Source organism: Kribbella albertanoniae, assembly GCF_004348455.1.
Lineage (GTDB): Bacteria > Actinomycetota > Actinomycetes > Propionibacteriales > Kribbellaceae > Kribbella > Kribbella albertanoniae.
Genome location: NZ_SMKA01000022.1, coordinates 1 through 57,671 on the forward strand (window position 1 = coordinate 1; position 57,671 = coordinate 57,671).

General features: G+C 67.3%; 44 protein-coding genes (1 of these 44 running past the window's edge). 19 read left to right on the forward strand and 25 right to left on the reverse strand.

The annotated features are described in order from the left end of the window. The first annotated feature begins 149 nt into the window (after nucleotides 1-149). Entirely contained in the window at nucleotides 150-3,065 is a 2,916-nt protein-coding gene (locus tag E1261_RS08245) for a glycoside hydrolase family 3 protein (protein WP_202874474.1), read from the forward strand. On the opposite strand, the gene E1261_RS08250 is transcribed toward E1261_RS08245, so the two are convergent. Further along, nucleotides 3,058-5,328: a rhamnogalacturonan lyase gene (locus E1261_RS08250; protein WP_132404417.1), complete on the reverse strand. Its 2,271-nt coding sequence runs from the start codon at nucleotides 5,326-5,328 to the stop codon at nucleotides 3,058-3,060. The genes E1261_RS08245 and E1261_RS08250 overlap by 8 nt on opposite strands. 107 nt (nucleotides 5,329-5,435) lie before the next feature. Continuing rightward, nucleotides 5,436-5,612 carry a hypothetical protein gene (locus E1261_RS45165; protein ID WP_165952419.1) on the reverse strand — a complete coding sequence of 59 codons (177 nt, stop codon included), beginning with the start codon at nucleotides 5,610-5,612 and terminating at the stop codon, nucleotides 5,436-5,438. A gap of 216 nt (nucleotides 5,613-5,828) precedes the next feature. Between E1261_RS45165 and E1261_RS45170 the strand changes: the two genes are divergently transcribed. Next, complete coding sequence (locus E1261_RS45170; protein WP_165952420.1) at nucleotides 5,829-5,972, forward strand: GPGG-motif small membrane protein; 144 nt, start codon at nucleotides 5,829-5,831, stop codon at nucleotides 5,970-5,972. On the opposite strand, the gene E1261_RS08255 is transcribed toward E1261_RS45170, so the two are convergent. Further along, nucleotides 5,965-6,945, reverse strand: a complete 981-nt coding sequence (locus E1261_RS08255) for a TIGR03557 family F420-dependent LLM class oxidoreductase (protein WP_132404420.1) — start codon at nucleotides 6,943-6,945, stop codon at nucleotides 5,965-5,967. The genes E1261_RS45170 and E1261_RS08255 overlap by 8 nt on opposite strands. An 88-nt stretch (nucleotides 6,946-7,033) precedes the next feature. On the opposite strand from E1261_RS08255, the gene E1261_RS08260 reads away from it, so the two are divergent. The 9 genes from E1261_RS08260 (at nucleotide 7,034) to E1261_RS08300 (ending at nucleotide 16,310) form a co-directional block, all read left to right on the forward strand. Beyond that, nucleotides 7,034-8,323: a cytochrome P450 gene (locus tag E1261_RS08260; RefSeq protein WP_165952421.1), complete on the forward strand. Its 1,290-nt coding sequence runs from the start codon at nucleotides 7,034-7,036 to the stop codon at nucleotides 8,321-8,323. Then, nucleotides 8,320-8,706: a VOC family protein gene (locus E1261_RS08265; protein WP_132404426.1), complete on the forward strand. Its 387-nt coding sequence runs from the start codon at nucleotides 8,320-8,322 to the stop codon at nucleotides 8,704-8,706. Before E1261_RS08260 ends, E1261_RS08265 begins: the two co-directional genes overlap by 4 nt. After that, nucleotides 8,706-9,368, forward strand: coding sequence for a DUF6766 family protein (locus E1261_RS08270; protein ID WP_132404429.1), 663 nt, complete (start codon nucleotides 8,706-8,708; stop codon nucleotides 9,366-9,368). The genes E1261_RS08265 and E1261_RS08270 overlap by 1 nt, the downstream gene beginning before the upstream one ends. A 27-nt stretch (nucleotides 9,369-9,395) precedes the next feature. Then, the gene (locus E1261_RS08275; protein ID WP_132404432.1) at nucleotides 9,396-10,382 is read left to right on the forward strand and encodes a DNA topoisomerase IB; all 987 of its coding nucleotides are present in this window, start codon (nucleotides 9,396-9,398) and stop codon (nucleotides 10,380-10,382) included. Nucleotides 10,383-10,475: 93 nt separating this feature from the next. After that, on the forward strand, nucleotides 10,476-10,805 hold the full coding sequence (locus E1261_RS08280) for a hypothetical protein (protein WP_132404434.1): 330 nt from the start codon (nucleotides 10,476-10,478) through the stop codon (nucleotides 10,803-10,805). A 16-nt stretch (nucleotides 10,806-10,821) separates the two neighbouring features. Then, nucleotides 10,822-12,618, forward strand: coding sequence for a thiamine pyrophosphate-requiring protein (locus tag E1261_RS08285; RefSeq protein WP_132404436.1), 1,797 nt, complete (start codon nucleotides 10,822-10,824; stop codon nucleotides 12,616-12,618). Nucleotides 12,619-12,620: 2 nt separating this feature from the next. Beyond that, nucleotides 12,621-14,981 carry a phosphoketolase family protein gene (locus E1261_RS08290; protein ID WP_132404503.1) on the forward strand — a complete coding sequence of 787 codons (2,361 nt, stop codon included), beginning with the start codon at nucleotides 12,621-12,623 and terminating at the stop codon, nucleotides 14,979-14,981. Beyond that, nucleotides 14,969-16,000 (forward strand): acetate/propionate family kinase, encoded by a 1,032-nt coding sequence (locus tag E1261_RS08295; protein ID WP_132404438.1) that lies wholly within the window; start codon nucleotides 14,969-14,971, stop codon nucleotides 15,998-16,000. The genes E1261_RS08290 and E1261_RS08295 overlap by 13 nt, the downstream gene beginning before the upstream one ends. 37 nt (nucleotides 16,001-16,037) lie before the next feature. Continuing rightward, nucleotides 16,038-16,310, forward strand: coding sequence for a hypothetical protein (locus E1261_RS08300; protein WP_132404440.1), 273 nt, complete (start codon nucleotides 16,038-16,040; stop codon nucleotides 16,308-16,310). A 13-nt stretch (nucleotides 16,311-16,323) separates the two neighbouring features. Here E1261_RS08300 and E1261_RS08305 read toward each other — a convergent pair whose 3' ends face one another. The 4 genes from E1261_RS08305 to E1261_RS08320 form a co-directional block, all read right to left on the reverse strand. Further along, on the reverse strand, nucleotides 16,324-18,135 hold the full coding sequence (locus E1261_RS08305; protein WP_132404442.1) for an ABC transporter ATP-binding protein: 1,812 nt from the start codon (nucleotides 18,133-18,135) through the stop codon (nucleotides 16,324-16,326). Then, entirely contained in the window at nucleotides 18,132-18,656 is a 525-nt protein-coding gene (locus E1261_RS08310) for a TlpA family protein disulfide reductase (RefSeq protein WP_132404444.1), read from the reverse strand. Before E1261_RS08310 ends, E1261_RS08305 begins: the two co-directional genes overlap by 4 nt. Nucleotides 18,657-18,668: 12 nt before the next feature. Continuing rightward, nucleotides 18,669-19,214, reverse strand: coding sequence for a MauE/DoxX family redox-associated membrane protein (locus E1261_RS08315; RefSeq protein ID WP_132404446.1), 546 nt, complete (start codon nucleotides 19,212-19,214; stop codon nucleotides 18,669-18,671). 61 nt (nucleotides 19,215-19,275) lie between these two features. Further along, on the reverse strand, nucleotides 19,276-19,467 hold the full coding sequence (locus E1261_RS08320; RefSeq protein ID WP_132404448.1) for a hypothetical protein: 192 nt from the start codon (nucleotides 19,465-19,467) through the stop codon (nucleotides 19,276-19,278). 148 nt (nucleotides 19,468-19,615) lie between these two features. Between E1261_RS08320 and E1261_RS08325 the strand changes: the two genes are divergently transcribed. Then, entirely contained in the window at nucleotides 19,616-20,101 is a 486-nt protein-coding gene (locus E1261_RS08325) for a S26 family signal peptidase (RefSeq protein WP_132404450.1), read from the forward strand. A gap of 147 nt (nucleotides 20,102-20,248) precedes the next feature. Here the strand turns inward: E1261_RS08325 and E1261_RS08330 are convergent, their stop codons facing one another. Continuing rightward, a complete protein-coding gene (locus tag E1261_RS08330) occupies nucleotides 20,249-22,255 on the reverse strand; it encodes a glycoside hydrolase family 6 protein (RefSeq protein ID WP_132404452.1) in 2,007 nt (668 codons plus the stop codon). A 163-nt stretch (nucleotides 22,256-22,418) separates the two neighbouring features. Beyond that, nucleotides 22,419-23,465: a LacI family DNA-binding transcriptional regulator gene (locus E1261_RS08335; RefSeq protein ID WP_238176079.1), complete on the reverse strand. Its 1,047-nt coding sequence runs from the start codon at nucleotides 23,463-23,465 to the stop codon at nucleotides 22,419-22,421. A gap of 67 nt (nucleotides 23,466-23,532) precedes the next feature. Here E1261_RS08335 and E1261_RS08340 point away from each other — a divergent pair, with 67 nt between their 5' ends. After that, nucleotides 23,533-26,172, forward strand: coding sequence for a substrate-binding domain-containing protein (locus E1261_RS08340; protein ID WP_132404456.1), 2,640 nt, complete (start codon nucleotides 23,533-23,535; stop codon nucleotides 26,170-26,172). A 22-nt stretch (nucleotides 26,173-26,194) separates the two neighbouring features. Here E1261_RS08340 and E1261_RS08345 read toward each other — a convergent pair whose 3' ends face one another. Further along, nucleotides 26,195-27,493 carry a glycoside hydrolase family 6 protein gene (locus E1261_RS08345; protein WP_132404458.1) on the reverse strand — a complete coding sequence of 433 codons (1,299 nt, stop codon included), beginning with the start codon at nucleotides 27,491-27,493 and terminating at the stop codon, nucleotides 26,195-26,197. 210 nt (nucleotides 27,494-27,703) lie between these two features. Here E1261_RS08345 and E1261_RS08350 point away from each other — a divergent pair, with 210 nt between their 5' ends. Continuing rightward, entirely contained in the window at nucleotides 27,704-30,631 is a 2,928-nt protein-coding gene (locus tag E1261_RS08350) for a glycoside hydrolase family 48 protein (protein WP_132404460.1), read from the forward strand. 63 nt (nucleotides 30,632-30,694) lie between these two features. Here the strand turns inward: E1261_RS08350 and E1261_RS08355 are convergent, their stop codons facing one another. The 10 genes from E1261_RS08355 to E1261_RS08400 form a co-directional block, all read right to left on the reverse strand. Beyond that, on the reverse strand, nucleotides 30,695-31,687 hold the full coding sequence (locus tag E1261_RS08355; protein WP_132404462.1) for a LacI family DNA-binding transcriptional regulator: 993 nt from the start codon (nucleotides 31,685-31,687) through the stop codon (nucleotides 30,695-30,697). Next, on the reverse strand, nucleotides 31,684-33,093 hold the full coding sequence (locus E1261_RS08360) for a GH1 family beta-glucosidase (protein WP_132404464.1): 1,410 nt from the start codon (nucleotides 33,091-33,093) through the stop codon (nucleotides 31,684-31,686). The genes E1261_RS08355 and E1261_RS08360 overlap by 4 nt, the downstream gene beginning before the upstream one ends. Then, complete coding sequence (locus E1261_RS08365) at nucleotides 33,090-33,941, reverse strand: carbohydrate ABC transporter permease (RefSeq protein WP_238176080.1); 852 nt, start codon at nucleotides 33,939-33,941, stop codon at nucleotides 33,090-33,092. The genes E1261_RS08360 and E1261_RS08365 overlap by 4 nt, the downstream gene beginning before the upstream one ends. Then, nucleotides 33,938-34,891 (reverse strand): carbohydrate ABC transporter permease, encoded by a 954-nt coding sequence (locus E1261_RS08370; protein ID WP_132404466.1) that lies wholly within the window; start codon nucleotides 34,889-34,891, stop codon nucleotides 33,938-33,940. The genes E1261_RS08365 and E1261_RS08370 overlap by 4 nt, the downstream gene beginning before the upstream one ends. Further along, a complete protein-coding gene (locus E1261_RS08375; RefSeq protein ID WP_132404468.1) occupies nucleotides 34,888-36,186 on the reverse strand; it encodes an ABC transporter substrate-binding protein in 1,299 nt (432 codons plus the stop codon). The genes E1261_RS08370 and E1261_RS08375 overlap by 4 nt, the downstream gene beginning before the upstream one ends. Nucleotides 36,187-36,548: 362 nt before the next feature. Then, a complete protein-coding gene (gene yjfF, locus E1261_RS08380; RefSeq protein WP_132404470.1) occupies nucleotides 36,549-37,520 on the reverse strand; it encodes a galactofuranose ABC transporter, permease protein YjfF in 972 nt (323 codons plus the stop codon). Continuing rightward, the gene (locus tag E1261_RS08385; protein WP_132404472.1) at nucleotides 37,517-38,527 is read right to left on the reverse strand and encodes an ABC transporter permease; all 1,011 of its coding nucleotides are present in this window, start codon (nucleotides 38,525-38,527) and stop codon (nucleotides 37,517-37,519) included. The genes yjfF and E1261_RS08385 overlap by 4 nt, the downstream gene beginning before the upstream one ends. Further along, nucleotides 38,524-40,035 carry a sugar ABC transporter ATP-binding protein gene (locus E1261_RS08390; RefSeq protein ID WP_132404474.1) on the reverse strand — a complete coding sequence of 504 codons (1,512 nt, stop codon included), beginning with the start codon at nucleotides 40,033-40,035 and terminating at the stop codon, nucleotides 38,524-38,526. Before E1261_RS08390 ends, E1261_RS08385 begins: the two co-directional genes overlap by 4 nt. A 22-nt stretch (nucleotides 40,036-40,057) precedes the next feature. Further along, the gene (locus E1261_RS08395; protein ID WP_132404476.1) at nucleotides 40,058-41,035 is read right to left on the reverse strand and encodes an ABC transporter substrate-binding protein; all 978 of its coding nucleotides are present in this window, start codon (nucleotides 41,033-41,035) and stop codon (nucleotides 40,058-40,060) included. A gap of 150 nt (nucleotides 41,036-41,185) precedes the next feature. Beyond that, nucleotides 41,186-42,151, reverse strand: coding sequence for an ArsR/SmtB family transcription factor (locus E1261_RS08400; protein WP_132404478.1), 966 nt, complete (start codon nucleotides 42,149-42,151; stop codon nucleotides 41,186-41,188). Nucleotides 42,152-42,293: 142 nt separating this feature from the next. Here E1261_RS08400 and E1261_RS08405 point away from each other — a divergent pair, with 142 nt between their 5' ends. Both E1261_RS08405 and E1261_RS08410 read left to right on the forward strand, forming a co-directional pair. Then, nucleotides 42,294-42,707, forward strand: coding sequence for a hypothetical protein (locus tag E1261_RS08405; RefSeq protein ID WP_132404480.1), 414 nt, complete (start codon nucleotides 42,294-42,296; stop codon nucleotides 42,705-42,707). Then, the gene (locus tag E1261_RS08410; RefSeq protein ID WP_132404482.1) at nucleotides 42,707-43,642 is read left to right on the forward strand and encodes a hypothetical protein; all 936 of its coding nucleotides are present in this window, start codon (nucleotides 42,707-42,709) and stop codon (nucleotides 43,640-43,642) included. Before E1261_RS08405 ends, E1261_RS08410 begins: the two co-directional genes overlap by 1 nt. A gap of 144 nt (nucleotides 43,643-43,786) precedes the next feature. Here the strand turns inward: E1261_RS08410 and E1261_RS08415 are convergent, their stop codons facing one another. Continuing rightward, nucleotides 43,787-44,350, reverse strand: coding sequence for a hypothetical protein (locus tag E1261_RS08415; protein WP_132404484.1), 564 nt, complete (start codon nucleotides 44,348-44,350; stop codon nucleotides 43,787-43,789). 137 nt (nucleotides 44,351-44,487) lie between these two features. Between E1261_RS08415 and E1261_RS08420 the strand changes: the two genes are divergently transcribed. Then, nucleotides 44,488-45,048: a peptidoglycan-binding domain-containing protein gene (locus E1261_RS08420; protein ID WP_132404486.1), complete on the forward strand. Its 561-nt coding sequence runs from the start codon at nucleotides 44,488-44,490 to the stop codon at nucleotides 45,046-45,048. A 55-nt stretch (nucleotides 45,049-45,103) separates the two neighbouring features. Here the strand turns inward: E1261_RS08420 and E1261_RS08425 are convergent, their stop codons facing one another. Further along, nucleotides 45,104-49,126, reverse strand: a complete 4,023-nt coding sequence (locus tag E1261_RS08425; protein ID WP_165952422.1) for an RICIN domain-containing protein — start codon at nucleotides 49,124-49,126, stop codon at nucleotides 45,104-45,106. Between the two features lie 225 nt (nucleotides 49,127-49,351). Between E1261_RS08425 and E1261_RS08430 the strand changes: the two genes are divergently transcribed. After that, nucleotides 49,352-55,654 carry an RHS repeat domain-containing protein gene (locus tag E1261_RS08430; RefSeq protein WP_132404490.1) on the forward strand — a complete coding sequence of 2,101 codons (6,303 nt, stop codon included), beginning with the start codon at nucleotides 49,352-49,354 and terminating at the stop codon, nucleotides 55,652-55,654. Between the two features lie 8 nt (nucleotides 55,655-55,662). Then, on the forward strand, nucleotides 55,663-55,956 hold the full coding sequence (locus E1261_RS08435; protein WP_132404492.1) for a hypothetical protein: 294 nt from the start codon (nucleotides 55,663-55,665) through the stop codon (nucleotides 55,954-55,956). On the opposite strand, the gene E1261_RS08440 is transcribed toward E1261_RS08435, so the two are convergent. The 3 genes from E1261_RS08440 to E1261_RS08450 form a co-directional block, all read right to left on the reverse strand. Beyond that, nucleotides 55,945-56,829 carry a bile acid:sodium symporter family protein gene (locus E1261_RS08440; RefSeq protein ID WP_132404493.1) on the reverse strand — a complete coding sequence of 295 codons (885 nt, stop codon included), beginning with the start codon at nucleotides 56,827-56,829 and terminating at the stop codon, nucleotides 55,945-55,947. The genes E1261_RS08435 and E1261_RS08440 overlap by 12 nt on opposite strands. A 168-nt stretch (nucleotides 56,830-56,997) precedes the next feature. Continuing rightward, a complete protein-coding gene (locus tag E1261_RS08445) occupies nucleotides 56,998-57,321 on the reverse strand; it encodes a hypothetical protein (RefSeq protein ID WP_132404495.1) in 324 nt (107 codons plus the stop codon). Between the two features lie 150 nt (nucleotides 57,322-57,471). Next, on the reverse strand, nucleotides 57,472-57,671 hold the 3' end of the coding sequence (locus tag E1261_RS08450) for an MBL fold metallo-hydrolase (protein WP_165952423.1). Its footprint extends 505 nt past the window's final position; only the last 200 of its 705 coding nucleotides appear in the window; its start codon lies off the right edge, out of view — the gene reads right to left on this strand; its stop codon occupies nucleotides 57,472-57,474.

Consider the following 57,671-nt stretch of genomic DNA (forward strand, 5'->3'; position numbering starts at 1 on the left):
CTGTCGGGGGAGGGTGGGAACGCGTTCCTGCGGTTCTTGCGAGTGCTTCGGTCTTGACGGTGGGAGTTGGTGCGTTGATAGTCGAAGCGCTTCGACACTTCGTGGAGGGGACCGCCGTGAGCTATCGCCGTCGAGTTGGGAGCGCCCTGGTGGCGCTGTTGCTTGTTCCTGCGTTTCTGGTGGGGCAACCCGCGCGGGCTGAGGGGGTGCTGCCGTTTCGGGATCCGGAGCTTCCGCTCGCAACCCGGTTGGGGGATCTGACTGGGCGGTTGACGCTGGATGAGAAGGTTTCGCTGCTGCATCAGTACCAGCCGGCGATTCCGCGGCTGGGGATCGCGTCGTTCAAGACTGGTACCGAGGCACTGCACGGGGTGGCTTGGTTGGGGAAGGCGACGGTGTTTCCGCAGGCTGTGGGGCTTGGCAGTACGTGGGATCCGGGGTTGATCAAGCGGGTCGGTGCGGCTGTCGGCGATGAGGCGCGCGGGTTCAACAAGCTCGATCCGGCGAAGAACGGGCTGAATCTGTGGGCCCCGGTGGTGAACCAGCTGCGCGATCCCCGGTGGGGGCGCAACGAGGAGGGGTACGCCGAGGATCCGTTGCTGACGAGTGAGATCGCGACGGCGTACGGGCGTGGTCTGCAAGGTGACGACCCGCGGTATCTCAAGACGGCGCCGACCCTGAAGCACTTTGCCGCGTACAACGTCGAGGCGGATCGGAGCCGGGTGTCGGCGAGTGTGCCGCCCCGGGTGCTGCATGAGTATGAGTACAAGGCGTTCCAGCCGGCGCTGACCGCAAGAGCGGCCACTGGCGTGATGGCGTCCTACAACCTGGTCAACGGGCGCCCGACCCACGTGTCACCCGAGCTGAACGAGACGGTGCGGTCGTGGTCGGCCGATGAGCTGATGATCGTCGGCGACGCCTCGGGTGCTGGGAACATCAGTGGCTCGCAGAAGTATTATCCGACGCCGGTCGAGGCCAACGCCGCGGCGATCAAGGCCGGTCTCGACAGCTTCACCGAGAACGACGCCAACGGTGGTCCGACGGTCGCTGCGGTGAAGCAGGCGTTGGCTCAAGGGCTGCTCACCGAGGCTGACATCGACAATGCGGTCCGACACCTGCTCTCGGTGCGTTTCCGGTTGGGCGAATTCGATCCGGCGGGGCGGAACCCGTACGAGAAGATCGGGCCGGACACCATCGACAACCCCGCCCACCGTGCACTGGCCCGCGAGGCTGCGCGCAAGCAGATGGTTCTGCTCGAGAACAAGAATCAGGCCCTGCCGCTCAAGCCCGCCCGCACCAAGAACGTCGCGGTGATCGGCCAGTTGGCCGACTCCATCTACGAAGACTGGTACTCCGGGACGATGCCGTACCGGATCACCCCGCGGGCCGGTATCGCCGAGCGACTCGGCGCGGGCAGTACGGTCACGGCGACCGAAGGTGTGGACCGGATCGCACTGCGGTCCGTTGCCAACGGCAAGTATGTGACCGCTCCGGCCGGTGCTGCTGGTGGCGCCCTGGCCGCCGACGCGGACACCGCTGGATCGGCGCAGGGGCTGGATGTCTTCGACTGGGGTGGCGACACCCTCGCGCTGCGTGCGGCGGCCAACGGCAAGTACGTCTCGCGGAGCGGCAGCGAGTTGGTGAACAACCAGGACAAGCCGAACGGCTGGTTCGTCCAGCAGCAGTTCCGCCTGGTGAAGGTGGCCAATGGCAACTATGTTCTGCATTACCGCGGCAACGAGATCAAGGAACCGTGGAACGGCCCTAACCAGTACATCGTGGTCCAGCCCGACGGGAAGCTCGCCATCGGCGCGGCCACGCCGGACACCGCGGCGCAGTTCACGCGAGAGGTTCTCGTCAGCGGTACGGCGGCCGCCGTGGAAGCCGCGAAGAAAGCGGACACCGCGGTCGTCGTGGTCGGCAGCAACCCGTTCGTCAACGGGCGCGAGGACGACGACCGTCAGGACACCGCGTTGGCGGCCGGCCAGCAGGCGATCGTGAAGGCCGTCACTGCTGCGAACCCCAGAACCGTTGTGGTGCTGGAGAGCAGCTACCCGTTGACCGGAGATTGGTCGGGGGCCAAGGCGGTCTTGTGGACCTCGCATGCGGGCCAGGAGACCGGCCGAGCGCTCGCCGATGTCTTGTACGGCGACTATGCGCCGTCGGGCCGGCTTCCGCAGACGTGGTACCGCACGGACGAGGAACTGCCGGATCCGCTCGACTTCGACGTGATCAAGGCAGGCTGGACCTACCAGTACCACCGGCCGCGCGCGCTCTACCCGTTCGGCCACGGCCTGACCTACGGCAAGTTCCGGTACGACGGTCTCCAAGCCTCACCGGTTGTCGCGGCGAACGGACGACTCAAGGTCAGCGTCGACGTCACCAACACCAGCCGCACGGCGAGCGAGGAAGTCGTCCAGCTCTACACCGCGCAGCGCACCTCACGAGTGGCCCAGCCGATCAAGACACTGCGCGGGTTCCAGCGACTCACGTTCGCGCCCGGCCAACGGCGTACCGTCTCCTTCGACGTCAAGGCGAGCGACCTGGCCTTCTGGGACGTGACCCGCAACAAGTGGACGGTCGAGTCGGCCTTGCAGGGCGTGCAGGTCGGCAGTTCGTCGGCCGACATCAGAGCCCGTACGACGGTTCTGGTCCGCGGCGAGGTCATCCCGCCCAGGGACCTGAGTCGCCGTACCGCGGCGTCGGACTTCGACGACTACTCGGGTGTCGAGTTCATCGACGCAGCCAAGGTTCGCGGCGATGCGGTCGGCAAGATCGCAGCAGGCGACTGGATTGCCTTCCACGACGTCCAGCTGAACCGCGGTGCCACCCGCCTGGAAGCCACCGTGTCCCGATCCGCGGCAGGAACTGCCAAGGCAGAGATTCGCCTCGGCAGTCCCACAGGTCCCCTCGCAGGCACCCTGACCGTGCCCGCGACCGCAGACCACTACAGCTGGACCACGACAACGGCCCAGCTGGACCGCCGGCTGACCCGCGGTGTCCGTGACGTCTACCTCGTCTTCACCGACGCCGGCACGAACATCCGCGACCTCACCATCACTTGACCAGCGGGACTTTCGACCAGTCGGTGTCGGAGCCTAGGTAGAAGCTGGTGTACGACGGCTGGTTGTAGGCGGTGTTCTGGCGTGCGACCTCTACGCGGTACTGGGGGTCGTGCATCAGGGTGTAGAGCTTGCGGTCGGTGACCTCGGTGCTGAGGTAGATGCGGATTGCGCTGCTGTCGGTGGTGCGGACGAGTAGCTCCTCGCGCCAGTCGCCGAGGATGTCCGCCACCAGGGACGGATTGCCCTTGGTGTGGTTGTTGGTTTGGGTGCCGTCGGCGGTCAGGAGGGTGCCGCGGCGCCAGTCCTTGATGGTCGGGGTGACGGCGAGGGCGCCGTCGACGATCTGCGTGGTCATGTCGGCGGCCCAACGGATACTCGCGTTCGTGCCCGGGGACGTCGTACCGAGGGCGTCGCCGTCCGCGGTGCGGAGTCGCATGGCCCAGGTCTCGTGGCCGGGCTGCGACGGGTCGATGTCGCCGATCATGCCGCGCCCGGTGTCCTTCCCGGAGTACTCGCCGTAGATGGTCTTGCCGGTGGCCGCGTCTCGCAGGGCATAGCCGTACGGCGCATAGGTGCCGCCCTCGTGGACCGTGAAGATCTCCTGGCCGGGGCGCTGCGGGTCGATATCCGTTACATGCATGGCGTCGCCGTGCCCGAGCCGTGCGATCGAACCAGGGTTCACGCTGCCCGGCGGCATCACGTCCGTCGAGCTGTAGAGCAGGCTGCCGTCGTCGTCGATGGTGGCTGAGCCGTAGACGATCTCCTGCTTCCCATCGCCGTCGACGTCGGCCGCACTCAGCGAGTGGAATCCCTGTGTAGTAATGGATCCGTACGTCGGGTCGGTGCCGTCACGCCCATGCGGGCCGTCGTTGAAGGGGTTCGTCATCGGGGTCCAGCCGCTGTCGACGGACCAGCCCTTGGTGATCCGCCGGCCGTTCCAGCCGTAGGTGGCGAGCGTCGTACGGGTGTAGTAGCCGCGCGCGAAGACTGCGGAGGGACGGGATCCGTCCAGGTAGGCGACGCCGGCCAGGAAGCGGTCGACCCGGTTGCCAGGTTCGATCCGGGCCATCGCGTAGTCACCCCAGCGGAGGCCGTCGTCGGTTCGTCCGGGTTCGTAGCGGGTTGTCTGGAGTTCGCGGCCGGTCAGGCCGTCGAAGACGGTCAGGTACTCCGGACCCTTCAGGATGAAGCCCTCGAAGTTGCGGAGCAGATTGCGCGTGCTCCGGCTGGGCGCATAGACGTCCATGAAGTAGTCGACGAGCGCCACGGCGTCCGCACGGTTGAGCGGATACTGATACTTCGGCGCGATGCCGAACGCGGCCTCCAACGTCGCAGGCCACTGCCCGCTCTTCACGTCGGGCTGGTCCTGCCACTGCTGGAACATGCCGACCAGGTGCTCGTGGTACCCGCTCTTGCTGACCCGGTAGTCGTCCTGATGGCTATAGCCGGTACGGCGATCCGCCGCCGGCATGGTGATGTAGCGCTCGGACTGGATCTCCCCCGACTTCGCATACCTGGTCGTCTTGGTACCGGGCGCAGTCTTCAGCATCATCTCCGAGCGACCGTCGCCGTCGAAGTCGTAGACCAGGAACTGCGTGTAGTGCGCGCCGGCCCGGATGTTCACGCCCAGGTCCAGCCGGTGCAGCAGTTGGCCGTCAGCCTTGTACGTGTCGAGGTAGACGTTGCCGGTGTAGCCGATCTGGGAGACGTCCTTGGCGTTCGACGGGTTCCAGAGCACGACGTACTCGTACTCCCCATCGCCGTCCACGTCGCCGACGCTCAGGTCGTTGGCGTGGTACGTGTACGCCTCACCTGCCGGCGTGACGCCGTCGGCGGGCTTGCGGAGCGGCAGTTCGCGGTACCCACCGGACCACGGGGTGACGTAGTCGCTGCGGTCCCGCTCGCGACCGTTCACCAACGAGACAACCCGGTACTGCGAGGTCGGCGTACCTGCCTTGTCGAGGTAGTTGGTGCTGTCGGTGACTGTGGCCAGCCGCTTGCCGTCGCGGTAGACGGCGAAGTCGGTCCCGGCCAGGCCGTGGTCGGTCCGGCTCGTCGCCTCCTTGCCGAGCAGTCGCCAGCTCAGGAAGACGCCCTCGCTGGTGGTGGTCGCGACCAGACCGCGATCGAGCTTCTCGAGGCGGGGACCGGGTTTGGAGGCGATGTCGGCCGAGGAGGGCGGCCGCGCGTACGTCGTACTGGTGGTGGCTGTGGCCGCGAGCAGGGCGGCGAGAACAAGAGTGGCAGCTCGTCGGAAGGTCATGGCGGATCCTTCGGTGCGAGAGTGGCGGCAAGCGTTTTCCAGGAAGCTAGCGTGCTGCCGCCACCCTGTCGACGATCCTGTCCGCAATCGGTCGCGCGGTGCCCGGGCTAGGCGGACCAGGACTCCAGCGGGAGTGGGCACTCCGGCTCGGTGGCGGCGTCGGCGAGGTCGTAGGCGACCATCGGGCACTGGGTGCAGTAGAGCAGGCCGTCACCCGGATCGGTGACGAAGTCATGACCGGAGGTGGTGCCGGTCCGCTTCGGCTCATTGGTCTCGTTGAACAAGTCAATCCCGAACTGCCGTTGGGGGTTTCCGCTTGCACCATCGCTGGAGTTCAAGCGTTCGTTACAGCGACTCCGCATCTTCACGCGACCGCAATGAAGCTCAGCACTCCTGCGACCGCCGGTACCCAGGCCGAATCACGCATGGGCCCGGGTACCGGATCTGCGATCTCGGGGACGCCGGTAGAAGGTCTGCCGGCTTGAACGAAGGGATATCTGATGGACTTCGTGTTGTGGCTCATCGCAGCGATCCTGGTGATCTCCGGAATCGTTTCGATCGTCCGGGGCGCCTTGACCTGGGGAATCGTGCTCATCGTGGTCGGCCTGCTGGTCGGGCCGGGCGGCGTCAGCCTGTTCACCTAGAAGAGCTTGAAGCCGGTACGGCGGATCGCAGCGCCGGGCCGAGTTCGTCGGTGAAGAAGCCGAAGAACCCGTCCATGTCCGGCCCGGCGTTGATCAGCGCGAGGTGGTCGTAGCCGGCCTCAGCGAACTGCCGTGCGACCTCGACGTGCCGGTCCACATCGGGGCCGCAGGCAAATTGTTCGCGCAGGTGGTCTGCGGTCACCAACGTGGTCGCGGCGTCGAAGTTCACCGGGTTGGGGAGTTCGGCCTGAACCTTCCAGCCAGTGAGTCCGAAGCGGAACAACCGCCGGGCGGACTCGGCCGCGTCGTCGGCGGAAGGCGCCCAGGCGAGCGGGACCTCGGCGTACTTGGGCCCGCTGCCACCAGCCTTCTCGTACGCCGTGATCAGCTCGCCCTTGGGCTCGGTCACGAACAGCGCATCGCCAAGCTCACCGGCGATGCGCGCGGCCGACGGACCACCCGCAGCCACGGCGATCTGCGGCAGAACGTCCGGCAGATCGAACACCCGCGCGTCTTCCAGCTGTAGGTGCTTGCCGCTGTATGACTGGTAGCCGCCTGCCCAGAGCAGACGAATGATCTCCAGCGCCTCGCGAAGCATCTCGTGCCGAGTCGCAACGGCCGGCCACCCAGCGCCGACCACATGCTCGTTCAGTCGCTCACCCGCGCCGACGCCGAGCGTGAACCGCCCGCCCGACAGGATCGCTGTGGTGGCAGCCATCTGGGCGACCACGGCCGGGTGATACCTGATGAACGGACACGTCACGCCGGTCGCCAGCTCGAGCTGCGTGGTCCGCGCGGCGATCGCGGCCAGCATCGAGAACGCGAACCCGGAGTGCTCGTGCTCACTCACCCACGGATGGAAGTGGTCGCTGACCTCGACGAAGTCGAAGCCGGCCGCCTCCGCCCGCACGGCTTGCTCGACGATCTCCAGCGGCCCGTAGGCCTCGGCAATCAGTTTGAATCCCAGTTTCATGACCCCGCCGGTTACCGGCTGCCACAGCGGACAAACCGATCGTTTCAGCGGCCGCCGGCCGGGAACCGGCGGAGGCATGCCGGATCAGATGCCTTCTGCCTCGTTACTGGATGCGAGTCGCGCGATCGGCGACGTACTCCTGCCTGTGGTGGCACGTGGTGCCATCCTGCGACGGCCGCGGCTCATGCACCTTGCCGAGCGGTTGCAGGTGGATGAGCGGGCGTTGCGGGAGGTACGGCGGCTGCGCAAGCGGTACGACGGCGGTCCGGTCCCGATCCGGATTGCCGGGCGGACCGTTGCCCTGGTCACCGAACCCGAGGACGTGCACCGTGTGCTGAGCATGACGCCGACACCGTTCTCGGCGGCAACTACCGAGAAGGTGGGTGCACTCAGGCACTTCCAGCCGCATGCGGTGCTCGCCTCCGATCCGCCGGACCGCTGGCCGCGCCGGAAGCTCAACGAGGAGGCGCTCCAAACCAGCCAGCCGGTTCATCGGCACGCGGAGCGCATGCAGGCGGTTGTTCACGAAGAGATGGACCGCCTGCAGGAAACCCTTGGATGGAACGAATTCCGGGAGGTCTGGTCGCAACTCGTCCGGCGGATCGTCCTCGGCGATGCCGCCCGCGACGACACCACGGTGACCGACGAGCTGGACAAGCTCCGAGCGGCCGCGAACTGGGCCGAGTTCGCCCCGCGACAGCACGCCGTACGGCGACGCTTCGCTCAAGCCATCAGCCGGTACGTCGATGCCGCCGAACCCGGAAGTCTGGTCGCGATGCTGCCTCGGAAGGACGGTGACGCCGATCCCGCAGGCCAGGTCCCGCACTGGCTGTTCGCGTACGACGCCGCCGGGATCGCGGTCTGGCGTGCCCTGGCCGTGCTGGCGACCCGGCCGGACTTGGTCGAGCGCATCACCACCGAAGCCCGGCACCCGGAGTCGTCGCCGCTACTCGCAGTCGCGGGAGGCGCCGTACAGGAATCGCTTCGGCTCTGGCCGACCACCCTCGTCGTACTGCGGGAGTCGCGGACCGACACCGAGTGGCGCGGCCACACCCTGCCTGCGGGGACCGAGTTCGCCATCGTCAGCTCGGTGTTCCACCGTGACGACGAAGCGCTGGAGTTCGCCGACCGCTTCGAACCGGACGTCTGGCTCGACGGGCGCGCCGAAGGCGACTGGCCGATCATCCCGTTCAGCGAGGGACCTGCCCGCTGCCCCGGGGAGAACGTCGTACTGCTCACGACCAGCAGCGCGGTCAGCCACCTGCTCGACCGGAACACGCTCGACCTCGATCCCCAGACCCGCCACCTGCTGGCCGGCCCGATGCCGAAGACGTTCGACCACACCCACCCCCGCCTGGCTTTCTGGAGGAAGGCATGACTGCACGCCCGGCCGAGATCGGCGACCTCCGGCTCGCGACGGTCTGCGTCAACGCCACCGACCTGAAGCGGGCCGCTGAGTTCTGGGCGGCCGCCCTCGGCTACACCCACGAGAAGGAGATCGGCGACACCGACCACTTCGCGCGCCTGAACGACCCGGCCCGCACCGGGCCCGAGGTACTGCTCCAGCAGACCGACGCCATCCCGGACCCGCCCACGCCGGTGCACCTGGACCTCTACACCTCCGAGCGCGATCACCACATCGAGCGGCTGCTGAAGCTCGGTGCCACCAAGGTCGACGACTGGCCGTACCCCGACGAACACGATTTCATCGTGCTGCGTGACACCGAAGGCAACGAATTCTGCGTCATCATGGTCGAGTGATGCGTTGGGCGCGGTTGCGCGCGTTGCTGCTGGTGAATCTGGGACTGTTCGCCGTGTTCCTGATCGGCGTACTGCTGACCGGACACGCGCATGAGAACGAGGAGCTGGCCGACCACGGGCAGCCGGCGCAGTCGCTGGTCGAGTACGCCGGTTCGTCGGCGTTCGGGGAGACCGTCTTCGAGAACTGGGAGTCGGAGTTCCTGCAGATGGGGATGTACGTGCTGCTCACGACCTTCCTGGTGCAGAAGGGTTCCGCGGAGTCGCGGCCGATCGACGAGGCCGTGCCGCAGGACGAGGATCCACGCAAGCACCGCGACGATCCGAAGGCGCCGTGGCCGGTGCGCCACGGCTCCGAGCTGGTACTGAAGCTGTACGAGAACTCGCTGGCGATTGCCTTCGGCATCGTGTTCCTGCTGTCGTTCTGGCTGCATGCTGTGACCGGCGCGGGTGCGTACAGCGAGGATCAGCAGCTCCACGGTGGTGAGGCGGTCAGTGCCTGGCAGTACGTCGGTACGTCGCAGTTCTGGTTCGAGTCGTTCCAGAACTGGCAGAGCGAGTTCCTCGCGGTCGCCGCGATCGTCGGCGGATCCATCTACCTGCGGCAGCGGAAGTCGGCGCAGTCCAAGCCGGTCCACGCCCCGAACAGCGAAACCGGTAGCTGACTTCGCCAGGATCGGGTACCGGGTGGCATGCGACTTCGCCGTAGCCATCCCGACAAACCCGGCTTCACCCGCCGGGGCCGCGGGCGTGGCTTCAGCTATTTGGATGCCAAGGGCAACGTCATCGGCGATGCCGATGTCATCGAGCGGATCCGGGCACTGGCGATCCCGCCGGCCTGGACGGACGTGTGGATCTGCCCCTACCCGAACGGCCACATCCAGGCGCTCGGTACCGACGAGGCCGGGCGGCGGCAGTACCTGTACCACGACGACTGGCGGACGGCGCAGGATGCCGACAAGCACGATCGGGTCCGCCAGCTGTCCCGGCGGCTGCCGGCCTTCCGGGAGACCGTGGACGCGGATCTGTGCGCTCGCGGTCTGGGCCGGCAGAAGGTCCTGGCCGTCGCGTTGCGGATGCTCGATCACGGCGTCTTCCGGACCGGCAACACCGAGTACGCCGACGACTCCGGGAGCCGCGCGGCGGCCACGCTGCTGCGCGACGACGTACGGGTCAGCAAGGGCAAAGTGGTCTTCGATTTCGTCGCCAAGGGCGGTGTGCAGCGCACGATCGAACTCGAGGACGACCGCCTCGCCACCGCCTTGCGCTCGCTGAAGCGCGCCCGGTCGAAGAGCTCGCGGCTGCTGGTCTACCGCGACAAGGCCGGCTATCACGAGATCGATGCCGACGATGTCAACGAACGCTTCCAGGAGCTGGTCGGCGAGGAGTACACCGTCAAGGATCTGCGGACCTGGACAGCCACCGTGCACGCCGCCGTCGACCTGGCCGAGGCCGACAACTCGATCGGCGACATGCTGGAGGAAGTTTCGGAGCATCTCGGCAATACCCCGGCCGTGGCCAGAGCGTCGTACGTCGATCCTCGGGTGATCGAGCAGTACGAACACGGTCACACCATCACTGCCGCCGTCCGCCGCGCCGGAGAGGACCTGGACGACCCCGAGACCCGAGCCAGCCTCGAACGCGCCACCAACCGCCTCCTCGACCGCGACCGCCGCTGACAAAACGCTGATTGCGCCCGCCCGGTGTGGGTACCGGCAAACGACTCGTCAGGCAGGGGCGGGTTCGGCATGCAATGGCGGAGGTCGGGGTCCATGACGGTTCTTGAGCACGAGACGTACGAGCCAGCGAATGATCCGGGGGTGCGCCTGGAGCGCGTCGGCTCCCAGGTCCGGATCATCATCGATGCGCAGCTGAGCGAGGCGGTGTCGGCTGCGGTGCGCGAGCTACTGGTTGATGTCTGCGACCGGCGGACCCGCCGCGTGGTGATCGCTCTGGAGGCCGGGCTGGGTCCGGTTGATCACGAGGTGCTGCCGCATCTCCTTGATGTGGCTGAGCGCCGCTGCTGGTCGGCCAGCTGCCATCTGGATGTGACGGCGTCGACCCCCGAGGTACTGGAACTGCTGGCCACCCTGGGCTTCTGACGGAAGGAGCAGTTGTATGACGACCACGGTCGCGGACGTGATGCTGCAACGACTGCGGGAGTGGGGTGTCGACCACGTCTTCGGGTACGCCGGGGACGGGATCAACGGGCTGTTGTCGGCCTGGGAACGGGCCGGTGACCAGCCCCGGTTCGTGCAGGCCCGGCACGAGGAGATGTCGGCCTTCGAAGCGGTCGGGTACGCGAAGTTCACCGGCCGGGTCGGCGTCTGTACGGCGACCAGCGGCCCCGGCGCGATCCACCTGCTGAACGGCCTGTACGACGCCAAACTCGACCACGTGCCCGTCGTGGCGATCGTCGGGCAGACCGCGCGATCCGCGCTCGGTGGGAACTACCAGCAGGAAGTCGACCTGATGTCCCTGTTCAAGGACGTCGCGAACGAATACTGCCAGCAGGTCCTGGTCCCCGAGCAGTTGCCGAACGTGCTGGACCGCGCGATCCGGATCGCGGCCTCCCGCCGTACCGTCACAGCGGTCGTGGTGCCGGCCGACGTACAGGAGCTCGAGTACGTCGCCCCTTCGCACGAGTTCAAGATGGTGCCGTCGAGCCTCGACCTGACCTGGTCGGCCGCGGTGCCCTCCGACGACGGTCTGCACCGGGCGGCCGAGGTGCTGAACGCCGGCGAGAAGGTCGCGATCCTGATCGGGCAAGGCGCTCGGGAGGCGCGTGCCGAGGTCACCACGGTCGCCGACCTGCTGGGTGCGGGTGTGGCGAAGGCCTTGCTGGGTAAGGACGTGCTGTCCGATGAGCATCCGTGGGTCACCGGATCGATCGGCCTGCTCGGGACCAGGCCGTCGTACGAGTTGATGCGGGACTGCGACACCTTGCTGGTGGTCGGGTCGAACTTCCCGTACAGCCAGTTCCTGCCCGAGTACGGGAAGGCGCGGGCGGTCCAGATCGACCAGGACCCGACGATGATCGGGATGCGGTACCCGTTCGAGGTCAACCTCGTCGGCGACTCGGCCGCGACGCTTCGGCGGTTGATTCCGCTGCTGGAACGGAAGGTCGACCGCTCCTGGCGCGAAACCGTCGAGAGCAACGTCGGCCGCTGGTGGGAGGTGATGGAACGGCGGGCCAAGACCTCGGCGGATCCGGTGAATCCCGAGCTCGTCTTCCACGAGCTGTCGTCCCGCCTGCCCGCGGATGCGATCGTGACGGCCGACTCCGGTTCGGCCGCGAACTGGTACGCGCGGCACCTCCGCTTCGGTGACGACATGCGCGGCTCGTTGTCCGGCACGCTGGCCACGATGGGACCGGGCGTCCCGTATGTGATCGGCGCGAAGTTCGGCCGGCTCGGTCGTCCGTGTATCGCGCTGGTCGGTGACGGTGCGATGCAGATGAACGGCATCAACGAGCTGATCACGATCGCGAAGTACTGGCAGGACTGGGATGACCCGCGGCTGATCGTCGCCGTACTGCACAACAACGATCTCAACCAGGTGACCTGGGAGCTGCGGGCGATGGGCGGCTCACCACAGTTCCTCCCGTCGCAGGAGCTGCCGGACTTCCCGTACGCCGATTACGCGCGCAGTCTCGGACTTCGGGGCGTCCTGGCGGCCAAACCGGAGGAGGTGGCGCCGGCCTGGGAGGAGGCGCTGGCTGCGGACCGGCCGTGCGTGGTCGAGTTCGTGACCGATCCCGCCGTACCGCCGATTCCGCCGCACGCGACGTGGGACCAGCTGGAGAAGTCCTTGGAGTCGATCGTCCGCGGTGACTCGGATCGCGTCGATGTGATCAAGGAAGGCGTGAAGTCGAAGATCCAGGAGTTCCTGCCCGGTCGAGGAGGAGATTCGTGACGATGCCGCAGGTCGAGGCCCGGCCGCTGAGCGACGACGAACTGCAGGGGATCGACGCCTATTGGCGGGCTGCCAACTACCTGTCGGTGGGGCAGATCTACCTGCTGGCGAACCCGCTGCTCAAGGAGCCGTTGCGGCCCGAGCACATCAAGCCACGACTGCTCGGCCACTGGGGTACGACGCCTGGCCTGAACCTGGTCTACACCCATCTGAACCGGGTGATCCGGCAACGGAACCGGGACTTCATGATGGTGACCGGGCCCGGGCACGGTGGCCCGGCGATCGTTGCGCACACCTGGCTCGAAGGCAGTTGGACGGAGGCGTATCCGAACACCGGCCAGGACGAGCAGGGGATGGCTCGGTTGTTCAAGCAGTTCTCCTTCCCCGGCGGCATCCCCAGTCATGTCGCGGCCGACGTCCCCGGGTCGATCAACGAGGGCGGTGAGCTGGGCTACTCGCTGAGTCACGCGTACGGCGCTGCCGCGGATAGCCCGGAGTTGGTCGTGGCGTGTGTAGTTGGTGACGGCGAGGCGGAGACTGGCCCGTTGGCGGCCTCGTGGCACTCGAACAAGTTCCTCAACCCGGCGCGGGATGGGGCCGTACTGCCGATCCTGCATCTGAACGGCTACAAGATTGCCAACCCGACGGTGCTGGCGCGGATCGGCGATGAGGAGCTGACCTCGCTGTTGCGCGGGTACGGTCACGAGCCGTATCTGGTCGAGGGATCGGATCCGGCGGAGGTGCATCAGGCGCTGGCGGCCGCGCTGGATGCTTGCCTGGATCGGATTGACGAGATCCAGCACGAGGCGCGAGCAACTTCACCGACGCGGGTGGCCTGGCCGATGATCGTGCTGCGGACGCCGAAGGGCTGGACCGGGCCGGCGACTGTGGACGGTGATCCGATCGAGGACACCTGGCGGTCGCATCAGGTGCCGTTGTCCGGGGTTAGGACGAACGAGGATCACCTGCGTCAGTTGGAGTCCTGGCTGCGCAGCTACCGGCCGGAGGAGTTGTTCGACGATGCCGGTCGACCGGTTGCCAGCGTGCTCGACCTCGCGCCGGGTCCGCAGCTGCGAATGGGCTCGTCGCCGCACGCGAACGGTGGGCTGGTGGCGCGTGATCTGATGCTACCGCGGGTCGCGGACTACGCCGTACCGGTGAAGGCGCCGGGGGCTGAGGACGGTGATCCGACGAAGGTGTTCGGCGCCTTCCTCCGGGACACCTTTGTGCTGAATCCCAGTAATTTAAGGCTGTTCGGGCCGGATGAGACCGAGTCGAATCGGCTGAACGCGGTCTACGAGGTGACGGACAAGACCTGGCTGGCCAACCGCCGGGACACCGATGAGAACCTCTCTCCGGAAGGCCGGGTTCTCGAGATCCTCAGCGAGCACACGTGTCAGGGCTGGTTGGAGGGCTACCTGCTGACTGGCCGGCACGGGGTCTTCTCGTCGTACGAGGCCTTTGTGCACATCGTGGATTCGATGGTGAACCAGCACGCGAAGTGGCTGAAGACGATCAACCGGGTGGGCTGGCGGCGGCCGATCCCGTCGCTGAACTACCTGCTCACCTCGCATGTCTGGCGGCAGGACCACAACGGTTTCTCGCATCAGGATCCAGGGTTCATCGACCATGTGGTGAACAAGAAGGCCGAGGTCGTGCGCGTCTACCTGCCACCGGACGCGAACACGTTGCTCTCGACCATGGACCACTGCCTGCGGACGCGGAACTACATCAATGTCGTTGTCGCAGGCAAGCAACCGCAGCCGAACTGGCTGGACTGGGAGTCGGCCGCGCTGCATTGCGCACGCGGGATCGGGGTCTGGGACTTCGCCAGCAACGACAACGGCGATCCGGATGTCGTGATGGCCTGCGCGGGCGACGTACCGACGATGGAGACGCTGGCCGCGGTCAGCCTGCTGCGGGAACACCTGCCAGAGCTGCGGATTCGCGTCGTGAACGTGGTAGACCTGATGCGGTTGCAGGACGCGACCGAGCATCCGCACGGGTTGCCGGACCGTGAGTTCGATGCGTTGTTCACGACCGACAAGCCGGTGATCTTCGCGTACCACGGCTACCCGTGGCTGATCCACCGGCTGACCTACCGCCGGAACGGTCACGACAACCTGCACGTCCGCGGCTACATCGAGGAGGGTACGACGACCACGCCGTTCGACATGGTTGTCCTGAACAACCTCGACCGCTATCACCTGGCGATGGATGTGATCGACCGGGTGCCGTCGCTCGGGACGCGGGCGGTGTCGACCCGGCAGTACTTCGCGGACCAGCGCACCCGGCACCGCGTGCATGTCACCGAGTACGGCGAGGATCTGCCGGAGGTTCGGGACTGGCGATGGACCTTCTGATCGTCAACGCCGGGTCCTCGAGTCTCAAGCTGCGGGTCCTCGGGCCGAACGACGCCGTGCTGGACGAGCGGTCCATCTCGGATTGGGACGGGTCCGGCGACGCGCTGTCCGAGCTGAGTGCTGATGCGATCGTCCACCGAGTCGTCCATGGCGGTTCGCGGTTCGAGGGCGCGGTGCTGGTGGATGACGAGGTGGAAGCGGCGATCGAGGAATTGGTGCCGTTGGCCCCTTTGCATCAACCGCGAGCACTCGAACTGATCCGGGCGTCCCGACAGGGTGATCGGCCGGTGCTCGCCTGCTTCGACACGTCGTACCATCGCAGTCTCCCGGCGGCTGCGGCGACGTACGCGCTGCCGGTGGAGTGGCGGGAGCGCTTCGGCCTGCGGAAGTACGGCTTCCACGGCCTTTCCCACGAGTACGTCGCTCGCTCGGTCGACGCAGCGCGGATCGTGAGCTGCCACCTCGGCGCGGGTGCGTCGCTGTGCGCCATCGACCACGGGGTATCCGTGGACACCACGATGGGGTTCACCCCGGTCGACGGGTTGGTGATGGCGACGCGGTCGGGCTCGGTGGATCCCGGCCTGCTGCTCTGGCTGCAGACCGCCGGTGGGCTCGAGGCGGACGAGATCGCGGACGCCCTCGAGCACAAGTCCGGTCTGCTCGGGCTAAGCGGCTCCGGTGATCTGGAGAAGGTCCTGGCTGGGCTGGACGACGACCGCAACCGGCTCGCGTACGACGTCTACCTGCATCGGCTCGTCGGCGAGATCGCCCGGATGGTCGCCGCCCTCGGTGGCATCGACGCGCTGGTCTTCACCGGTGGCGTCGGTGAGCACTCCGCGCCGGTTCGCGCTGCCGCCTGCCGCGCACTCGACTGGCTCGGGATCGTCCTCGATGCCGAAGCGAACGAGAGCGCCGCCCACCTCATCACGGCAACCGGCTCTCCTGTCCGGGCGTACGTCGTACCGGCGCGTGAAGACCTCACCATGGCCGCGCAGGCCCGCCAACTGCTCAGTGGGTGATTGTCTGGAACGCGACTGACTGGGTACCTGCCGGTTCATGAGCTACCTGAGCCGGCGCCTAGCGGCTGCGGTGCTGATCATCGTGCTGAGCGGATGCTTCCTCAGCGCGGGCGTCGCGGCGGCGGCCCCCACGCCGACGCCAACCGTGACAGCGACCCCGAACTCCCCGCAGGACGCCGATCCCGACGACTACAACCAGGCCCCCTGGGTGGTGATCGCGGTCGGCGCGGTCGCAGTGATCATCGGCGTCGGCACGTTCTGGCTCGTGCGCTCCCGACGCATCGACCTGAGCCCCGAAGACGATCAGTAGGACTCGTCCGGCGTCAGGTCGTGGTGTAGCCGGAGGCCTGGAGCTCGAAGAGACGGGCGTAGGTGCCGTCGTGGGCGATCAGGGTTGCGTGAGTGCCCAGCTCGGCGATTCGGCCGTCTACCAGGACAGCGATGTGGTCGGCGGAGCGGACGGCGCCCAGCCGGTGCGAGATCAGCACGCTGGTCCGGCCGCTGCGATGAGCAGCGAGGCCGGTGTGGATCTCGTGCTCCGCTTCGGCGTCGAGTCCGGACGTCGGCTCGTCCAGGATCAGCAGGTCGCGGCGATCCCGGAGGAAGGCGCGGGCCAGCGCGACCCGCTGCCACTGGCCGCCGGACAGCAGCACGCCGGTGGCCGGATCGTCTTTGTCCGCCTGGTCGAAGAACATCCGCGACAGCATCGTGTCGTAGCCGTGCGGTAGCTCCGCGAGCACCTCGCCGATCCCGGCCCGGCCGGCCGCGGCCTCCACCCGCGGGCGGCTGTCCGCACGCAGTTCGTCGGTGCCGTCAACCTCGCCGAGCGCGATGTTCTCGGCAGCGCTGAGCTCGTAACACATGAAGTCCTGGAAGACCGCGCCGATCCGGCGGCGCAGCTCGGTGACGTCGAGCTCCCGCAGATCGACACCGTCCCAGAGGATTGCGCCCCGCGTCGGGTCGTAGAACCGGCAGAGCAGCTTGACCATCGTGCTCTTGCCGGCGCCGTTGTGCCCGACGAGTGCGGTCGACCGGCCGAACGGAACGAACAGGTCAACGCCCTGCAGAGCCCAGGCATGCTCGTCGCTGTACCGGAACCAGACGTCCCGGAACTCGATGCCGTGCCGCAGTTCGGGCGCTGCGATCGGCTCGCCGGCGACAACCAGCTCAGCGGGTTCCTCGGTCACCGCCTGGTAGTGCTCGAACATCAGCAGCGCGTTGTGCGCCATCCCGAACCGTGCGATCAGTGCCGACAACGCCACCTGCACGCCGCCCACGGCCGCGACGAACACCGCGACGTCGCCCAGGCTGATCCGCCCGGCACCGGCGGCCATGATCGCCCAGATCAGGCCGGCCCCGGCGATGACAGCACCCAGCGCGGCGAGCACGCCCTGGACAAGCAGGTCGCGCCGGTCGATCCGGCGCTTGGCTGCGTTCGTGGTCCGGAGCTCGCTGAGCATCCGCCGCCGGAGCAGCCGGCCCAGACCGAGCAGGCGAATCTCCTTGGCGGCTTCGAGCCCGGTCATCAGCTCGGAGTAGAAGTACTGCCGACGCTCGGTCGGACTCAATCCGGTCATCAGCGCGGCCCGGCGACGGCTGAGTTGCCACTCGGCGTAGAGCCCGGGGACCGAAGCCACCAGTACGACGATCGCCATCCAGGGGCTGATCGCGATCAGGGTGACGGTGAAGCCGGCCAGCGTCAGGATCGACTGCAGGCCGCCGATCAACGCATCGAGGATGGTCACCGGACCGGATTGACTGTGCTGCTCGGCCAGCCGCATCCGGTCGCGGAAGACCGGGTCCTCGAGATTCGCCAGACCAGTCATCCGATCCGTGGCGCCGTACAGGCGATCGCGCGAAAGCACGGTGACCTGACGGGAGACCTCCGCCGACAGGTAGCGGATCAGTTCGCCCAGCACAGCGACAGCGAGGCCGGCCGCCGCCAGCCCGATCGCGAGTAGCACCAGGCCTCCGTCGCCGGTGGCCAGCCGGTCCAGCACCAACTTCGTCAGCCAGGCCGCCGCGACCGGTGCGAGCCCACTGCCGACACTTGCGAGCACGTATCCGGCGAACGCTGCAGGGGATGCCCGCCAGGCCAGGGCGAGTGAAGCGACTGCGCCCGAGCGCATGCTCATGACGTCAGCTGGGCGGCCTGGTATCCGCTCGACACCACCCGCAGGTTGTCGTCGAGGATCACGAGGGTCGGCGTAGCGCTCACTCCGACCGCGCGTGCGACCGGTCCGTCCTCGGCCTCGATCACCACCTGAGCCACCTTGGACAACTTCTCGGTCAGCTCGGTCAAGGCCGGCTCGTAGCCCGCTGCGATCGCGATCACCCGTTCGCGGCCGAGTGGTTCGGCGTACGTCAGGAAACCAGGCAGGCTCTCGGCGCAGGTCGAGCATGTGGTGGAGAAGAACCCGAGCAGCATGTCACCGGCCGGTGAGACCTCCAGGCCGTCGACCGTCGTGGCGGTGAAGGAAGCGATCGGCGTGCCGATCGGAACCCCGGCCACGTCGCGGCCGGGGCCCTGGTTGTTGACGAGCTTGGTGAGGTGGTCGGCGTGAACACGGAGCCGTTTGACCAGCCCCAGATTGATCACGAGGTTGAGCAACGCCAGCGCCGCGACCAGCACGACGGCGACCGTCAGGATGACCAACGCCTTCTCCTTCTAACCGATGGCTTGGGAACCGAACAGCTCGACGAGATCGTCGAAGCGCGTGACGAGCAAGCCGCCGACGAGGCCGGCGACAGCAGCGATGGCGACTCCGGCCGGCTCGGCCGACGCAGTACTCGTTGCTCCTGCGACGAGTCCGGCGACAGCGGCTGCCAGCAACAGAACGTTCCGTACGACGTGGGCGCGGCCCAGCGGGGTGGTCGCGGCGCCGAAGCACTTGCAGGGCTTGCGAATCCCGCGGCGCAGAGTCACCACGATGGCGGCGGTGAAGGCCAGGAGGAGAAGCACGGCCAGGAGGAAGCCGGCCGTCGCGACGAACCTCAGGGAGAAGAAGGCTCCGACAAGCAGTGCCACGGTCAGTGTCACCTCGGCCACGACAACGCCTGCGGCAGCCGGAACACGCAGACCGGTCGGCAGAATCTCCAGCGGACCGGCCGATCCGGCGAAGTCCCGGAACGCCTTGGAGCCTGTCTTGCTCGCGGCGGACTGTCCGAAGACGAAGGCGAGACAGAGACAGCAACCGAGCAAGAGGTAGATCATCGCCGTCCCTTGGAGTTCAGAGCGGTGCCGGTGCGTCCACCGGCACCACGATCAGCTGGAACTAGCAGGGGCCGACGACGTAACAGGCACCGCAGGCACTTCCTACGCAACTCTTGTGCTTCCGGACGTAGCCGGGCGAGTCCCAGAAGCAGCCGCAGTCCCGGGTCGTGTCCTGAACGCCGGCCTCCGCCGTCACCTCCGGCACCAGCCGGCCGATGATTCGATCGCCCAACCGCTGGATTGCATTCAGCATGAATCCTCATTTCGGAGACGGATAATTCGCTGGATATTACTGACGGCGATCCGCTCAAGCGAGGGGTAATTATCATTCGGTCTGGCAGCAACCGGCCATGGCAGTGGTTTTCCTGGATCCTGCTCCACGAGCGTTTATGGTGTCGGCCATGGTCCCGGCAGTCGTCGTCACGATCGTCCTCGCGGCCGTGGGACTGTTCGCCGCGAGCAGGCGGCCCGCCCTGGTGCGTGTGGCCGGGCAGAGCATGACGCCGACGTTGGCCGACGGCGACCGGCTGCTCGCGTGGCGTAGGTCGCGACCACTCCGGGTCGGCGACATCGTCGTACTGGAAGCGCCTTATCCAGTGGGGGTTGTGCCGCACTCCGTAGCGGGTGCGCTCGACCCGCCGCCCTGGCAGACCCGACCGGCATCGGCGGGTGAGCTGGACCGTCGCTGGATCGTCAAGCGAATCGTCGCGCTGCCCGCGGACGTCGTACCGCCCGAGGGCGCCGGACGGCTCGTGGCCGGAACGGAGGTGCCGCCAGGATGCCTGGTGGTCGTCGGTGACAACCCGGCGCAAAGCTATGACTCACGGCAGGCCGGATTCGTCCCCGCCGACCGAGTGCTCGGCCTGGTCATTCGTCGACTGAAATGATTTGCAATTCGAGTCGAATTGTCAAGCGCTAATTGTCAAGCACTTCGATCCGGGTCGAATCGGGCCGCGAAACTTTTTCGGAGCGCGGAAATGGGCCTCGCCTGACCTCGGGGCTACGGAGGTCAGGCGAGGAGTCTGGCGGTTAGGTCAGCTGGTGGTGCAGGTTTGGCCGCTGACGGTGAAGGTGGTTGGTGGGTTGTTGGTGCCGGTGTGGGTGCCGTTGAAGCCGATGTCGACGGTTGCTCCGGGGGCGATGGTGGCGTTCCAGGAGCCGGCTACCGGGGTTGCTGTGACCTTGGGACCGGACTGGGTCCAGGTTGCGTTCCAGCCGTTCCCGACGGTCTGGCCGTTGGCGAAGTCGAACGAGAGCGCCCAGTTGGTGAGCGGCGACGTGGAAGTGTTGGTCAGTTTCACGGAGCCGGTGAAGCCCGTGTTCCAGCTGTTCGCCGAGTAGATGACCTTGCAGCCGCCTGGTGGGATGCCGGTGCCGGTCGTCGTCACCGACAGGGCCGCCGACGGGGTCGAAATGTTGCCTGCGGCATCTTTCGCCCGGACGGTGAACGAGTACGCCGTACTGGCGGTGAGGCCGGTCGCGGTGAAGCTCGTGGTCGCGGAGCTACCGGCCAGGGTGGAACCGCGGTAGATGTCGTAGCCCGTCACGCCGACGTTGTCGGTCGAGGCGGTCCAGGTCAGCGCGACCGACGTGTTCGAGACCGTGCCGGCCGTCAGTCCGGTCGGTGCCGAGGGGGCTGTCGGGTCGGTCGGGTTGGGGCCGCCGCCGATGACCGGGTAGGCGTTCCGGACCAGCTGGACGAACTGTGCTTCGAACCAGTGACCGGACAGTGGCGAGTCCGGTAGTGCGCCGGTGAGCTGGTTGTCCAGCTTCGGTGCGACGAATGTCGGGTCGCACATCCGGTCGAACCGCTTGCCCTCGTTGTTCGGGATGTCGCTCGACGCACCGTCGGACTCGCCCGGCGGCTTGATCCACACGAACGCGTCGAGATGCGATCCCGGGTACCCACTGGGCGTGGACTGCGGGCGCTCGCCGATACCGGCACCCGACGGGTTGCACCAGGCTCCCCGGTGGACACGACGGTCGACGCGAGACTCGTTGACATAGGTGTTCAGGTCCGTGCTCGTCGACGTGGCCGTCGGGCGAGCGGCACCACCCCAGCCGTTGCGGGACGTGTCGATGAGCATGCCGGTACTGGCCGGGAAGCCTTCGGCGACCAGCAGGTTGTAGAGGTGCGCGGTCCAGTCGACCTCGTCGAAGTCGAAGTTCCACTCGTAGTACTTGGCGGACCGGACCGGGTTCCCACCGACGGTCAACGACGAGTTCGGCAGGTACGGCTCGACCAGCGGTGTCGTGTTCGCCGTGTTGGTGACGAAGCCGTCGATCGACGCGAAGCCGGCCACGGTCGACCGGGCCACCTCGGCGAAGAGCTTCGCGGCCGGTTCGGAGTTGCTGTCCCAGCCGAGCCAGCCCGAGTGCGCGGCGTCGATGTAGTTGTAGACGTTCGGGATCGCGTGCAGCTTGTCCAGCGCGTACTTGACGCCGGCCCGGTAGTACGGCGCGGCCTGCGCGCAGGGCGCATGGGACATGTTGGTGATCAGGTTCGGCAGTGAGTCCGGTTCGATGGTGGCCGCGATCCGGAGGTTCTGGTACTTCGGATCGGCCAGGATCGCCGCGATCGGGTCGATGTACTCGGCCTTGTAGCGCGCCAGTCCGGCATCCGTCGCCGGGAGTTCGCCGTTCGACGCCAGGGCGAAGCAGTCCCGGCCGGGCAGGTCGTAAATCACCAGGTTCACGACCAACGGCGTACCGGATTGCTTCTGCAGCAGGGCCTGATCCAGATGGAAGCGCAACCCGTTGCCGGCGGTGTTACCGGCGATGGCGCTGATCTGGTCCATCCAGACCGCGGTCGGCTGCCCCTTGATGGCTCGCATCTTGGTGGCGAGCGCGGCATCGGCTCGGGTGGCAGCCCCCTCGACGGACGCGGCCCAGCTGGGGTTCACATATTGGGTCGCCCCGGCATAGGGGTTGTCGACGTGCGGTTCGGCAGCACTGGCGCTCAGGGCGGTGAGCGGCAGTGCCACCAGAGCGGCTGCCAGAGCGGTGGTTGCGGCGATCAGCCGCGGTGGAGTTCTGGACACGCGGTCCTCCTCGAGGATCAGTCCGGCGTACCGGTCCGGGCGGAATCCGGTACGAGTCACCGTGGGCGCCGGTGGCTGACCTGAACCTCACATGGCGGGCCTCAAGCCAGGGATGGTCCGAAACGTTTAAGGTCGTGGCGCGTTACCGGTTCGTGACCTGATTTCAGCGGGCCAGCGGGCCCGTGCTGCCGCGAATCGCGAGCCCTCCGACCGGTACGACCTGGCTGGTCCCGGTCTGCCCGTTGAGCACCGCCAGCACGGCCTCTCCGACGGCTGTGCCCAGGTCCCGCAGTGGTGAGGGCAGTGCGGTGATTGCCGGTGTGCTGAGCCGGCAGAGCGCCGAGTCACTCGCGGCGAGGATCGACAGGTCCCACGGCACGTCAAGACCGAGCCGCCGCGCCACATCGAGCGCGGCCAGCGCCATCTGGTCCGAGTCGTACACGATGACGGACGGCGGCACCGGACCGGTGAGCAGTTGCCGGGTTGCCGCGGCTGCCTCTTCCGGTCCGGCATCGGTCGTCATCCGGACCAGCGAACCTCCGGCGGCCCCGAGTGTCCGTGCAAGCGCCGCGACTCGCACCTGCGTGCGATGCAGCTCGGGCGGTCCCGTCACGGCCGCCACCTCGCGATGCCCCAAGCCGATCAGGTACGTCGCCACCCGCGTATACGCCTCCTCGTCGTCGAGGTGGACCGAGGGCAACCCTTGAGCGGCGGCAGGCGGTCCCACCACGACTGCCGGTGCCCGGAGCCGCCGCAACGCCTCGACGCGCGGGTCCTGGCTGAGTACGTCGGTCACGATCATCACGTCGAACCGGCGCTCGGCCCACCAGGTCCGGTACGTCGCCACGGCCGCGTCGACGGACTCCACAACCTTCAGGAGTAACGCGTACCCTCTCTCCGCGAACACGTCCTGGATCGCGGTGACGAGGCCGAGGAACGAGGTCGCCGACGACACCCCACCGGCGGCGGTGCTGACCACCAGCCCGACCGCTCGTGGACCGGTGTGCATCGACCGGGCCGCCGCACTCGGTTGCCAGCGGTACTCCTCGGCGATCCGCAGCACGCGCTCACGAGTGGCCGCCGAGACGCCCGGTCGCCCGTTGACGGCGTACGAGACAACAGCGATCGACACACCTGCGGCGCGGGCGATGTCGGCGATCGTGGCGCGGCGCGCGGGCGAGCTGGGGCGGTCGGGGGGCGGTGAGACCACAATGACCAGTGTGTCGCCTGGCGGCCCGAAATACATCAGCTCGGCCCTTGCCGGGTAGGGAGTACGAATGGGGACAGTACGGCGCAATACCGCGAACGGGATCCCGAGACGAACGATCGGCGTGCTCTCGCCGGTGGTCGGCGGGTTCTACTTCGGCGCTCTGATCGCGGGGATCGCCCGGGCCGCGCGCAATGCCGGGCACCGGGTGGTCGCCGTACAGACCTATCCGGCCGGTCTCGATCGCGAGCGTTATCCCGACGAACCGTTGCTCGAGGTGCCGGTGGCGCTCGGTGCGGTGGACGGTCTGATCATCCTGGCCAGCGCTGTTCGGCAGGATCGGCTCGCGGCGGTGCAGGAGTGGGGCTGCCCGGTCGTCGTGCTGAGTACGGACGCAGTCGGCCCGGCCGTGCCGGTCGTGGTTCCGGACAACGCCGGCGGTGTGCGGGCCGCCGTACGGCATCTGATCGACCACGGGCACACGCGGATCGGGTTCATCGGCAATCCGGCGCAGCGCGATATCCGGGAGCGCTACGAGGCGTATCTCGCGGCGCTCGCCGAGCATCGGATCGACCAGGAGTGGTTCGAGGAAACCGCTGACAACCATGAGCAGACGGGGGCCGACGCCGCCTCGCGCTTGCTCGCCGCAGGTATGCCGACCACGGCGACCGTCGCCGCGACGGATCGCAACGCTGTCGGATTCCTGCGTGCGTTACGAACGGCGGGACTGGTGCTGCCGCGGGACCACGCCGTCATCGGTTTCGATCACACCGACAGCGGCGCCCGATTCCAGCCCAGGCTGTCGACAGTCGATCCGCACAATGATCGGGTTGGCGCGTTGGCCGTCGATCTCCTGCTGGCGCAGCTGCGCGGGGAGACCGTGGCCAGCGGCGTCCATCGTGCTCCATCGACCCTGGTGATTCGCGAGTCCTGCGGGTGCGGCGAAGCGGCGATCGGCGCTGTGGACAAGCGCGACGAGCCTGGTACGACGCCCGCGGAGGCACGGCTGCGGCACCTGGCTGACACCGGATTCGCCGCCCCGGCGTCGGTCACGGACAGCCGGCAGATCGATGACGAGGCCCGCGACCGCTGGCTCCAAGCGGTGGTCGACCCGATCACCGCCGCCGCTGAGCTGGGCCGGATGCCGACCGGTCCCGCGCTGACCAACCTCGCCCGGCTGACCTCGGCCCGGCGACCACATCCGGAGACCCTCGAACAACTGATCTCGGTCGTCCGCGATCTCGAGTGGGAGCTCGCCGGCACGCTGTTTCCCGCCGGAACCGAGCGACTGTCCGCGCTGTACCGCACTGGCACCGACATCACGTTGGCTCTGACGAAAGGCTGCACGCAGCCGCTGCTCGCTCGCAGCGGCTATCTGGAACGCGCGATCGCCGACCAGTACGAGGTCGACCTGGATCTGTTGCGTGGCAACGGCGGCGGCCCGCGAACGCTGACCTGGTTGCCACGGGACGGTCGTGGTGTCGCCTGCCTCGGTCTCTGGACCGGACCGGCGGTGGGCGACCGGGAGCTCGAGATCGTCGGTGTGGACGACACCTCCGGTGCACTCTCCCGTCTGGTTGGATCGAGATCACGAGCCAGCCAGTTCCCGCCCGCAACGATGACCCGGGCCGGGGCGGCCGGTAGCAGCCGGCTCACGTTGGTCCTGCCGGTCACGTCCCGCGGCAGCGACTGGGGTCTGCTCGCCATCGAGGGCACGGTCGACACCCGGATGACCAGCGGCCGCGACAAGTACAACCACTGGGCCACGCTGCTGGCCGTCGCGCTGGATCACGAGCGCCTGCTGGCCTCTCTGCACGATCAGCGACAGGCGCTGGCGGAGGCGGCCAACCGCGAGCGGTCGCTGGCGGACACGTTGCGGGCCAGCGAGGAGCGGTACGCCCTGGCCTCGATGGCGGCCCAGGACGGTACGTGGGACTGGGATGTCTCGGCCGGGACGGTCTACTACTCGCCGCGCTGGAAGCAGACGCTCGGGTACGGCGAGGACGAGATCGGCGGTACGCCGTCGGAGTGGCTCGACCGGGTACATCCCGACGACCGCCTCGACCTGTCCGCGGCGATCGCAGCGCAGCTGGGCGGCTCCCGGGCTCCGCTCGAGATCGAGCATCGGGTGCGTACGTCCTCGGGGGACTACCGATGGATGATGTGCAAGGCCGTGGCGGTTCTCGACGACGCCGGTTGCCCGGCCCGCCTGGTCGGAGCGTTCGTCGACATGACCGAGCGCAAGGAGGCAGAACTCGCTCTCCGCCGCAACACGCTGCGGGACCCCGAGACCGGTCTGGCCGGCCGAGTGCTCTTCCTCGACAGACTGGGCGAGGCGCTCGACCGAGCCCGGAATCGCGCTGGAGACTACGACTGCGCCGTACTGCTCGCGCGCGTCGTCGACCCGTCGCCTCCGGTACGGGCCGACGTACGGCGTGAGGTGGTCCGGCGGCTGCAGGTGATCCTGCGCGACGGCGATTCGGCCGCCCGGCTTCGGCAGGACGAGTTCGTCGTACTGCTCGAAGGTGTCCGGCCGGATCAGTCCCGCATGCAGGAAGTCCTTGCCACGTTGACGGCTGAGCCCGCACTGGGAATCGCGGTCGGAGTGCTGCCGGGCATCCAGCAGTTCAAGGACGCTGACGACGCGCTGCGTGCAGCGGACATCGCGCTCCTCCGCGCTCAGACCAAAGCCTCGGTGCCTCCCCGCTGAGGGAGAGGCACCGAGCCTTAGTTCAGGAGCAGGCAACGCCGTTCAGAGTCGGAGCGGAGAACGGCGGATTGGAGCCGTTGTAGTTCGCGTTGTAGCCGACCGTCGCGGTAGCACCAGTACCGAGATTGCCGTTCCAGGACGCGTTGACGACCCGTACGGCGTCGCCCGTGTCGGTCCACGTTCCGTTCCAGCCCTGGGTCACCGTCACACCCGGTGCCGAGTAGGTGAGCGTCCACCCGTTGATGGGCGCTCCGCGGTTCTCGATGACCACCTCACCGGTGTAGCCGGTGCTCCACGTGCTGGTCACCCGGTGCGTCACCTTGCAGCCGCCCGGCGGCGGTGTGGGAGTCGGCGTTGAGTTGCCGGCGGCTGCCAATTCGTAGGCGCGCTGAGGCACGAACTGACCTGCCGAGGCGATACATCCGTCGGCCTCGCCCGGGGGCTTGACCCACAAGTACGCGGCCAGCTGACCGTCACCCGTCTGGTCGGTGCTCGCCGTACCGATAGCGCGGCCTGCCGGGTCACACCACTCGCTGCCCAACGGTCCGTTGCCGTTGCGGCTGGTGTCGATGACCGCACGCAGCCGCGAGTCTCCGACCGAGTTCAGGACGGCCTTGGCGAAGTTCGCCTCGTCGGTGGTGGTCCGGTAGTTCGACACGTTGGTGGAGATTCCGTCGGCGCTGTTGGAGATGTCCGCGCCGCGCAGCCGTGCCGCGGCCTCCGCCGGTGCCAGCCAGGCGGAGTGGCCGATGTCGAAGTACACCTTGGCCTGGGCCGAGCCGGACTTGAGCTTCTTGCCGGCGTAGGCCATCGACGCCTTCGTCTGGTTCTGCTGGTCGGCCGACTGGCAGCTCGTCATGATCGGCAGTACGTCGGGCTCGAGGATGATCGCTGCCGGACGACCGGCCAGCCCCGCGGCCACCTGGTCGATCCAGGCCCGGTAGGCCTCGTGCGACGGTGCTCCGCCGCTGCTGGCGCCACCGCAGTCGCGGTTCGGGACGTTGTAGACGACCATGATCGGCACCTTGCCGGCTGCTGCCGCGGCGCCGACGTAGGCCTCGACCTCGCCGCGGACCGTGCTGGTGTTGGTGGTCGTGAACCACTTGCCTTGGGGCGTGGCCGCGATCCGGTCCCGGATCATCGGCGTCCGTGAGTCACCCGGATTGGCCGCGACCCACTTGGCCGCGCTGGTGTTCGGATCCACGTAGAACGGCGAGACAGCAGCCTGGGCGCTACCCCCGGTGGTCATCACGACCACTAGGCCTGAAACAAGCGTGAGGGCGGCGATCAGGCCGCCGTACGCCGGATGTCTTGAGCGCATGAAACGCACCTTCCAATGTCGGGGACGGACATCGGAAGCACTCCCATCGCGATGGAATGTAGCCAGCCCGGCGCACTCCCGCATCTGAAACGTTTAGGTGCGCACCGCGGTCTTCTCACCGCCTCCTCGCCCTCTTACGCTGCCGCAACTGGGAGCGCTCCCATCCAGCGTCAGCCCAGACCACCTGGTCCCTCGATGGAGGAAAGAACTATGAGGCTTCGAACAAAAGCAGGGCGGTTGCGGGGCAGACCGCTCGTCCTGGGGATCGCGATCGCCGGCCTGGCCGGGCTGCTGCAGCTCGTCGCGCCGACCGCCCAGGCCGCGGTGGCCTGCTCGGTGAACTACACCGTGGCGAGCGACTGGAACAGCGGTTTCGTCGCCGACGTGACGATCAAGAACGAAGGCGACCCGATCGCCGGCTGGACCCTCACCTGGACCTTCCCGAACGGCCAGCAGGTGACGAACCTGTGGAACGGCAGCTTTACGCAGTCCGGCGCCAAGGTCACCGTCCTGCCGGTGGACCACAACCGGAACATCGGCACCGGTGGTACCGCGACCTTCGGCTTCCAGGGCACCCGAGGAGCAGCGAACGGCAAGCCCACGGACTTCGCGGTCAACGGCACGTCCTGCACCGGTGGCAACAAGGCGCCGACGGTGGCGGTGACCTCGCCGACAGCGGCGCAGACGTTCCAGACCGGGCAGGCGATCCCGCTGGCAGCCACCGCGTCCGACACCGACGGCACCGTGGCGAAGGTCGATTTCCTGGCCGACGGCGTCGTGGTCGCCACCGACACGACGGCTCCCTACCAAGGCTCGTGGACCGGCGCGTCCGTCGGTGATCATGCTGTCTCGGCGCGCGCGACCGACAATCTCGGCCTCGCGGCCTCGACGACACCGGTGCCGATCAAGGTGCTGGCCGGGGCAACGATCGTTGCCACGCCGTCGACGGTGAACGTCAAGCAGGGCGGTACGGCGAAGTTCGGGGTGACGCTGGCTAGTCAGCCGTCGGCCTCGGTGACTGTCGCGGTGGCCCGGTCATCGGGCAGTACTGACCTGACTGCGACACCGACCTCGCTGACGTTCACGACGGCGAACTGGAATACGCCGCAGAACGTGACTGTGAACTCGGCGGCAAACGGCGGCGACCTGGTGACTGCCGCCTTCTCCGCGACCTCCACGGGCTACACCGCAGCGTCGGTGACCGTAAAGGAGACGTCGGCAACGACTTCTCCCTTCGAGGAAGCGTTTCTCACGCAGTACAACAAGATCAAGGACCCGGCCAGCGGCTACTTCCGCAAGTTCGGTGACCTGCTGGTGCCGTACCACGCGGTCGAGACGCTGATGGTCGAAGCGCCGGACCACGGGCATCAGACGACCTCGGAGGCGTTCAGCTACTACCTCTGGCTGGAAGCGAGCTACGGCAAGCTCAGCGGTGACTGGGCTCCGTTCAAGTCGGCCTGGGCCTCGATGGAGAAGTTCATCATCCCGGCCAAGGCGGACCAGCCCACCAACGACAAGTACAACGCCTCCAAGCCGGCGACGTACGCGCCTGAGCACGCCACGATGGACGCGTATCCGTCCCAGCTGGACACGTCCGTCGCGGTCGGTTCCGACCCGATCGCCGCCGAGCTGAAGTCGGCGTACGGCACCGATGACATCTACGGCATGCACTGGCTGCTCGACGTCGACAACACGCTCGGCTTCGGCCGCTGCGGCGACGGTACGACGGCGCCGTCGTACATCAACACGTACCAGCGCGGGTCGTCGGAGTCGGTGTTCGAGACCATCCCGCAGCCGTCGTGCGACACGTTCAAGCACGGTGGACCCAACGGCTATCTGGACCTGTTCACCAAGGACAGCTCGTATGCCAAGCAGTGGAAGTACACCAACGCTCCGGACGCGGACGCCCGCGCCGTACAGGTGGCACTGCTGGCCGACCAGTGGGCGACCGCGCAGGGCAAGCAGGCGGAGATCGCGCCCGAGCTGGCGAAGGCTGCCAAGATGGGCGACTACCTGCGGTACGCGATGTTCGACAAGTACTTCAAGAAGATCGGCAACTGCGTCGGTCCGGTCGCCTGCCCGGCGGGCACCGGCAAGGACAGCTCGCACTACCTGATGTCCTGGTACTACGCGTGGGGCGGCGCGACCGACACATCCGCGGGTTGGGCGTGGCGGATCGGTGACGGCGCCTCGCACCAGGGGTACCAGAACCCGCTGGCGGCGTACGCGCTGGCGAAGGTGCCCTCGCTGAAGCCGAAGTCGGCCACCGGTCAGCAGGACTGGACCAAGAGCATGGACCGGCAGTTGGAGGTCCTGCAGTGGCTGCAGTCGGCCGACGGTGGTATCGCCGGCGGTGTCACGAACAGCTGGGAAGGCCACTACGGCACACCGCCCGCCGGTACGCCGACCTTCTACGGCATGTACTACGACGCGCACCCGGTATGGCGTGACCCGCCGTCGAACCGCTGGTTCGGCTTCCAGGTCTGGCAGATGGAGCGGACGGCATCGCTGTACCAGATGACCGGGGATCCGCGGGCGAAGAAGATCCTCGACAAATGGGTGCCGTGGGCAATCGCCAACACCACGGTCGGGGCGAACGGGGCGTTCCAGATCCCGAACGACATGGCCTGGACCGGTGCTCCCGATACCTGGAACGCCGGCTCGCCGGGGGCGAACGCGAACCTGAGGGTGAACGTGCTCAACCACAGCCAGGACGTCGGCGTCGCCGCGTCGTACGCGAAGACCCTGCTCAACTACGCGGCCAAGGCGGGCAACGCCTCGGCCAAGACCACCGGTGAGGGTCTGCTGACGGCGTTGCTCGCGCACCAGGACGCCAAGGGCATCGCGATTCCGGAGACTCGGGCCGACTACAACCGGTTCGACGACAAGTACAGCGCCACCACAAAGGAAGGCCCGTACGTCCCGCCGGGCTGGACCGGCAAGATGCCCAACGGTGACGTGATCGACCAGAACTCCACGTTCCTGTCGCTGAGGTCCTTCTTCAAGACCGACCCGGAGTGGCCGAAGGTGCAGTCGTACCTGAACGGCGGTCCGGCACCGACCTTCACCTACCACCGGTTCTGGGCGCAGGCCGAGATCGCCACGGCGTTCTCACTGCATGCCGAGTTGTTCGGCTAAACCCCAGGCACCACTGAACGCGCGCCCCCGGGACCACCTGACCCCGGGGGCGCGTCAGTTGTCTCAGGCGCTGCCGCGCAGTTCCAGCCGGGTGCCGACGATGACCCGGGTCTCCGTCGGCACTTCGCCGGCCAGCTGGGTCAGCAGCAGCCGGGTCATCTCCCGGCCCATCTCCTCGGCCGGCTGGAAGACCGAGGTCAGCGGCGGGTCGGAGTGCCGGCCGCCCGGTGAACCGTCGAAACCGATCACGGCCACATCCTCGGGGATCCGCCGCCCGGCCGCCTTGAGCACCCGCATAGCGCCGAAGGCCATCGGGTCCGAGGCGGCGAAGACAGCATCCAGGGCAGGCTCGCGCTCCAGCAGGGCTGCCATCGCGCGGGCACCACTCTCCTCGCTGAAGTCGCCGTACTCGACCAGGTCGCCACCGACGACATCGCGGAATCCCTGCAGCCGGGCCACTCCCGCGGCCATGTCCTGCGGACCGGCGATGGTCGCGATCCGGCGTCGGCCCAGATCCAGGAAGTGCTGTCCGGCCAGGCGCCCACCGCTCTCGTTGTCGGCGTCGACGAAGGGCATCTCCGGTCCGGCCAGCGGCCGGCCGCACAGCACGAGTGGCAACCCGCTGGCCAGCACCTTGCCCGGCAGCGGGTCGTCCCCGTGCTGCGACAGCATCATCACGCCGTCGACGTGTTCCCTGGTCAGGAACCGGTTCGCGCGATCGCGTTCGGCCGTGCTCTGCACCATCGACAACCACAGCTGCAGGGGCGTCTCGGCCAGCGCCGCACTGATGCCACGGACGATGCCGGCGAAGTACGGCTCGGCGAACAGCCGCTCGCCCGGTTCGGAGATCACCAGCGCCACACAGTCGGTCCGGCGGGTGACCAGATTGCGGGCCGCCCGGTTCGGAACGTACCCCAGCTCGTCGATCGCCTTCAGTACGGCGGCCCGCGCGGCGGGGCTGACCTGGGACGATCCGTTGACCACCCGGGACGCGGTACCCCGCCCCACCCCCGCCCGAGCCGCGACGGTTTCGATGGTGGGACGGGGTTCGATCATGTGGCTAGCCTGCCTCGGATCAGGTCGCCGTACCAATATGCACTGCTTTTCGGGGTGCGTGTCTGCGTCTCGTAGTCGACGTGGACGATCCCGAATCGCCGGGAGTAGCCCCAGGACCACTCGAAGTTGTCGAACAGCGACCAGCAGAAATACCCGTGCAGCGGGACACCGAGATCGATGGCCGCCTGACAGGCCCGGAGGTGGCCGTCCAGGTAGTTGACCCGCTCGGTGTCCCGGACCGAACCGTCCTCGTCCGGTACGTCGGCGAACGCGGCACCGTTCTCCGTCACGTACAGCCGGACCGAGGGGTACTGGGTCGCCAGGCGCACCAGCACGCTGGTGAGCCCGGCAGCATGGATCTCCCAGCCCATCGCGGTCAGCGGCAGGTCGCCCTTGGCGAAGCCGACCTGATCGCTGCCGGGCCAGGGGGAGGCGCCGCCGCTACCGCCGTGGCCGTCGTCACCGCTGCCGGCGACCCCGGTCACGACGTGCCGGGTGTAGTAGTTCACGCCCAGCATGTCGAGCGGCGTCGAGATGATCGCCAGGTCACCGTCGTGGACGTGCGCGAAGTCGGTCACCCCGGCCAGGTCCTCGATCACGTCGGCCGGGTAGGAGCCCAGCAGGACGGGATCGAGGAAGAAGCGGTTCTGCAGACCATCGATCCGCCGGGCGGCATCCAGGTCGACATCCAGATCGCTCACCGGGACGACGTCGTACAGGTTGATGGTCACGCCGACCTGATGGCCGTTGGCCTTGAGCAGGTTGGCGGCCAGACCGTGCCCCAGCATCAGGTGATGTCCGGCCCGGACGGCTGCTGCCGGATCGGTCCGGCCGGGTGCGTGCAGGCCGGAGCCGTAGCCCAGGAACGCCGAGCACCACGGCTCGTTCAACGTCGTCCACCGCCCGACCCGGTCACCCAGTACGGCGGTGATCGCGCCGGCGTAGTCCGCGAAGCGCTCGGCGGTGTCACGCTCGGGCCAGCCGCCGGCGTCCTCCAGCGGCTGCGGCAGATCCCAGTGGTACAGGGTCGGCCACGGCTCGATCCCGGCCGCGAGCAGCTCGTCGATCAGCCGCGAGTAGAAGTCGACTCCGGCCCGGTTGAGCGCGCCACGGCCGTCCGGCTGCACCCGCGACCAGGCGATCGAGAACCGGTAGGCCTGCAGCCCGAGATCGGCCATCAGGGCCACGTCGTCACGGAACCGCTGGTAGTGCTCGATCGCGACGTCGCCGGTCTCACCGCCCAGGACCCGGCCCGGCGTGTGCGCGAAGGTGTCCCAGATCGAGGGCCCGCGGCCGTCGGCGGTCGCCGCACCCTCCACCTGGTAGGCGGCAGTGGCGGCGCCGAACAGGAACCCGGTGGGGAACTGCAGTCCGGTCCCGGGCTCGATCTGGCTCTCGGTTGTCACGACTTGATCGCACCTTCCATGATGCCGCCGATGATCTGGCGGCCGAACACGATGAACACCGCGAGCAGTGGCAGCGTGGCCAGGGCCGTCGCCGCGAAGACCTGCGCGTAGTCGGTGTAGTACGCCGTCGCCAGCAGACTGAGCGACAGCTGGACAGTGGGAGTGTTGGCGTCGAGGATCGCGTACGGCCAGATGAACTCGTTCCAGGTCTGCATGAAGGTGAGCAGTCCGAGGATCGCCGCGGCCGGCCGCAGGATCGGCAGGACGACGTTCCAGTAGATCCGGAAGGTCGAGCAGCCGTCCACCCGGGCCGCCTCCACAAGCTCGTCGGAGATCGCCTCGGCGGCGTACTGGCGCATCATGAAGACGCCGAAACCGCTGACCAGGAACGGCACGATCACCGCCTGCAGACTGCCGTTCCAGCCGATCTTCACCATCAGCATGTAGAGCGGGATCAGGCCCAGCTGCACCGGCACCATCATCGTCGCGACGATCACCAGCAGCATCGCGTTGCGGCCGCGGAACCGCAGCTTGGCGAACGCGAACCCGGCCAGCGTGGAGAAGAACACCACCGACAGGGTCACCACACTCGAGACCACCAGCGAGTTCACCAGCCCGTAGCCGAAGGCGGCGTGCTCGTTCGCGAACACCCGGCCGATGTTCTCGGCGAGTTCGGCGCCGGGCAGCAGCGGTGGCGGGACGTCGTTGATGACGTCGTTGGACCGGGTGGCCACCACGAACATCCAGTAGATCGGGAACAGCGAGGTCACGCAGCCGACGATCAGCGCCAGGTACGTCAACGGGCTGGCCCGCCACAGTCGCACCGAGGCAGCGCGCAGCCGGCTCACCGGGCCGCCCTCCGGACGAGCAGAAGGTTGATCAGCGAGAAGATGACGATCAGCCCGAACAACGCCCAGGCGATCGCGGCGCCGTACCCGTACTGGAAGCGCTGGAAGGCATTCTCGTACATGTACATGGTGACGGTCTGGAACTGGCCGAGGGTGCCGCCGAGCATCCTCCCGTTCCCGAAGATCACCGGCTCGGTGAACAACTGCAGGCCTCCGATGGTGGAGATGACGACGGTGAAGACCAGCGTCGGACGCAGCAGCGGCACGGTGATCCGCCAGAACTGCTGCCACGGCTTCGCGCCGTCCAGCGAGGCGGACTCGAACAGGTCCTTCGGGATCGCCTGCATCGCACCGAGCAGGATCAGCGTGTTGTAGCCGGTCCAGCGCCAGTCGACCATCACAGCGATCGCGATCCAGCTCGACCAGGTGTTGGCCTGCCAGTCGACCGCGTCCAGCCCGAGGCGGGTGATCACGTAGTTGACCAGGCCGACGTCGCGGGCGAACAGCTGGCCGAAGACGATGCCGACGGCCGCCACCGAGGTGACGTTGGGAATCAGCACGCCCATCCGGAAGAACGTCCGGGCGCGGATCTTGCGGTTCAGCAGGTTCGCGATCGCCAGTGCCATCAGGAGTTGCGGCACGGTGGCGAGGATGAAGATACCGACGGTGTTCCGGAGGGCATTCCAGAAGTCCGGGTCGGCGAAGAGTGCGGTGTAGTTGCCGAAGCCGACAAACGTGTGTTCACCGATCAGATGCCAGTCGTGCAACGACACCCAGCCGGTGTAGACCAGCGGGAACGCCCCGAAGATCGCGAACAGGACGAAGAACGGCGCGATGAAGAAGTACGGCGCGAGTTTCACATCCGCGCGCGTCAGCCGGGAGCGCCAGGGAACCCGGCCGTCGGCGGCAACTGCTGCCGCCGACGGCCGGACGACGCTGGAAGAGGTCACTTCGCCTCTTTGACAGCGCTGCTGAGTGCCTGCTCCCACGCCTTGTCGGGGGTCAGTTTGCCCTGCTCGACGGCCTGCAGCGCGGGCTCGAAGGCACGCTCCTTGACCGCCTGGTGCTTCGGGCCGAGGACCAGCGGCTTCAGCGTCTTGGCGCCGTCACCGAAGATCTTGCCGACCGGAGCGTTCGAGAAGTAGTCGTTTGTCAGCGCCAGGAACGCCGGGTCGTCCAGCGCCTTAGGTGCTGTCGGCAACGGTCCGGCCTCCTTGAACGCGGCCACCTGGCCGGTCGGCGAGGTCAGGAACTTGGCCAGCTCGTAGGCCTCCTTCGGGTGCTTGCTCTGGGTCGGTACCGCGAGCCACGAACCACCCCAGTTGCCGCCGCCACCAGGCACTGCTGCAACGTCCCACTTGCCGGCGTTCGCCTCGCCGGAGTTGCCCTTGATGATGCCGAGCATCCACGACGGGCACATGGTGACCGCGAAGCTGCCGTTCTTGAAGCCGGCCTCCCAGTCCTTCGACCAGGTCGGGATCTTGGCGCTGACACCCTCGGAGATCATCTTCATCGAGGTGTTCCAGGAGTCCTTGACGACCGGGTTCGAGTCCGCGATCAGCTTGTTGTCGCGGTCGTAGAAGTTGGTGTCACCGGCCTGCGACAGCATCGCCGAGAAGCTGGTGGTGACCGAGTCGACGAAACCCTTGGCGCCGGTGTTCGCGGCGGTGAACTTCTTGCCGGTGCTGATGAACCCGTTCCAGTCCGGCCAGAGCTTCGAGACCGCGTCCCGGTCGGTCGGCAGCTTCGCCTTGGCGAACAGGTCCTTGCGGTAGCAGACCGCCAGGCCGCCGACGTCGGTGCCGAGGCCGATCAGCGGTCCGTCGGCGCTGACCCGGCCGAGGTCCCACTTCCAGGGCAGGAAGTTGGGCTGCAGCTCGGCAGCGCCGTGGTCGAGCAGGTTGACGAAGTTCTGCGGCTGGGTCTTGAACTCGTTGAGGACACCCTCCTCGAGCGCCACGATGTCCCCGGCGCCGCTGCCGGCCGCCAGGTACTGGACCAGCTTGGGCTTGTAGTCGTCGAGCTTCTGCACGTTGCGCAGCTCGACCTTCACGTTCGGGTGCTCCGTCTGGTACTGGGCGGCCAGCGCCTTGTACCCGAAGTCCCCGAAGGTGTCGACCACCAGCGTGATCTTGCCGTCCGCCGCGGGCGTCGTGCCCTCGGTGTTCTTACTGCATGCCCCGACCATGCCCAGTGCTGTCACGGCAGCCACCGTGACCGCCAGGAACCGCTTCGTCTGGCTCATCGCCTGACCCCTCCTCGATACTGTGAGCACTCCCGGTATCTGGGAGCGCTCCCAAGAGCATCGAGGGGCAGTGCGGACCTGTCAACACCTCATCTGGGAGCGTTCCCAAATCGAGTCCAAACCCACAACGTCCGAAGAACCGGAGGGCCCCCCTCCGATCCTTCGGACGTTGTGACGTGCCCGGGGCTAACGTCCGAAGAACCGGAGGGCCCGCCTCCGATCGTTCGGACGTTGTGGAGTTCAGCCGCTAACGTCCGAAGGGCCGGAGGGCCCGCCTCCGATCGTTCGGACGTTGTGGAGTTCAGCCGCTAACGTCCGAATGGTCGGAGGGCCCGCCTCCGGTCGTTCGGACGTTAGCGGGGTTACTTCTTGCGGGTGGTGATTACGCGTTGGAGGAGGATGAATACGCCTAGTAGCAGGCCTACGAAGATTTTGGTCCACCAGGAGCTGAGGGTGCCTTGGAAGCTGATTACCGTTTGGATGAGACCTAGGATGAGTACGCCGAGGACGGTGCCGATGAGGAAGCCGGATCCGCCGGTGAGCAGGGTGCCGCCGATGACCACGGCCGCGATCGCGTCGAGCTCCAGGCCGACCGCGTGCAGGCCGTACCCGGACAGCATGTAGAAGGCGAGCAGTAGTCCGCCCAGCGCCGAGCAGAAGCCGCTGATCGTGTAGACCCCGAGCTTGGTCCGGGCCACCGGCAACCCCATCAGCCGTGCGGACTGCTCGTTGCCGCCGGTCGCGTAGACAGTCCGGCCGAACCTGGTCTGGTGCAGGACATAAGCGGCGATCGCCACCACGGCCACGGCGATCAGCACGCTGGGGGAGATCCAGAGCCCGCCGCCGAGGCCGATCTGGGTCTGCGCGGCGGCGGTGAAGGCCGGGTCGGTGATCGGGATCGAGTCGGTGCCGATCGTGTAGCAGAGACCGCGGGCCAGGAACATGCCGGCCAGGGTTGCGATGAACGGCTGGATCTCGAAGAAGTGGATCATGCAGCCCATGCCGAGACCCAGGCCGGCGCCGATCAGCAGGACCACCACGATCACGGCCAGCGGCGGCCAGCCGGCGTTCAGCAGTACCGCGGCGACCATGGTGGCCAGGGCGACCACCGACCCGACCGACAGGTCGATACCGCCGGTGAGGATCACGAACGTCATACCGACGGCGACGACCAGCAGGAACGCGTTGTCGATAAAGACGTTCAGGACGACCTGGGTCGAGAAGAACCCTTCGTAGCGGGCGCCACCGGCGATGAACATGGCCACGAAGAGCCCGGCCGTCACCAGCACCGGCAGGTATTTGCGCGGAACCACCGCGCCGGTCAGGGCAGTCACCGCGCAACCTCCGTCGTGTCTTGCACCGGCTGGGTCACCGGTCGCTCCCGGCGCGGGAAGGCCCGGGCCCGGAAGGCTGCTGACTGCAGCAGGCAGACCGCCGCGACCACGAGTGCCTTGAACAGCAGCGTCGTCTCGGGCGGTACGCCGATCGAGTAGATCGTGGTGGTCAGTGTCTGAATCACGAGCGCACCCAGGACGGTGCCCCCGAGCGAGAATCGGCCACCGGTCAGCAGCGTGCCGCCGATGACGACCGCCAGGATCGCGTCCAGTTCGATCCACAGGCCGGCATTGTTGCCGTCGGCACTGGAAACGTTCGAGGCCACCATCACCCCGGCGATCCCCGCGCACAGCGCAGCGAACGCGTAGACGGTGATCAGGATGCCGCGCGATCGCAGACCGGCCAGCCGACTGGCTTCCGCGTTCCCACCCACCGATTCGATCAGCAGCCCGAGCGCGAGCCGTCGGGTGAGGAACACGGTGGCTGCGAGCACGACCAGTGCCAGCAGGATGCCGAACGGCAGCATGAACAGGTAGCCGCCGCCGATGACCTTGAATCCCGCATCGGTCACGGTGATGATCTGACCGTCGGTGATCAGCTGGGCCAGCCCGCGCCCGGCGACCATCAGGATCAGCGTCGCCACGATCGGCTGGATGCCGATCACTGCGACCAGGAAGCCGTTGAACGCGCCCAGGACCAGTGCCACTGCAACAGCCAGGGCGACCGCTGCCAGCACCCCGGTCCCTTGGCTGATCGCCAAGCAGGCAAGAGCTCCGGAGATGGCCACCACGGATCCCACCGATAGGTCGATACCACCGGTCGCGATCACGAGCGTCATCCCCAGCGATACCAGCACCAGCGGTGCGCCGAAGCGGAGGATGTCGATCAGGCTTCCGTAGAAGTGCCCGTCCTTCACCTCGATCGACAAGAAGCCGGGAGTGAAGAAGAGATTGAGCAACAGGAGCAGGGCCAGTACGACGGCCGGCCAGAGCAGCCGCCGGTTCATGACCGTCCGCCACTGGCGATGGTCTGCATCAGCACCTCGGTGGTCAGGGTGTCGTCGTTGGGCAGTTCGGCGATCAGCTTGCGGTCGCGCAGAACGCCGACCTTGTGACTGAGCCGGAGGACTTCTTCGAGCTCGGCGGAGATGAACAGCACGGCCATCCCGCCGTCGGACAACTCGGCGACCAGGCGCTGGATCTCGGCCTTGGCGCCGACGTCGATTCCCCGGGTCGGCTCGTCCAGGATCAGCAGCCGCGGTTCGAGAATGAGCCAGCGAGCCAGCAGCACCTTCTGCTGGTTGCCGCCGGACAGATTGCGGACCAGTTGTTCGGGATCGGCCGGGCTGATCTTCAATGCCTTGATGTAGCGATCGACCAGCTGGGCTTGTTGCTCACGGGGGAGCGGGCGGGTCCAGCCACGCCGAGCCTGCAATGCCAGTACGACGTTCTCCCGCACGGTGAGGTCGGGAATCAGCCCGTCGGCCTTGCGATCCTCGGGGCAGAAGGCGATCTTGTGGGTCATCGCGATCTGCGGAGTCCGCAACGACACCGGCGTACCGTCGATCGTGACGGATCCGCCGGTGGCGTGGTCGGCACCGAACAACAGCCTCGCGACCTCCGTCCGCCCGGAGCCGAGCAGACCGGCCAGGCCGACCACCTCGCCCTCGCGGATCGTCAGAGAGAACGGTTCGATCCCGCCGGTGCGGCCGAGCTGGTCGGCCTGCAGCAGGGTACCGGTCGTCCGGGCCGGCGGCCGCTCCTCCAGCCGCTCGAGCTCGGCCAGGTCGCGGCCGATCATCTTCGCGATCAGCTCCACCTGGCCGAGCTCGCCGGTCGGGTAGTCACCCTCGCGCCGTCCGTTGCGCAGGATCGTCATCCGGTCGGCGATCTCGTACACCTGGTCCAGGAAGTGCGAGACGAACAGGATCGCGACGCCCTGGTCCTTCAGGTTCCGCATCACCTTGAACAGTTGCTCGACCTCACCCGTGTCCAGGCTCGACGTGGGTTCGTCCAGGACCAGCACGCGGGCCTGGACCTCGAGGGCCCGCGCGATGGCGACCATCTGCTGGATCGCCAGCGAGTACTGCGAAAGTGGCGCCGTCACGTCGAGATCAAGGTCCAGTGCGGCGAGCCGCTCGGCCGCTCTGCGGCGCATCGGCTTCCACTGGATCCGGCCGAACCGGCGCGGCTCCCGCCCGAGCAGGATGTTCTCCGCGACCGAGAGGTTCGGGCACAGGTTCACTTCCTGGTAGACGGTGCTGATCCCCGCGTTCTGGGCCTCGAGCGGGCTGGCGAAGCTGACCTCCCGGCCGTCCAGCAGGATCGTCCCGCTGTCGGCCGGGTGGACACCGGTCAGCACCTTGATCAGCGTGGACTTGCCCGCGCCGTTCTCGCCCATCAGGGCGTGCACCTCACCGGGCAGCACCCGGAGATCGACGTCGTCCAGCGCCGTGACGCCGGGGAACTGTTTGCCGATCCCGGTGAGTTGCAGGATCGGAGCGGCCGAGGTCATTCGCCTGCCTTCCGTCGGTGGGTCAGTACTGGCGCGAGGCCAGGACCTTCTTGGCCTGCTCCTGGGTGAAGGTGGTCTCCTCCGTCACCACGCGGGCCGGGACCTCCTCCTTGGCGAGCACCTTCTTGGTCAGGTCCATCAGTTGCGGGCCGAGCAGCGGTGAGCATTCGACGATGTAGCTGATCTTGCCGTCGGCCAGTGCCTGCATGCCGTCCTTGACCGCGTCGACGGAGATGATCTTGATGTCCTTGCCGGGCACCTTGCCGGCGCCTTCGATGGCCTCGATCGCACCCAGCGCCATGTCGTCGTTGTGGGCGTAGAGGACGTCGATGTCCGGGGTGGACTTGAGGAACGCCTCCATCACCTCTTTGCCCTTGGCCCGGGTGAAGTCCCCGGTCTGCGAGGCGACGACCTTGAACTTGGGGTCGGAGCCGATGACCTCGGCGAACCCGGCCTTGCGGTCGTTGGCCGGCGCTGAGCCTGTGGTGCCTTGGAGTTCGACGATGTTGACCGGTCCGGCCTCGGACTTGGACTCTTCGGTCAGCCACTTGCCGGCCTTGCGGCCCTCCTCGACGAAGTCCGAACCGAGGAACGTCTTGTACAGCGTCTTGTCGGTCGAGTCGACGGCCCGGTCGGTCAGGATGACCGGGATGTTGGCGTTCTTGGCCTCCTTGAGCACGGTGTCCCACCCGGACTCGACCACCGGCGAGAAGGCGATCACGTCGACCTTCTGCTGGATGTACGAGCGGATGGCCTTGATCTGGTTCTCCTGCTTCTGCTGGGCGTCGGAGAACTTCAGCTCGATCCCGGCGGCCTTGGCGGCCTCCTGGACGGACTTCGTGTTCGCGGTGCGCCAGCCGCTCTCGGCGCCGACCTGCGAGAAGCCCATGATGGTCTTGCCGCCACCAGGCGCGGCCGCCCCACTTTCACCCTTGCCGCACGACGTCAGTGCGACGGCGGTGACGCCGGCCAGCACGAGTGCGGAGATCTTCTTGAGCATGGCGATGCCAGTCCTTCCGTCGGAAACGCGCTACCAGATTGCGCTGCCTAACTGTGAGCGCTAACATTTTGGCCGTCAAGACCTCCCGGCTACGGTCGAGTAACGGGTTGATCGTGCTGTTACCGCTAACAAATGCTGACGGTGCGGTGCTCAGCTGGCGCCGAGCAGTGTTGCGCCCGTGGGGGAGAGGGCGTGCAGGACACTCTTGCCGGTACGGCGACTGGTGATCAACCCGGCTTCGCGCAGGGCCTTGGTCTGTTCGCTGGCAGTGGCCGCGGAGAGGTCCAGGACGCGGGCCAGATCGGTGGTGGTGCGGTCGCCGTTCGCGAGGCAGTCCAGGACTTCGGCACGGGTCTTGCCGATGACGGCTTCCAGCCGGGTGCCCTCGGTGTGGGTGTCCCACCAGCCGAGCCGGTGCTGGATCGGGTAGGCGAGCACGAACGGTTCGCCGGGGACGTCGAGGATCGAGGTATCGCCGAGCGCGAAGAACGACGGCTGGATGACGATCCCACGACCATCGACGTACAGGTCTCGCTCGGTCTTCTTGTTGCGGAGGACGAGGGCGGGCGCTTCCCAGTGCACATGGCCGCCCAGTGATGCGAGCATCGCGTCGACACCCTGGCCGCACAGGATGCGCCGTACCCGGGCCAGCTCTTCGGAGACCTGACTCCGGATCTCCGCCCAGGAGGGCTTGAGATGTGCCTCGTGGTACTGGATCAGGTTGGCGCCGAGCGCGCGCAGTGTCTGCACGTCGCCGGCCGCGAGGTCACGTGCCCAGCCGGTGTGGCGGGGACACTGCTTGTGCAGCGTGACGAGATCGCTGCGCAGGCACGGGCGTGGTGTCCGGAGCACCTCCTCGATACCGGCCCGGAGGTCGACCGTCCCGGTCGCCGGGGTCAGGAAGTCGGCGAAGTAGCCCATCGGCGGTGACAGATGCCGCAGCATGCCCCAGCGGGCCAGCCCGGCCAGCCGGACTCGGCGCCGCCACGGCCCGAAGATCACCGGACCGCCGTTGTCGAGCAGTTGGAGACTGTGCACCAACTCCCAGAGCGGATCGATATCCGGTGCGATCCGGATCCGCCGGATGTCGTCCGTACTCAGATGGATGCGCCACATCGCTCCCCCTTGCCGACCTGCGCAAACAATTCGGCCCCACCCGAAGTTTTACCTCACCAGAGGTTCACCCTTCTACGTTTCCGGGTGTCGAGGCGATCACCGCCTCCGCCCCGCAATCGCCGACCTACGGGAGGAACCATCCATGAAACTCTTGCCGCGCCTGGCCGCAGTGCTCGCCCTCGCCGGAGGTGCTGCCGCCATCACCACCGTGCCGGCCCATGCCGACAACGGTGACGGCAACGTCGCCTGCAACAGCGGAGAGATCTGCTTCTACTTCGACTACAGCCTCGGGAACCTCCGGCGGCATTTCTGGAACGCCGACATGCAGCACAACAACGACTACTACTGGGACCCCGCGAACAACCGGCAGTCGAGCATCAAGCTGATGGACACGGCCGGTTCGTTCTGGAACCGCGACACCGAGTGCGCGATCAAGATCTGGGACATCACCAGCACCGGCGACTGGTTCGTCACCTTCACCGCGCCGCGCGGCTGGAAGGGCGACCTCCGTACGGTCGGCAAGCAGAACCGCAACAACGGCCACAGCCGCTGCTGATGAGCTCACCGGACAACAACGGTTACGGCTGCTCCCGGAGCAGCCGTAACCGGCTCTGGATCCTGCCCCTGTTCCTGCTCACCGCCTGCAGTACGCCGACCGCACCCGCACCCGCAGCCGTCGTCGTACCGACCCCGACAGTCCGGGTCCAGGCACCCAGCCAGCCGTACGACGCCTTCCGTGGCGACCTGCTCGACGTGATCGCGGCCGCCGTACTGGTCGAACGCGACCGCTGCATGGCAAAGGCCGACTACCCCGAACTGCAAGAGATTGGCGGTCAGCCGGCTTCGGGTTCGTTCGACGATCTCAAGGTCACCGCAGCTGCCTTCGGCGCGACGAGCGCTGTGGAAGCACGGCGGCGCGGATTCGGACGGGATGTCCCGGCCGAGCCGCCGGCGGTCCGCAGTACGAGCCAGAAGTTCTCCGATGCGATGGATCGCTGCACGCAGGAGGCGAATGCCCGGCTCGGCCCGAACGCGATGGAGGTGCAGAGCCGGTACTACGACCTCGGGAACCAACTGCGGATGGCACTGCGGCCGGTCTACGCAGACAAGATGCCGCCCCGATTCGCCGTACCGGTTCTAGCTTGTCTGCGAGCCAAAGGCTTCACCTCCAAGACGCCCGACGTCCGGACCTTCGGAATCCCCTTCGGCAACGCAGGCCCCGAGCCGTCGCCCGGTTGGGACAAACGCGGCGTCCTCCAGGTCCGCCCGGCCAACCCGGCTCGCCCTTACGTCCCCACCAGCCAGGAGTCCGCACTAGCAGCTGCCTGGTACGACTGCACAACCACCGCAGGCTGGCCCCGCTTCCAACTAACCCGAGCCCTGGCCCTGCAAGCAACCACAGTCCACAACCTCAAACCCCAACTGGACGAACTGACCCCCACCATCAAATCCCTGGCGCACCAGGCCAACACGGTCATCGCCCAGCAATGATCAGGAGATCTTCAGCGAGCTCACGTTGTTCGCCCAGTTGTCGCCGGTGTTGCGGTGGGTTCGGACACCTCGTGGTGGGCTTGGACAGGTAATACCTTGTCCGCACCCACCAGATCTTGTTCAAGCCCCCGGCTAGGTGCGGGGCTACATGCCTTGGCCGGTGGCTAGTTCGTGGCGGAGGCGGTCGGTGGTGCTGATGGTGAGGGTTTCGTCGACGTACTGCATGTTTGACCGGACTAGGAATCGGAGGACGGCGTCCTGGACCTCTCGGTAGTCCGCCGGTGCCTCGCGTTCGGGGGCGCTGCCGGCGCCGAGCCAGCCGGCGACGGTGGTGCTCTGGCGGCGGATGCGGTTCCAGCGGTTGTGGGTCTCCGGTCCCATCGAGGACTCGATCGCCTCCAGGACCGAGGGTGGGGTCTCTGGCCAGGAGACCCAGTTGCTGATCAGCTCGACCAAGTGGATGAGTGCGGAGTCGAGCTCGTCGTCTGGTGACTCGGTCAGGGCGTCTTCGGTGATGGTTAGCGCGGTGATCAGCGGGGCCGTGTCGCCTCGGTCGATTGCTGGGCAGAGGCGGTGCTGGGCGAGGTGGGTGAGTTGCTCGCTCGGGGTGGGGGCATCGGCGAGGGATGGCCGGAACCACCGCAGGCGTTTCGAGAGGCGGCGGAGGACGGCTTCGGTCGGGTCGGCCGGGCGGCTGAAGAATCTCACCGCCCGACCGTACAGCTGCCCGGCAAGGTCGGCACAAGGTTGGCGCAAGGTCTGGCGGGACCGGGCGGGTGATGCTGAGGCACGTAAGGGCTGTTCGGGGGCCCTGTAATCCCAGCATCGAGAGAACAGGATGAGTCATGAACATTCGATCAACACGGATCCGCTTCGCCGCCGGCGTTGTCAGCGCGGTGGCGGTGGGGGCGCTTGCGTTGAGTGCGTCTCCGGCGTCCGCCGCGCAGTCCGACAACTTTGTGCGTGGCTACGACACCTATGTGGGCGACTGGGGCGACGAGGGGCCGATGGCCTTCGGGTTCCAGGAGCACAACGAGTCGAACGCTGTGTGCCTGTGGCAGAAGATCCTCTGGGCCGAGGGCGCCCAGGAGAAGGACGGCACCAAGTTCGACGCGGCGGACGTCGACGGTGAGTTCGGCGCGAACACGGATCACGCGACCCGGAACCTGCAGGCCAGGTGGAAGCTGACTGTCGACGGCGAGGTCGGCGGCGGCACCTTCGGCCGCGCCGACAACGAGCTCAAGAAGACGGGCGGTAGCGAGGCCCGGGGGCAGAAGCTCGAGATGACGTACTACGGCGATCACGGCAGCTTCTCCGTGGTGCGCAACACCGAGGGCAAGTACTCCTTCAGGGACGGCGACAACGTCTGGCGCATCGCCGGCTACGACTACCGCACCTGCAGCTGACGCTGCCGGGAACCGCTTGGGCCCGTACCGGTTGCAGCCGGTACGGGCCCGGCTGTTACTGCGGTTTGAACGCCCAGCGTTGGCCCTTGCCACCGTGGTAGAACCAGCTGATCACCTCGGCGCCGGCGGTGGAGCTGGCGTTGGCGACGTCGAGGGAGAGGCCGGAGCTGACGGCGATGACGCTGTAGGTGCCGCCGGGGGTCGGTTCGATCCGCCACTTCTGGCACTCGGAGGTGTTGTCCGGGAAGATGATCATGGTTGCTCTGGGCAACTTCGAGCAGCCCTTGATGTCCATCGGGGTCTTGGAGTTGCCGTCGACGATCTTGTACATGTCGTCGCCGAGACTCTTCAGGGTCCACTTCTGACAGAGGCTGGTGCTGGACCAGGTGCCCATCTTCAGCTGGGTGCTTGCCGCGGTCACACACTTCGGTACTTCGAGGACCGTCGTCGTACTGACCGGAGTATCCACCCGATAGCGAGTCGCGCCGGTGCTGCCGCCCAGCTGCGTTGCGTTGAAGGCCGGCCGCAGGATCCACTGCTCGCTGGTGGACTGACCGCACTCCTGCTGCTGGATCAGCGCGCTGTCGTCCAAGGATGCCCCGGCAACGTCGAGACACTTGTTGCTGTGGGCAAATCGCAGCTGTACGACGGTCTCGTAAGCGCTGCCGTCGACGTAGCCGAAGGTCACCTGCTCCCAGGCACGCGGCTCACCCAGACCCCCACCGCAAGTGGACTGTACGGCGTCCGCCTCGTCCTGCGAGCTGCCACCGGCAGCGCTCAGACACTTGACCGGCCCGGCGTCGACCGCAGTGTGTACCGGGCGGATGCTGTACTGGTCGGTGCCCGCGATCGGCATCAGCCGGAACCGCTCGTTCAGCGCGGTCCCGACACAGCGGAACTGGATGTACTGGGTGTTGTCGGCAACGCTGCTGCCCGGGACATTCAGGCACTTGCCGCTGTTCTTGTTCACCAACTCGTACTGCCGGTGCTCGATGTCGAACTTCGGTCCGGTCACCGCCCCGACCTCGCCCGACCAGGTCTTCAGCTTGTCGTCGAACGCGGTCCCGGTGGAGTGCAACGTGTAGACCTCGCGATCGCCGTCGGCCGCGGCGTACAGGAGTCCGACGTCCTCCAGTTTGTCGCCGTCGTAGTCACCGCTGACCATCGTGATCTTGGCCAGTTCCAGTCCGGTCACGCGGCGCCAGTCCGACTTGACGAGCTGGGTGCCGCCGGACTTGAAGACGACCACGGTGCCGTCGGTCGGTGTGTTCTCGGTCAGCGCGATCACGTCGTCCTGGCCGTTGCCATCCGGGTCGGCCACGCTGAACCGGCTCTTGTCCCAGCAGAACCCGTCCACGCCGGAGTCGTAGATCGTGCTCGCCGCGCCGAACGCCGTACCGGTGGAGCGGTAGACGTCGATCGAGGTCCGGCAGCCGGTGAGGTTGCGGACGCTGAGCAGGTCGGCCTTGCCGTCCTTGTCGATGTCGGCGATGAGCGGCGCACTGCGCGACCAGGTGTTCCCGGCCGTCGCCGCGACCCAGTTCACCGGTACGGCGAAGTCGTCGGCGGCCCGGAAGACCTGCGCCTGCCAGTTGTCGCCGGTACCCGCGTTCTGTACGACGATGTCGTCCTTCCCATCGCCGTCCACATCGCCCGCCACCACCCGCGCGGTGCTCAGCTGCCAGCCCGCGGTCTCGGTGGTCCACACCGCAGGCGGGTTCTGGTACTCGTTCCCGTCCGAAGGCAGTTTGTACAACCACATCCGGCCACCCGCGCCGGAACGGAACACGGCCATGTCAGTCCGGCCATCACCGTCGAAGTCACCCTGGACGGGTTTGACCTTCGCCAGCGAGAATCCCGTTCCCTCACCGGTGTCCCACGCCATCTGCCCGGCGTAGAACGTTGATCCAGCCGAGACGACATTCCAGATTCCCGTCCGGCCGAATCCGTGGTCCAGCACCGCAGTGACATCGGCCCGGCCATCGCCGTTGCTGTCACCACGCACTGCCGGAGCCGGTCCGGTCGGCGACTTCGCCGTCAGCTCCCATGCTTCGCGGATACCGCTGCTGTTGCCGGCGCGGTCGACCGCGCGCACATACAGCCGCGAGGCCGGTACGCCGGTCACCGGATCGGGATGGACGGTGATCGGGATCGTCGCGGATCCATCCGCAACCGCCTTCACCCGGCTGATCAGCGCATCGGCCTGGAACCCGTACACGTACTCGTCGACGTCGGTCTCACCGCCAGCAGGTTTGAACGTCACCTTCCCGACCTTGCGCGCCTCGGTCACCGGATCACCGGCATCGGGGAAGTCCACCGACTCGATCCGCGGTACGGCGGGGGCCGACGTATCGATCACGAAGTAGCAGGCCGGAGTCGTCGGGCTGGTCGCGTTCGCGGCGTCCTTGGTGAAGGCCGAGTAGCTGTACACAACACCGTTGCTCAGCTTGCCCGCCGGCGTTTCCGGCCAGGCGAAAGCCGCACCACTGACCGTCGGTCCGACGGCACTCTCGTGCACGACCGCACCGGCCGGATCCTTGATCTGCAAGGTGGTTGTGACGTTGTCGCCGAGGTCCGGGTCGTCCGCGACCGAGGCCCACTGCGGCTGCCCGGTCAACACCGGCGTCGGCGCGGCCGCCGTACCACACGGGCGCGGCCGGGTCAGGCTGAGTCCCTTCGGCATCTTCGGCGCGGTGTTGTACCTGACCGCGAGCACGGCCGAGCTCGGGATGAATTTCTTCCAGTGGTACTGCGCTTCCGTGGTGGTGCCCTCGTTCGGCGACCGCAGCCCGAGCGACAGGGTGGGCTTCCGCGCGTTGGCCACGTTCTGCACCACAGTGCGCAGTGCGGTGGAGACATCGGGTTCGCCGAACTCCATCGGCAGGGACTTCTCCTCCGGCCACGCCGCACCGCTGCGCGTGTCCAGCAAGGTCTTCCAGTACGTCGGGCTGGTGGTGCCCCAGTTGAGGTTCTTGTTCGCGGTGTCCAGGTCCGTGATGTGCCACAGCCCGACCGGCTTGGCGGTTCCCGACGAACTCCAGTCCAGCGTGATCCGGAACTGCGCACTCAGGATCGTGCTGCCGGCGATCGCCTGGGCGCCGCTGGTGGTCCGCATCAGGAACATCGACCGGTACACGTTGGCCGGCTCGCCGTACCGCGGTCCGACCTTCGCCCGAAGGGGGTCGCTGGTGCTGCTGGCCCGGTCGTACGTCCAGCCGTCGGCCTGGCTGGACTCCTTGTTGATGTGCAGCCAGTTGATCGACGTACCGGAGATGGACGGGTCGATGGACAGCGGGTACTTCGCCGTCGGATCGGTCAGCATCTTGCGGTCCGGCGTGACGATGAAGCGGCCGCGTTCGTGCCGAATGGCCAGCTTGGCGAACCGCGGCTTCTCCACACTCGACGCGTCCCACATGGCCGGCCGGTCGGTGGTGTAGACGAGCTTGCCGTTCTTGTCGGTCCCCGACGTGGTGCCATCCGGATTGACCTTAAGGGTCAGACCGTCGGCACTGACCGGAAAGCTCAACGTGGCAAGGGCAGGATTGGCAGCGGCCTCCGGGGTATGCACCACGAGCAGCTGCGAGAACCGGTCGACCTCGGCAGTGATCTGCAGGTCCACGCCAGGCATCACCGAGGGGTACGTCGCGATGTTCCCACTCAGCACGGGCTTCGGGAGCGTGGCCGGCCAGCCCAGCCGGATCTGCGAACCCGGCTTGCCGATCGACACCAGGTTCTGATCGCCGCCGCCGGACAGCACCAGCGGCGAGATCGTGGCGACCGGACGGATCAGACCGTCGGCCTCGAGCCGCAGCGACGGGTCGGGCGCAACCCAGTCGCGGCCCTTGCGGACCCGGACCGGCTGGCTGTGCTGCTCCATGGTCTTGGTGCCGTCAGGGTTCGCGTACACCTGACCGGTCTCGGTGCGCTGGTCGGTCAACTCGACCGGCTGCCCGGTCCGGAGCGCGGTCGCCATCGCGCGCGCGTCCGGTGAGGCCAGCTCCGGATCCATCATCGCCGGAGCCTCAACGGCCGCGGCCTTCACCGGCTCAGCCGGACCAGGAACCAGCAAAGCAGCCACTGCAGCTGCCACAAGACCTAAGGACAAGCGTCGCCGACGCATCCCCCCACCACCCTCACATCAGAGTTCTCCGCCGGACGAAGAAGACCCTGTCATGTTCCTCGTTGACGCGCGACGGGTCCGGCGCGTTAGGTACTGGCCAGTTCCGGAAGTTGTCCACTTCTTACCTGGTGACGGAGCGTGCGCAGGCGGCAAGGTGTTCGCGTCTACCCAGGAGGCCCGCCCATGCCCTCTCGACGGTTCCGCTCGAGACTCGTTGCCAATTCGGCGATCGCCGCCGGACTGGCTGTCACGCTGATCCTGACCACCCAGCAGCAAGGCCTGACCGCGGCAGCCGCAACCCGGCCCGATCCCGCGTTCAAGGCCACCGAATATGAATCCATCGACGGTCGCACCGCGAAAGCCGTTCCCCGGCCCGCGCCGAAGACCGCCGATCGCGAGTTCCACGGTACGGCGGCCACCCGCTGGCCGTCCGCCGGTTCCGCCGAGGTCGCCGTACCGGCGCCGGCTGCGAACGGCACCTGGCAGCTCGCCCTCAACGGCGGCCGCGTCAACGCGCGCGCGAAGGCCGGTCAGCTGCCGGTCTGGGTCGCGCCGACCGCCGCGACCGCACGTGAAGTCCTGGCCAAGGGTGCAACCAGCGCACCGGCCAAGGTCAAGGTCGACCTGGTTGGCCGGCGCGATGACGCGCTCGAGCTGAAGGTCACCCGCGCCGACGGTACGGCGAAGTCCGGCCAGGTGACTGTCGGCGTCGATTACCGCGAGTTCCGCGACACGTACGGTGGCGACTGGGCCACCCGGTTGCGCTTCACCACCCAGCAGGACGGCAAGACCGTCGTACTGCCGACCCGGAACAACGGCAACGGCGACGTGATCGCCGACGTACCGGTCGGTGCGCAGCCGCAGACCTTGATGGTCGCGGCCGGTGAGTCCAGCGGCGCCGGCGACTACAAGAAGTCCGGCATCGGCGACGGCGCCTCGACCTGGAGTATCGGCGGTTCGTCCGGTGACTTCGAGTGGCAGCTGCCGTTCGATGCCCCGCCGGCGTCCGGCGGTCCCGAGCCCGGCACCGGTCTGAGCTACTCCTCCGGCGCGCTCGACGGACTGTCGTCGTCCACCAACAACCAGACCTCGGTCATCGGTCAGGGCTTCAGCCTGATGGGCGGCGGCTCGATCGAGCGCCGCTACAAGACCTGCTCCAAGGACCTCGGTGGCAACAACGGCACCCGCAAGACCGGCGACCTCTGCTTCCGCGGCGACAGCCTGAACATCTCGATCAACGGCAAGTCCGGTGACCTGGTCCTGGCCAAGAAGGACGCCACCGGCGAGGTCTGGCGGATGCGCGGCGACGACGGCTCGATCGTCGAGCGGCTCAGCGGCGCGACCAACGGCGACGACGGTGTCGCCGCCGCCGACAAGGGCGAGTACTGGCGGATGACGGCGAAGGACGGGACGAAGTACTACTTCGGCCTGAACCGGCTGCCTGGCTGGGCGACCGGCAAGGAGGAGACCAAGTCGGCCTTCACCGTGCCCGTCTACGGCAACCACAGCGGTGAGCAGTGCAACAAGACCGCGTTCGCCGACTCGTGGTGCCAGCAGGCCTACGCCTGGAACCTGGACTACGTCGTCGACCGCAACGGCAACACGATGAGCACGTTCTACAACACCGAGATCGACCGCTACGCCCGCAACCTCGCCAAGGCCTCGGTCAGCACCTACGTCCGCGCCGGCAACATCAAGCGGATCGAGTACGGCCAGACCGATGGCCAGGTGTTCACCCAGAAGCCGATCGGCCAGGTCCAGTACACGACGGCCGAGCGTTGTACGCCGTTGCCGTGTGGACCGACGCAGAAGACGTTGTACCCGGACACTCCGTGGGACCTGACCTGCGCGAGCACCACGAACTGCGAGAACCACTACACGCCGACGTTCTGGACCCAGCTCCGGCTGGACAAGGTGACGACCCAGGTGTGGCGGGCCGCGACGAGCAAGCACGAGGACGTGCATTCGTGGTCGCTGCGGCAGGAGTACCTGCGCGGTGACAACAGCAGTCCGGCCCTGTGGCTGAAGGAGATCAGCCCGACCGGTCTGGTCGGTACGCCGATCCAGATGCCCACGACGAGCTTCGACGGCATCCCGCTGGCCAACCGCGTCGACACCGGCAGCGACACCGTTCCGCCACTCGAGTGGTTCCGGATCAACGCCGTACACGGCGGCACCGGTGGCGACATCGCGGTCAACTACGGCCCGATCGACTGTCTGCCAACAGGTCTGCCGGAACCGGACAACAACGACCGGCGCTGCCGACCGCAGAAGTGGTCGCTGCTCGACACCTCACCCGACCGCACCGACTGGTTCCACAAGTACGTCGTACAGTCGGTCCAGCAGACCGATCGGACCGTCTCGGCCAGCGACCCGTGGCAGGCGCCGGTACCGGTCGTGACCAGCGTGGAGTACCTCGACAAGCCGGCGTGGCGTTTCGAGGAGCAGGACGCCGGGACCGACCTGAAGGAGTCGACCTGGTCGCAGTGGCGTGGCTTCGGCCGCGTCAAGGTGCTCAAGGGGCGTGCCGACGAACCGCGGTCCGCCAACGAGACGCTGTACTTCCGCGGCCTGGACGGTGATCGGACGGCCGCCGGCGGCACCAAGGACGTCAAGATCACCGACTCCACCGGTACCGCGGTGGAAGACGTCAACGAGTTCGCCGGCCAGTCCCGTGAGCAGATCGTGTACAAGGGCGCGGAGGTCGTCAACAAGAGCATCGCGGACTACTACCTGTCCGCTCCGACCGCGACCATGACCCGGCCGTGGGGAACGCTGACCTCGCGCTACTCGGGTCAGAAGCAACTCACGCAGTACCAGCCGACCGGCACCGGCGCGGTGAAGATCGACACCCAGAACAACTACGACGCAGGCGGCCGCCTGCTGAGCAAGGACGAGGCCGGCGACCTCAGCACCACGGCGGACGACTCCTGCATGCGGTACACCTACGTCGAGAACGCGGCGAAGAACCTGCGCGAGCTCCCCGCCCGGATGCAACAGGTCGGGAAGCGCTGCGACCAGCCGTTCACCAACGCCGACGTACTGATGGACGAGCGGTTGTTCTACGACGGCGCCACTTCGCCGACCGCTGCTCCGACCGTTGGGCAGGTCACCCGGGCCGAGCGGCTGTCGGGGTTCGACGCGGCCGGTGCGCCGACGTACGAGCTGACCTTCAGTGCGAAGTACGACTCGCGGGGCCGGCAGACCGAGACCACGGATGCGCTGAACCGGACCACACGACGGGACTACAGCCCGGCGTACGGGCCACTCACGAAGGTCACCGACACGGCTCACAACGGCCAGCAGGTGTCCGGGGAGATCGAGCCGGCGTTCGGCATCCAGACCGTCGTCCAGGCGGCCGACGGACGCCGCGGCGTCCGCCAGCTCGACGCCGTCGGGCGCGTCACCAAGACGTGGGATGCCGGACACGCACCGACCGGGCCGGCCGACCTCGAGATGACGTACAACATCCGCGACGACGGACCGTCGTCGGTCGTCACCAAACGCCGGGTCAAGAGCGGCACGTACGACGTCAGCTACGAGCTGTTCGACGGCCTCGGCCGGGTCCGGCAGACGCACGAGCAGTCGCCGCGTGGCGGCTGGCTGGTGACCGACACCCGGTACGACTCGCGGGGTCTCGAGACCAAGGTCAACGGTCCGTACTACACCGCGACCCTGGCCGAGGGCGAGCTCAAGCTCGTTGACGAGGCCACCCTGCCCAAGCAGGAGGTGACGGTCTACGACGAGGCCGAGCGGCCCAAGCGGCAGCTGTTCAAGTCGATGGGCGTGGAGAAGTGGGCGATCGAGCACGACATCGCCACCGGCAGGCAGAGCATCGACCCGCCGGCCGGCGAGACGCCGGTGACCCGGATCAGCAACGCCGAAGGCCAGCTGACCGAGCTGCGCCAGTACCACGGCGCCGGTACGACGGGGACGTACGACAGCACCAAGTACGCCTACTGGCCGACCGGTGACCTGAAGTCGGTCACCGATCCGGCCGGCAGCGTCTGGAGCTACAAGTACGACGTCCAGGGCCGCAAGATCGAGGAGAACGACCCGGACAAGGGCATCAGCAAGTTCGAGTACGACGCCGCCGACCAGCTGGTGTCGACCACGGACGCCCGCGGCGTGAAGCTGCACAACAGCTACGACTCCGTCGGCCGGAAGACCGAAACCCGGCTGAACGGTCCGGACGGTCCGCTGCAGACCAAGTGGGAGTACGACACGCTCGCGGCGGGGCGGACGACGTCCTCGACGCGCTACGTCGTCAAGGACGGCAAGACCGAGGCGTACACGACCGCGATCACCGGGTACGACGCGTCCGGGCAGGCCAAGGGCACGACGCTGACCTTGCCCGCGTCCGAGGGCAAGCTGGCCGGCACGTACACGATCGGTCAGACCTACACCGACGAGGGCAGCGTGGCCACCCGGTCACTCCCGGCGGCCGGTGGGCTCGGGGCCGAGACGATCAACTACGGCTACAACAACCAGGGCATGCCGATCTCGATGGCCGGCCAGGACACCTACGTCCGGGCCCTGACCTACACGCCGTTCGAGGATGCCGACGTACTGACCCTGGGCACAGCATCTGGTCCGTTCGTGCAGCAGAAGTTCGAGTACGACCAGATCACCCGCCGGGTGAGCCGGGTCGTGGTCGACAAGGAGCTGTCGCCGCAGCGGGTCTCGGACACCCGGTACGAGTACGACCCGGGCGGCAACATCAAGAAGATCACCGACATCGCCCCGGCGGCGTCGAACGAGGCCACTGACACCCAGTGCTTCGACTACGACTACCTGAGCCGGCTGACCCAGGCGTGGACGCCGAAACCGGGTCAGGACAACGCAGCCGGCGACTGCGCGGCCGCACCGAGCGCGGCGAACCTCGGCGGGCCGGCGGCGTACTGGCAGCAGTGGGAGTTCGACGCGGCGGGTAACCGCAAGTCGGAGAAGACGACCACACCTGCCGGGACCACGACGAGCACCTATGAATACGGCAGCGCGAAGCCGCATGCGCTGACCGGCGTCACCACGACCGGCCCAACCGGGACCAAGACCAAGACCTACGGGTACGACGAGGTCGGCAACACGACCCGGCGCACGGCTGACGGCAAGGACGAAGTCCTCAGCTGGGACGCCGAGAACCGGCTGACCGGTACCACCAAGGGCACGGCCTCGACGGCCGCGGTGTACGACGCGGACGGGAAGCGGCTGATCCGTCGCGACTCGACCGGGACGACGCTGTACGTCGGAGAGACCGAGTTGCACCTCGACAAGTCCGGTCAGACCGTGACCGGGACGCGGTACTACGCGTTCGGGGACCGAACGGTCGCCGTCCGCTCCGGCGCGAAGCTGAGCTGGCTCATCAGCGATCTGCAAGGAACGCCGCACACCGCGATCGACTCGGCCACGCAGGTCGTGCAGAAACGCCGGACGATGCCGTACGGCGACACCCGCGGCACGGCGCCGACGGACTGGCCGGGACAGCGCGACTTCCACGGTGGCACCAGCGACGCGGAGACCGGGCTGGTCCAGCTGGGATCCCGGCTGTACGACAAGAGCATCGGCAGATTCATCTCGGTCGACGCGGTGCTCGACACCGCCGATCCACGGCAGATGAACGGGTACGGCTACGCCAACCACAACCCGGTCAGCTACAACGACTCCAGCGGCGACCTCGCTGTGGTCGTCGTGATCCCGGTGCTGGTCATCGTGTTCATCATCGCGTACATGCTGCAGATGTACCTGCAGTCGTACCAGCAGGAAGTCCAGACGATCGAGTGGCGCGAGAAGGTCGAGAACATCTGGGACGTCCTGAGCTGGGCGTGGAAACAGGTGGTCAAACTCGTCAAGGTCGTCGTGACCACGATCGTGACGCTGTGGAAGCTGATCACGGTGCTCGTCGCCTACCTGATCGTGAAGGCGAAGATCATCTACCGGACGATCGTCAAGCACTACCCGGACAAGCGGCAGCCCAGGAACACCGCCCGGCGCGACGGCGGCGGCAAGAACACCCAGGTCAGACCCAAACCCCGTCCCCCGGCCGTCAAGCCCAAGCCGCCCAAGCCCCGTCCCGGACCCGTGGACCAGGATCGGCAGCAACAGCAAAAGAAGAAGAAGGGTCCGCAGCAGACGCCGCGCAGGCTCGGCGACGGACCGGACAAGGACACGCCGCTCTACCGTGGGGTCAGGCCGGGCGACACGGACCCGTGGAAGCTGAAAGAGGGCGAGGCGAAGCTGCAGGACGGCACCGACTTCGTGAAGACCAACGCCGGGCCCTCGACCGACACCGATGCCGCGAGCCTCGCCGCGAAGGGCTTCGTGCCCTGGACGGTCAACAAGGACACGATCAGCCCCAGGCTGCGGATCATGCAGACCGGCCGGAACCCGACGCACTACGAAATCATGCCGAACGCAGGTGAGCAGATGACGAAGGAGACTTTCCAGAACCTCCTCAATAACATCGTGCTGACCCCGTACCGACCGTAGGAGACACGATGACCCAAGCAGGCTGGCGGTTTGTGGCCCCGGACGATTTCGATGATTTCGACTGGGCCGAGGTGACGGACCGTGGCGTGCTGGGTGGCCGACTGGTGCACGGCGACCGGGAGTTCCCGGTCGTCGTGTACGACCCGGTGCGGATCGGCCAGGACGCCGAGCGCGGGACCGAAGGCGGTGTGGTCCTGTACGAGGCCAACGTCATCATGGTCGAGCACCTCACCCGGGAAACCGCCGAGGCGGCTGTGGCCCGCCTCGCGAAGGCCGGGTCGTTCGACTGGCTACTGGGTTAGGGCCTGGGCTTTCGCCGTACGGCGGCTGAGCAGGTAGGCGACCAGTGCGGTCGGGAAGAACATCACGATGCCGTAGACAGCAACCGGTGTTGCCATCTCGCTGTTGTTGAGCAGCGAGGGGCTGAGAGCAATGGTGAGTGCCAGGGTGGCGTTGTGGATGCCGATCTCCATCGAGCACGCGATGGCCTGGCGCTCACCGAGCCGGGCGGCCCGCGGTAGGGCGTACCCGAGGGCGAGGCTGATGATGTTGAGCAGCAGCGCGATCAGGCCGACCGCGGCCAGGTAGTCGAGGAAGTTGTCGCGCTCGGTGTAGATCGCCGCGAAGATCACCAGCGCGAGCACCAGCGCGGAACCGATCTTGACCGGACGCTCCATCCGGTCCGCGAAGCCGGGCTTGCGGTTCCGGACCAGCATGCCGAGGGCGACCGGCACGAGCACGATCGCGAACACCTGCAGCATCTTCGCCGGCTGCAACCCGAGCTGCCCGGACCCGTCCATGAAGTGCGCCACCGACAGGTTCACCACGATCGGCAGCGTGATCACCGCGAGCACCGAGTTGACCGCGGTCAGCGTCACGTTGAGCGCGACATCGCCCCCGGCCAGATGGCTGAACAGATTGGCCGTCGTACCGCCGGGCGAGGCGACCAGCAACATCATCCCCACCGCCAATGCCGGCGCCAGCCCGAACACCTCCACCAGCCCCAGGCAGATCACCGGCAACAGGACAACTTGAGTGCCGAGCGCAACCAGTACGGCCTTCGGCATCCGCGCCACCCGCGCGAAGTCCCCGGTGGTCAGGCTCAACCCCAGCCCGAACATGATGATCGCCAACGCGATCGGCAACAGCACCGAAGTAAGCACAGAATCCGTCATGGCGTGAGCTCCCGTTCCTGAACCGGCGACAGCCGGGAGCCCAGGTTCCCCCACCCGAGCCGTCCCGTCCAGACGCCGCGACGGCTGAGCGCACTGGCCGAGCACCCTGGCTGGGCGCACCAACGCGCCCAGCCGGTGCGGCCGGGCGCGTCGGTGTTCAGCTGTGGCTCAGTAGCCGATGCTCCAGAAGAGGTTGACGCCCGCGCCTTGCCCGGAGCCGATCTGGACGCTGCGGCCCGTGCAGTTGGTGCCGGAGTAGGCGGTCTGGCGGATTCCGGACAGGTTCCGGACATAGTCGAACGTGTGAGAGACGAAGTGACACTGACCCGGGTACATCGGGCCGTTCTTGGAGACGAGTGCACCCTGGTAGTACGTGCAGACCTCGCCGCTGTAGCACGGCGGGTCGGCGGCCGCCGGTCCCGCGGTAGCGCCCAGCAGCGCCGTCGCGCCGATGATGACCGCGGTGACCGTACGGGCGATGTTCTTCTTCATATCGTTCCCCTTCGAGCTGGCGTCCATTGCCCCGAAAACGTAGGCGGTGCCGGAGCGGCATTCGAGGGTTTCGACCTGTGCCGTAAGGGCCGGAGGTTGGCCCCGTCGGTGTGTTACCCAGCCAACCGGAGTCGTTGCTTCACGCAACCATCACCACCCGCGCGTCTGCCAGGTTTCGACGTACGGGAGTTCGGTTCCGACTGTGGTGTCGGGGCCGTGGCCGGGGTGGATGGTGGTTTCGGGTGGATGGGTGAGGAGGGTGCGGACCGACTGCATGATGGCGGGGAAGTCGGTCAGGGGGTAGTCGGGGCTGGTCAGGCCGGGACCGCCGGGGAAGAGGGTGTCGCCGG

What these genes read in the sequence shown, in the direction of transcription:
- E1261_RS08285 (WP_132404436.1), top strand. Translation starts at nt 10,822, where the DNA reads ATGACGACCACGGTCGCGGACGTGATGCTGCAACGACTGCGGGAGTGG.
- E1261_RS08405 (WP_132404480.1), top strand. Translation starts at nt 42,294, where the DNA reads ATGAAACTCTTGCCGCGCCTGGCCGCAGTGCTCGCCCTCGCCGGAGGT.
- E1261_RS08325 (WP_132404450.1), top strand. Translation starts at nt 19,616, where the DNA reads ATGGTCCCGGCAGTCGTCGTCACGATCGTCCTCGCGGCCGTGGGACTG.
- E1261_RS08400 (WP_132404478.1), bottom strand. Translation starts at nt 42,151, where the DNA reads ATGTGGCGCATCCATCTGAGTACGGACGACATCCGGCGGATCCGGATC.
- E1261_RS08315 (WP_132404446.1), bottom strand. Translation starts at nt 19,214, where the DNA reads ATGATCTACCTCTTGCTCGGTTGCTGTCTCTGTCTCGCCTTCGTCTTC.
- E1261_RS08295 (WP_132404438.1), top strand. Translation starts at nt 14,969, where the DNA reads ATGGACCTTCTGATCGTCAACGCCGGGTCCTCGAGTCTCAAGCTGCGG.
- E1261_RS08280 (WP_132404434.1), top strand. Translation starts at nt 10,476, where the DNA reads ATGACGGTTCTTGAGCACGAGACGTACGAGCCAGCGAATGATCCGGGG.
- E1261_RS08375 (WP_132404468.1), bottom strand. Translation starts at nt 36,186, where the DNA reads ATGAGCCAGACGAAGCGGTTCCTGGCGGTCACGGTGGCTGCCGTGACA.
- E1261_RS08390 (WP_132404474.1), bottom strand. Translation starts at nt 40,035, where the DNA reads ATGACCTCGGCCGCTCCGATCCTGCAACTCACCGGGATCGGCAAACAG.
- E1261_RS08345 (WP_132404458.1), bottom strand. Translation starts at nt 27,493, where the DNA reads ATGCGCTCAAGACATCCGGCGTACGGCGGCCTGATCGCCGCCCTCACG.
- E1261_RS08440 (WP_132404493.1), bottom strand. Translation starts at nt 56,829, where the DNA reads ATGACGGATTCTGTGCTTACTTCGGTGCTGTTGCCGATCGCGTTGGCG.
- E1261_RS08435 (WP_132404492.1), top strand. Translation starts at nt 55,663, where the DNA reads ATGACCCAAGCAGGCTGGCGGTTTGTGGCCCCGGACGATTTCGATGAT.
- E1261_RS08275 (WP_132404432.1), top strand. Translation starts at nt 9,396, where the DNA reads ATGCGACTTCGCCGTAGCCATCCCGACAAACCCGGCTTCACCCGCCGG.
- E1261_RS08305 (WP_132404442.1), bottom strand. Translation starts at nt 18,135, where the DNA reads ATGAGCATGCGCTCGGGCGCAGTCGCTTCACTCGCCCTGGCCTGGCGG.
- E1261_RS08350 (WP_132404460.1), top strand. Translation starts at nt 27,704, where the DNA reads ATGAGGCTTCGAACAAAAGCAGGGCGGTTGCGGGGCAGACCGCTCGTC.
- E1261_RS08290 (WP_132404503.1), top strand. Translation starts at nt 12,621, where the DNA reads ATGCCGCAGGTCGAGGCCCGGCCGCTGAGCGACGACGAACTGCAGGGG.
- E1261_RS45170 (WP_165952420.1), top strand. Translation starts at nt 5,829, where the DNA reads ATGGACTTCGTGTTGTGGCTCATCGCAGCGATCCTGGTGATCTCCGGA.
- E1261_RS08445 (WP_132404495.1), bottom strand. Translation starts at nt 57,321, where the DNA reads ATGAAGAAGAACATCGCCCGTACGGTCACCGCGGTCATCATCGGCGCG.
- E1261_RS08320 (WP_132404448.1), bottom strand. Translation starts at nt 19,467, where the DNA reads ATGCTGAATGCAATCCAGCGGTTGGGCGATCGAATCATCGGCCGGCTG.
- E1261_RS08270 (WP_132404429.1), top strand. Translation starts at nt 8,706, where the DNA reads ATGCGTTGGGCGCGGTTGCGCGCGTTGCTGCTGGTGAATCTGGGACTG.
- E1261_RS08255 (WP_132404420.1), bottom strand. Translation starts at nt 6,945, where the DNA reads ATGAAACTGGGATTCAAACTGATTGCCGAGGCCTACGGGCCGCTGGAG.
- E1261_RS08385 (WP_132404472.1), bottom strand. Translation starts at nt 38,527, where the DNA reads ATGAACCGGCGGCTGCTCTGGCCGGCCGTCGTACTGGCCCTGCTCCTG.
- E1261_RS08355 (WP_132404462.1), bottom strand. Translation starts at nt 31,687, where the DNA reads ATGATCGAACCCCGTCCCACCATCGAAACCGTCGCGGCTCGGGCGGGG.
- E1261_RS08395 (WP_132404476.1), bottom strand. Translation starts at nt 41,035, where the DNA reads ATGCTCAAGAAGATCTCCGCACTCGTGCTGGCCGGCGTCACCGCCGTC.
- E1261_RS08340 (WP_132404456.1), top strand. Translation starts at nt 23,533, where the DNA reads ATGGGGACAGTACGGCGCAATACCGCGAACGGGATCCCGAGACGAACG.
- E1261_RS08250 (WP_132404417.1), bottom strand. Translation starts at nt 5,328, where the DNA reads ATGACCTTCCGACGAGCTGCCACTCTTGTTCTCGCCGCCCTGCTCGCG.
- E1261_RS08430 (WP_132404490.1), top strand. Translation starts at nt 49,352, where the DNA reads ATGCCCTCTCGACGGTTCCGCTCGAGACTCGTTGCCAATTCGGCGATC.
- E1261_RS08260 (WP_165952421.1), top strand. Translation starts at nt 7,034, where the DNA reads ATGCCTTCTGCCTCGTTACTGGATGCGAGTCGCGCGATCGGCGACGTA.
- E1261_RS08300 (WP_132404440.1), top strand. Translation starts at nt 16,038, where the DNA reads ATGAGCTACCTGAGCCGGCGCCTAGCGGCTGCGGTGCTGATCATCGTG.
- E1261_RS08265 (WP_132404426.1), top strand. Translation starts at nt 8,320, where the DNA reads ATGACTGCACGCCCGGCCGAGATCGGCGACCTCCGGCTCGCGACGGTC.
- E1261_RS08420 (WP_132404486.1), top strand. Translation starts at nt 44,488, where the DNA reads ATGAACATTCGATCAACACGGATCCGCTTCGCCGCCGGCGTTGTCAGC.
- E1261_RS08410 (WP_132404482.1), top strand. Translation starts at nt 42,707, where the DNA reads ATGAGCTCACCGGACAACAACGGTTACGGCTGCTCCCGGAGCAGCCGT.